The organism is Legionella micdadei (assembly GCF_000953635.1).
Classification (GTDB): domain Bacteria; phylum Pseudomonadota; class Gammaproteobacteria; order Legionellales; family Legionellaceae; genus Tatlockia; species Tatlockia micdadei.
Genome location: NZ_LN614830.1, coordinates 3,165,514 through 3,223,184, shown reverse-complemented (window position 1 = coordinate 3,223,184; position 57,671 = coordinate 3,165,514). Strand labels below are relative to the sequence as shown.

The following is a 57,671-nucleotide window of genomic DNA, read 5'->3' as shown; positions in this document are numbered from 1 at the left end:
GGCTTTAACTCAGCCTTTGCTTAAGTATATAGAAAAGTTGACGGCAATTGAGATCGATACCGATTTGCAAGAGCATCTTAGATCATTGCCAGGGGCTGGCAGTAAATTGCATCTAATTGTTGCCGACGCATTAACTGTTGATTTCAGCCAATGGGGATCTCATCTTAGAATCGTTGGTAATTTGCCTTACAATATTTCTACACCTTTATTATTTCACCTACTTAACTATGCCTCTTTCATTGAGGACATGCATTTTATGTTGCAGAAGGAGGTTGTTGCTCGTTTGGCTGCTCAACCGGGTACCAAAGTTTATGGACGATTAACTGTGATGGTGCAATATCACTGTAAGGTTGAATCTTTATTTGATGTCCCGCCAGAAGCTTTTCATCCTGTGCCTAAAGTTGATTCAGCCATAGTGCGTTTAATCCCATACCAGGCTTCGCCTTATCCAGTAGTGGATATTAATGCACTTGAGCAAGTAGTAGCAAAGGCTTTTGCAATGCGGCGTAAAACCCTTGCAAATAATTTGAAGCCATTGCTTAGTGCAGCACAATTGAGCGATTTAGGCATTGATCCGCTTGCTCGACCTGAGAGGATCTCAGTGATGGAGTATGTAAAGCTAGCAAAATTAATCGCTAATTAGTGTAAAATTAATACAAGATGCTTGGTGGAGGTTGATTTTGTTTCATCGTTATGGAAAAAAAGGAAAATCGTCGCAAACTAGGTCATTAAAGGACTTAACTCGCATTATCGCCTCATCGCTTTTACTTGGCGAGGAGAAGCGTAGTGTTTTATTGCGGCAAATTAAAGAGTCGTGCGCATTAGGAGAGGCTCGTTTTGACGGCTTATGTATTAGCCTTGTGCACAATTTGGTAAATCATTGCCAAAATTTACCCGAAACATCAACGAGTTATTACTCTCAACCGGGTGGCTTAGTCGATCATGCTTTAAATCGCACGGAGGCTGCTCTTAATTTATTCCAGAATTTTCTAATCCAGGATAGCCAAGACGGGTTGTCAGAAGAACAAAAGCTATGGCAATACGCGCTTTTTTCGGCTGCAATCTTACAAGGTATTGGTAAGTTACAAACTGATTTTAGTGTCGATTTATTTGATGGCAATGGCCAATTTTTGAAACAATGGAATCCGTTGTTAGAAAGTTTAGTTGCTGTTGGCCATTATTATGGCTATCAGTTTCAAAAAGAAACCGATGAAGCGTTTCGTCGGCGCCTGAATATATTAATCGCTCGATTTTTAATGCCGGCCGGTGGTTTTGCATGGATCGCTTCTAATCCAGACGTATTAGCAGTCTGGCTCGCATTGCTTAATGAGGACACCGAAGGTGCAGGCACACTTGGCGCTATCTTAATCCGGGCCGATGCTATTGCTATTCAGCGCTATTTAAGTCAGTTGGGTCTAAAAGGGGGCTATGGTTCAGGAAGGGGCGGCCGATATGGGCGTATAAGTACCTTTACGGATCGAGTACCTGAGTCTATCGCCGAAAAAGAACAACAAATCGGTATCGAATTTATTCAGTGGCTTACCAATTCATTAAAGTCTGGGTTAATCATGATTAACAAGGCTCCGCTATTTATGGTACCTGGTGGATTGCTTATCTGTGCAGAGATGTGGGATATGTTCATGAAAAATAACCCGCAATATAATTCCATACAAGCGATACGTAATGGATTCTTATCTTTGGGTATGCATCATATTGGAGCAGATGGGAATGTTATTTTTCGTTTCGAACAATCGTCTAATCAACAGATGCATAGTGGAATTATCTTTGAAAATTACGCCGTAGCCCTTCCTGAAGAAGTACAACTGCACAATATTAGTACGGGTAAAGTCACTACCATCTCTGCAACAGAGCTTATTTATCAAGCGCAATTCAATAGTAGTTATTTTACCTCTAAACAAGCTATCCATTCAGCGAGTCCCATGCTTCATCTTAATAGCTCTGGACGTTGGGTTGCTGAAAATCCCGCTTTACTTCAGGCATCTCCTCGCCCAGGGGTATTAACCAGTGTCTGATTATGCTATCGGCGATGTACAGGGTTGCTATGACCCTTTACAACGCCTGCTTGATCGAATCAATTTCAATGAGAATGAAGATCGTTTGTGGTTCGTGGGGGATTTAGTCAATCGTGGGCCGCAATCGCTTGCTGTCCTGCGATTTATAAGAAATTTACCCATCAAACCCATTATTACTCTAGGTAATCATGATTTGCATTTGTTAGCTATGTTGTTTGTCAAAAAACCAGCAAAGAAAAATCATGATGATACATTGCATGAAGTCTTAGCGGCAGAGGATAGCGAAGAGCTGGGCCACTGGTTACGTAAGCAGTCTGTTTTACATTACGATCCCGCCCTGGGTGTGGTGATGTGTCATGCTGGTATTGCCCCAGTTTGGGATCTTGATTTAGCAAGAGCCTGTGCACACGAATTGGAAGACGTGTTAGCGGGTGATAATTTCAGCGAGTTCCTAACGAACATGTATGGAAATGAGCCCAATCATTGGTCAAACGAATTAACAGGGATAGAAAGACTCCGTGTCATCACAAATTACTTTACCCGCATGCGGTTTTGCGACAGCCTAGGAAATCTAGTCTTGTCCTACAAGGGCACCCTTGATGATGCACCTGAAAATCTAATTCCCTGGTATGAGGTGCCAAGCCGAAAACCGATAAATGCCGATATTGTTTTTGGCCATTGGGCTGCCTTGGAGGGACATTCCCCAGACCCTACAATTTTTGCAATTGATACCGGATGTTTGTGGGGCGGGCGGTTAACTGCCTTGAGATTACAGGATAGGCAGCGCATTTCTGTACCAGGTTTGAAATCTTAATTTCAAGTTGTCCAAAATCTAGCATTTTGAAGTGGCTTGGGTATATACTCGCTCAACCACGATGTCCTCGTGGATTATATTGGAGATTTTTATGAAATTAGCACATTTTGCTCTTTTATCCATGATATTTACTGGAAATGTGATAGCCCAAGATATAAAAATTGTGGGAACGATCACTCAACCTGTCAAAGCTCCCTATTCTTCGGAAAGACAAATTGCTCCAGGAAAGGCTTCTGAAACAACAGGAAAAATCACTTTGTTAAAGGTTGAACTTTCTGACAAAGCAAAAACTGCACTTGCATCTAGAGCAAAAAATGCTTTAGCTCATACCAAGCAGTTTGCAACAAGCACCTACAATTCAGCCTATCCAGAAAAAGTAGAGTTAGGGATGGGTAATGTCCCTGTACTAAACCAAGGGATGCATGGGACCTGTGTAACTTTTGCTGTTTCAGCAGCTATTGATGCTGTTCTTAATAAGGGTGATTACGTCAGCCAATTGTGTTCGCTACAGCTTGGTAATTACTTAGAAAAAAATGCGTATTTCCCTAGCGGCTGGGAAGGTTCTTGGGGACGCTTTGTTCTGGATCAGTTAGCTGTTTTTGGAATAGTGAATAAAGAACACCAACAATCCCAAGGATGTGGTGGGTTAACCGTATATCCTGTGAATGATATGGTAGAGCCCAGCGGATACGTCAACTTAGAAGACTACCGTCAAATGAGTGAAGACATCGGCGAAAAAGTTCTTTGGTCCCCTGTTCTGGATATCTATCAAGCTTTATTGGATAGAACGGATACTAATAAAACAGTTGAACAAGTAAAAGCGGCCTTGAATGCAGGTGATAGACTTACTTTTGGTGTACTGCTGCTCGACTTTGACTTAGGCTTTGCGGGTGCTGTAGGCAAAAATAAAGTCGATGGAGATACTTGGGTCCTCACTCCAGAAATCGCAAGAGATGTTTATTTGAAACAAAATTTTGGTGGCCATGAAATGGTGATTACCGGTTACGACGATAATGCCGTTGCAATCGATGATCAAGGCCGTGAGCATCGAGGTTTATTCACTCTACGCAATTCTTGGGGTAAAAAAGTGGGAGATCAAGGGGATTTTTATATGTCCTATGATTATTTCAAGTTACTCGTGATAGAAGTGGCGCGTATTCGTAACGTATCTGATAATGCTGTAGGTTAAGATTACTTAACCTTGGTAGTTCACCGTTATTAAATTAAGATCATCCCCGCGAAGGCGGGGATCCTTCCTTCCTTAACTTCATGCTGTCATTATCTTTGCTAAAATTCTCTCTTAAGGGTTGATTATTTATCAGCACACGTTGATTTCAGTAGAATCATTCATTCTCTATTGGTAATAATGGTATTAATATACCCTTCTGTACTTCATGGCTTTGCAAGCAGGTCATTTGAATGAAAGTTGTCATTAAAGTTGGAACACAAAGCATTTTGGCAAATGATGGAACTCCTTTTGAGCCGATCATGCGGCATTTAGTCGAACAAATTGTCGCCTTACAAAAGGCAGGGCATTATGTGGTTTTGGTGAGTTCAGGCGCTGTTGGTTCAGGTCGAAAAGTAGCGCGCCAATATTTGGGGCGTCAATACGGGAGTTCGATCGGTGAAAAACAAGTTTTAGCCGCTTTAGGCCAACATGTATTAATGAATATCTACGCGGTCATGTTTAGAGAGCATAATCTTCTTACAGCGCAGCTACTGCTTACCAAACAAGATTTTCAGACACGACAACATTACTTAAACATTGCGAGATTGCTGCGTGAGATACTTGAACATAAGAATATCATTCCTATTATTAATGAAAATGACAGTGTTGCCATTGAAGAATTGATGTTTACCGACAATGATGAACTCGCCGGTCTTATTGCTGCCCAAATGAATGCGGATAAATTAATAATTTTGAGTAATGTTGAGGGTGTATTTACTGGCCAGCCCAACGAACCGGGTGCGGAATTGATTCCTATTATTAATCCTGAAACGAATTGGCCTGAAGTTTCCGCCATGAAAAGTACTTATGGTAGAGGTGGGATGATTTCTAAACTCGGAACAGCGCGTAAAATGTCGAGCTTAGGCATCACAACCCATATTGCTAGCATTAATCAACCATCTGCCGTAATGCGGATTATCACGCAAGAGCAGTTGGGGACAACCATCCTGCCAAGCAAGAAAAAGTCAAATATAAAAAGATGGATTGCTTATAGTAGTGACAAACAAACAGGATCCATTTCAGTCAATCCAGGGCTATTCAAAATTCTAAAAGAAAATAGACGAGTTATCAGTATATTGCCGATCGGCATTGAAAATTATAGGGGTAATTTTAAGAAAGGGGATGTAGTCGAAATTCTAACGCCGGGAGGTGAAAAAATTGGTGTTGGACTTGCTAAGTATGATGCCAATAAATTAAGTGAATATTTAGGGCGAAAAGATATGCCGGAATTCATCCATTATGATCATTTGCATATTTTTTAGGAGATCCTAGTGTTTAATGAAGACGAACTAATTCATCAGCTAAATAAGGTCAAAACAGCGAGCTATCGTTTAATGACTTTAGATGAAGAAACAAGAACAAATGTTTTGCTACATCTTGCGGCTAATTTACGCCGGAATTCACAAAAAATAATCAGCGAAAATCAAAAAGATTTAGCTTTAATGGCCAAAGAAGATCCTCGATATGACCGCCTATTGTTATCAGAAGAACGAATTTTATCAATCGCGGATGATGTAGAATTGGTTGCATCCCTACCCCAACCCTTAAATAAAGTCATTGAAGACAAACGAATGCCAAATGGCTTACACCTACAAAGAGTTTCTGTTCCTCTTGGTGTAATAGCTGTCATTTATGAATCCAGGCCCAATGTTACAATTGATGTTTTCGCTTTGTGCTTTAAAAGCGGGAATGCCTGCGTTTTAAAGGGAGGGAAAGAGGCTCAATATAGCAATAAAATTCTAATTTCTTTGATTAATCAGAGCCTGCAAGAGCAAGGCATTGATAGTAGCGCCGTCTATTTGTTACCTTCCGAGCGTCAGGCAATTAATGTTCTTTTGAACGCAAGAAATTTAATTGACGTGTGCATTCCCAGAGGAAGCCAGGCGCTAATTAATTTTGTTCGAGAAAATGCCAAAATTCCAGTGATCGAAACAGGCGCTGGAATAGTGCATACTTTTTTTGATGTCAGTGGCGATGTGGAAAAAGGCCGTTTGGTTATTAACAATGCTAAAACCAGGCGAGTCAGTGTCTGCAATGCTTTAGATACGCTAATCATTCATGAAAAATGCTTGACTCAGTTACACCGAGTAGTTGGCTTGCTGGCGGAAAAGCAGGTAGAAATTTTTGCCGACGAATTGAGTTATAAAGCGCTTAAACCGCTTTATCCAGAGATTTTACTCCATAAGGCGACTATTGAAGATTTTGGCCAAGAATTCCTCTCATATAAACTGTCGATTAAAACTGTTTCTTCAGTTGAAGAAGCAGTTAAGCACATCATGCAATACACTTCCGGCCATAGTGAAGCAATTATTGCTGAGGATCCAAAAGCAATCTCTTATTTTTTAAATCATGTGGACGCGGCTGCTGTCTATGTTAATGCATCAACTGCGTTCACAGATGGAGGACAATTTGGTATGGGGGCGGAAATTGGGATTAGCACGCAAAAATTACATGCTCGGGGACCAATGGGTTTAAATGCCTTAACAAGTTATAAATGGATTATCTTAGGTGATGGCCAAATTAGGGAATAAAAATGGTTAAAATCATCCTTAATAACAAAAAAAAGGATTCCCCTTATAAAAGTGCAATTCTGAATCTTTCTGAAGGCAATTGTATAATAAATAATGAAGAAGTCGCTCTAGATGCACTTGAACAATTCAATTTTAGCCATCCTTTGCTTACCGAACTTCCATTACATTCATCAACGAATTTATATCGATATAGTTATCACAATTTTGCTGATTTGTTACGGGTGCCAAGACTCGTTTACGCAACTCTTTTGCATGCAAAAAATCCGCTTAGTTGTCATTTTGAAATTCTACCTTCCTCTTCCTTCTTTAAACTGAAATCAATCTATAAAATTCCATTTTCTCTTGACTATCGTAAGGCTGCCAAAGAAGAAATTACCATCAGTCAACTAAATGATATAGTGAGTGATTTTTCCGGTTTCAAATTTCATTTTCAGGACAAATTTATTATCGAATCGCAATTTTATTATGAGGATTTACCCGCTGAAATCGATGCTGATTTACTCTATAAAAAAGACGATGTGATCAGAGAATTACTCGATTTGGCAGACAATATTGAGCCATTGGAGTTGCGTTATATAAATCATTTTATTGGATTTGGTATCTATACCCGTCAACCGATTGAAAAAGATGAATTTGTTTTATTTTATTGCGGAATGAAAAATTTAGAGCCCAAAGCCATGCATTATTATTTCCACCCTAAAACAGACGCTTTGAATACAGGAGTAGATGCCAGAGAATACGGGAATATGGCTCGATTTATAAATCATGCTCCAAGCAGTGATGAGGCAACCTCTACCTCTGCAAATCTTATTGCAATTGGTTACAATGTTTTAGGTGTGGAAGTAATAGCGCTATTTGCCCTAAGGGATATTAAGAAAGGGGAGCAGTTGCTGTTTGATTACAGCAAAAAATATTTTCGCCAAATGGAGCTTCTTAAATTTAATGTAGATGGCAATGTAGTTAATTCTGATAGTAAAGAATTATATGACAGCAATGATCAACGAGTAGCGATGCTTAGAGTATTTGCGCGTCATGGAGTAAAACAAGCGATTTTGAAATTAGCCAATCGCTTCATTATTATTGTGCTGGTCATCATTGTATTGGGGTTATTTTTGAACTATAGCAATTTATTTAACCTTTAATACAAACTATCGGTTCTAACTTTGCCACCTTTTTTGCTAACCCCGCATGATGAGCGGCATTGACAACACTAGTCACATCTTTATAGGCCTCTGGCGCCTCTTCAGCAACACCTCGATACGAACCACTTCGAATCAATATGCCTCGGCGTGCTAATTGCTCAATGATTTGTTTACCACTCCATTTTTTAGTGGCCTGATGACGGCTCATCGCCCGTCCAGCACCATGACATGCAGAGCTGAATGATTTTTTTTCAGCTGTTTTTGTTCCAACTAAAACATAGGATGCTGTACCCATACTGCCGCCTATAATAACAGGCTGACCAACGTTGGCGTAATCTTTGGGTAACCCAGGATGATTTGGACCAAAAGCCCTGGTGGCACCTTTGCGATGGACAAACAATCGGGTCTTTTTGCCATTTATTTCATGCCATTCTTCTTTGCAGATATTGTGTGAAACGTCGTAAACGAGTTTTATTTTTACTCCCGGTATAATGTCTTGAAAGGTTTCACGCATAAAATGAGTAATGATTTCGCGGTTCGCGAGTGCACAATTAGCGCCAGCTCGCATAGCACCTAAATAATCTTCGCCAAGAGTTGATTTTATGGGAGCGCAAGCCAATTCACGATCAGCTAACTTTATACCCCGACGTTCGGCGTAGATCGTCATTGATCGCAAGTAATCAGTGCCAATTTGATGACCTAACCCGCGAGAGCCACAGTGAATACTAACAACAATACCTCCTTTAGTGAGACCAAAAGCAGTCGCTGCTTTTGGATAATAAATCTCGGTTACTTCTTGGATCTCGAGATAGTGGTTCCCTGAACCTAACGTTCCCATTTCTGCTTTTTGTCGTTCTTTAGCGTGTTCAGAGACTTTATCGGGTAATGCGCCTTCGAGGCAGCCATTGCTTTCAATGTGTTCTAAATCTTTGAGATCACCATAACCTTGCTTTATCGCCCACTTCGCACCGCTTTCTAGCATTGCATTCATCATTTTTGCGCTTAATCTAATATGACTTTTACTGCCAACACCAGCTGGAATTTGGGCAAAAAGTGCGTCAGCTAATTGTTCTTTGAAAGGCTCGAATTCACTCCGATTAAGGCCAGTAGTTAATAACCTAACACCGCAAAGGATATCGAAGCCCACACCTCCTGCTGAAATAATGCCGTCTTGCTCCGGATCAAAAGCGGCTACGCCGCCAATTGGAAACCCATAACCCCAATGTGCGTCAGGCATAGCGAATGCCCCAGAGACGATACCGGGTAATTTCGCCACATTAGTCAATTGTTCATAAACTTTTTCATCCATCTCGATAAGTAAAGCCTCTGAGGCGAAAATAACACCAGGAACTCTCATGGATTGGTGGGGGGGAATGCGCCATTCATAATCATTTATTTTTTCGAATAAACTAAGATCCATGTTTTAATCCTCATACATCGACAATACACTGCGCTATCCACGCATTGTCTTCTTGGTACACTCTTAATTCGGTATAAGTCGCACCTTTGATATCGACTGCCGGCTGATGGCGAGTACGATTCACTTTTTCCCCTTTAATCGTTGCGTCTAATTTAAGGTTCTCTATGCGTACATGAAATTCAGAAAACAACATATTAAGTGTATCCATTTTATAAATAATAGCATTTAGCCAATCAGCGAATAAAATTTCCTTATCGGGTGCTGTACATGAAATATAAATTTCTTTGTTGGGACGAACTATAGCACTGTCGGTGACCGCATTGGTTAAGGCAAGAGCGCCCATTTCAAAAGCGTTTTCCAATGTAGGGCCAATGCCCCTTATACCGATATCAGCCTCATGAATGAAATGCTCCCATCTCTTTGTTGTCATAAACGATTATCCTCTGAGCTTAATTGCCCGCTAACTCCTTAAAGGTGGCAACAACATTGGTATAAAAAAGAGTGGTTTTGCTTTCAAATGCAGAATCTGTTCCTATAATTAACCATACTTCCCCCTTTTTATTGCTAGTCACCGTATACTTAGCAAATTTTTCTTGCATCTCGGCATCGGGTAGTATCTTAAGCCGGAAGAGGGATTTCTGGGTATCCACGCCAATGGTTCCTATTAACAACATATCCTTACCCTCACTTGACTGATTGCCTTTATCGAGCATCATTCGGTAATAATTAGCTTCATCCAAGTAACGCTGGGGCTTTTCCATTATTGCCCCTATTTTCACATACACAGATGAATCGGACCCTCCCGCCCCAATCCCATCAGCAGCGCCGTTACTAGCAAACTCAAGTGAAAAACTGGCTTGATAGTTTGTATTTGCTTTAAGTCCCTCCAGTTTTTTATAAGCGAACATAAATAAATCATCGCTATGATTATTTCCTGATATTTTTAAGCCGCGCGAGCTAGTAGTTATTTCAACCGGTAATTTAGCCTCTTCTTCAAATTTCAACTCGTAAAAATCTTCTTGCCCTTTAGGATAGTCTGCGAAAGAGACTTTAAACTGATCTTTTTTTGAAAAAGTAAATTTATATGTTTTTATGAACGACGGGTTATTTTCCGCATAAGCACAAGATGGAGAAATGCCAATGTAAATTAGACTTAATAAAAAAATAAAGTTTTTCATCTTAATTTCTGAATAAAGTGAGGCAGGGAGCCACATTGTAACAATCTTTAGTCGCACTTATGAACTATTATCAGGGTTGAAGGGAAGTGCTGTACTATTCTTTAAAAAAGAAGATTGATTTCCACGGAGGATTTATGGTTAAAAAATCAAACAGCCCCATATTAACTGAAATTTTTTATGATAAAAAATCTGCTGAAAAGGCGTACCAAGATGCTATCAATCGAGGGTACAACATTAAAGAAATTAATGTGCTTATGTCGGAACATACGAGAAAAAAATATTATCAAACGCCGCCTGGCCAGCAAATATTTTCCGATAATTTGATTGAGGATGCTGCTATTGGGGGCTCTTTAGGTGGCATAATCGGAGGAACAATCGGTGCAATTGCGGGATTGGGAGCGACAACGCTATTGCCGGGTTTGGGTGTGGTCGTTGGCGGACCAATGGTTGCTGCACTGGCAGGCGCAGGTGCTGGGGGCATTTCAGGTGGGCTTTTTGGAGCAATGGTGGGTTGGGGCTTTACTGAAGAACAAGCCAAAATCTATGAAAAAGGAATTAAGTCAGGAGGAATTGTACTAGGGGTTAATAAAAAAAATAAGAACTTTTCTTTATTGGAAAGTGATTGGAGGAATATTGAAAGAAGAAAAGAAAAAGAGAGGAGTAAAAGATAGGGAATTTCATAGGTATGTCAGCTCAGGATGATGTACCTAGGGAATTGCAAAGAGAGTTACTTAATTTATTTTTCCATTGGTTTGATCGCAAAAAAAACGCCATAACGAACTCTATTTTGAGCAAAAGCTTCTTGCATTAACTTGATTCGCTTTGCAAAACGAAATCCACGCCAGCCACCTATTTTGATTATTTGTAGAAAATTGTAGGCCCTAAGAAGCGATAGCCCTATACTCCAACTTTGTTCAACAAAAGGTGACCAATCTGCGGTTTCTTTCACAATAAAATTTTGATTGTTCAATAAGTTATTGTAGCAATTGATTGTGGGCATGTAAGGGAGATCGAAAGCAAGGCACAATTTTTGATATTTTTTTGCGGATTTTCCAATGTATTCTTCCTCGCCTGAACACCATGTTGCTAGCAGCAATTTACCACCTGGTTTTAATACTCGATAGGCTTCCTGAATAAACAAATTCTTATCAAAAAATTGTTCGCAACTTTCAAGAGACCAAACAATATCAAAAGAACTATTTTTGATGCTTTTTAGTGCCAAAGCATCTTCAACCTTGAAAGTTACATGCTCAATATTTTTTTCTTGAGACTGTTGAGTGGCTATCGCAACTTGTTTAGGGCTAAGGGTAATTCCTGTGACAATGGCATGGTAATTTTGGGCTAGGTAGAGGCTGCTCCCACCCATACCGCAACCTACATCCAAGATTGTATTATTTGGGGTTATCTCAAGCATTTCCGCTAATTTTTCGATTAATTTTTCCTGAGCCTTCTCTGGTGTAATCACTTGAGAATCTTCATAGTATCCGTGATGAATATGTGGTCCCCAAACTAAACGCCAACCCTCAGATAACTGATCCCAATATTTAGCAATTTTCTGGGTTATTTTGCTACGATGAAGGATGATGGGTTGATCCGTTCTGATGTGCATGACCGTTATTCCGATTTGATTATTTTTTATTTTGTCCATTACTAAGGATACTCGTCTAATCGCAGCAAGTCTATTGAGGATTTTTATAAAAATTTTGCATTTATATCAGTTTGAAAATAAAATAGACAGCTATTTTCTAATGCGAATTTACAATGCGATTGTTGCGGTTATCAAGTAATACTTTCGATGTAATCGGTTGGCTAACCGCGCTGATTATTCCGGCTTTTCTCATCTATCTCTTACGAGAAACAACAATGAATTGGGCTTGCACTAATTTTGTTGTAATTTTCTCGGCGGCGCTCGTTATGTGGATTTTTCGCTTACTCCCTGAGTATGTTCCTGCAGTGTTCGTGATTTTAGCCACAATGTTGTTAGGATTAGCCCAGCAAACAGTGCTCTTATCAGGCTTTGGTTCTGATAGCTTTTTCTTGGCTTTGGGTGTATTCGGTATTGGTGCCGTTTTAGTAAAATCTCGCCTTTTTTATCGACTCTCTTTGTTGATTTTGAATCATTTACCTAAAAATAAATTACTACTACAGATTGTTTTATTCTTTATCGGTGTTTTGCTTACGCCTGTAATGACGGCGCAGAGTGCTCGTGTGTCGCTCATTGCACCACTGCTTGAAGACATGCGAAAGACTGCAGGCCTTAGCCCGCGAAGTATTACTGCAAATAGCTTAGCTTGCTCAGCATTTAATGGATGCATTTTATTGTCTGTCATGTTTCTGACAGGTAAATCCAGTAATTTTGTCCTCTATGGCATGCTACCGGAGCAAACCCAGTGGCAGTTTGGTTGGATGAATTGGCTGATTGTTTCGTCCGTTCCAGGCGCTTTACTGGTAATTGCTTTTTTTGCTTTGCTTGCCTTAAAGTTTCGTAGTCATGATGCTTTAGTAGTGAATCGATTAGCCATCAAGCGTGAGCTCTATTTAATGGGTAGCCTAACCATTTATGAATGGGCCGCAATCTTAAGCATTGCTGCATTAATTTTGGGGTTGACCCTCTCCTCGTTGCATCAAATCCCAAGTGCTTGGGTTAGTTTTGCTATCTTTTTTATTCTATTGACCTCAGGGGTCTTGAATAAAGATGATTTTAAAAATGGCATTAACTGGCCTTTCCTTTTTTACCTGGGGGCGATCATTGGCATCATGCGCTGCGTTCAGGAAATTGGTATCGAAATGTGGATTATTAATTATTTGTCTTGGCTTGGGGATATCGCTTATGAACAGCAAACGCTGTTTATCATTTTGGTGTATGTGGTGAGTTGGTTAGGCGGCTTACTATTTGGTACTATGGCTGCCCCAGCGTTGATGTTTACTCTTTTAATGCCTGTAGCACAGCAGGCTGTCATTAATACTTGGCTTGTAGCCTTTATTATTTTAATGGCCACTGAAGCGTGGGTATTTCCTTACCAGTCAAGTTATTATTTATGTTTTGAGGAGTGGGTTCGAGGAAATAGCGCTTATGATTTAAGAAAAACCCTATCAGTCAATGCTTGGTTTTCGGTCTTCCGCCTTTTTGCAATCTTACTAAGTATTCCATTCTGGCACAGAATTGGGGTGTTATGAGCGTTAAATCTCTTACCACCCTATGTACGGGTTTATTTTTGTTGATCGTTTTTTCTTTCCTTGGTTATCAACGCGTACATAAACCACGAATTTTTGTCTTGCACAGCTACAATGCCAATATGCCTTGGGTGCAAAGCTTAAATCAAGGGGTTCGGACGGTTTTTGGTGATAAAGCTTATATAAGCTTGCGCTATTATTATATGGATGCCAAACATCATCATTCGAAAGATTACCTTGAGCGGGTTTCCAAAGCAATTAAGAAAACTATTGAAGCATGGCGTCCCGAAATCCTTATCGCATTTGATGATGATGCCCAGGATATGGCGGTACGAGAATTTGGGGACTCAACAAATATTAAAGTCATCCTTGCAGGCATCACTGATTCCAGGCGTTGGTTAGAGTATGAGAATACCCCTAATATCACGGGTATTACCGAGCGAATACCTGTTAAAGCAATACGCGAAATTTTGTCATTAATGTTCCGAAACCAAAAACGCATCTACTATTTGTCAGATGATTCTAAGGCGGCTAAAACTCTGGATAAATCAATTATGAAAGAGGATTGGGGATCTTACGAATTAGTTGCCCATAGACGGGTAAAGACTTTTACTCAATGGAAAGCTGCTGTTTTTGAGGCAGCAAAAAGGGCAGATATCCTACTTGTTTCTGTTTATCAAACGATTATGGACGGCGAAAAGGAAGTTGATCCAGAGCAATTGGTTCGCTGGATGAATGAGCACAGTCAGATTCCAGTCGTGGGAGTTTATGAATCCTTCATTATCGATGGAGGAATGTTAGCTATTGCAATTTCAAGTATGGAACAGGGCTATACCGCTGCCTGGTTAGCACTGAACATCATAGAAAAGAAATTAACCATTCAAGAGATTCCCCTATTACATGGAAAAACCTTCTCACTATTTATTCAAAAAGAAATGTTGCTAAAGCGTTTTCCTTATGTGCATATTCCTGTCATTCTTGATGCATTTTCAAAATCGCATTGGAGTTTAGATGCGGTTTCTTCTCCAGAAATAGACCTATCCGGCATAGAGCGGTTACGGTTGAAATCGATTCATTTTGCAAAAAATTAATCATTTTAAAGTTGGTGCTGAATTCGTATCTCGTCTTAAGAGGTGAAGGCCGAAAAGATTGGGATTGCAGTAATAGGGTAAGCAATGCTAAGACGAGCTTAACTTTGCTTCCCAATCGATTAGGCTGAGCTTAAAATTCCGCTATTCGGTTACGCATTCATTAATAACCATAGAATTGGTTTTATTGTTCACCTCATTTATTACGGCTTGAAGCTTTATGGGTGAATATTCACCTGATTCAACTGCTTCGTAAAGAGCCTGTAATGATGGAGCTTGCTCAAATGCTTTTTTCTTAGGGAGCTCTTTTTTATTGACATCATAACCTTCACGTTCGCCCGTTAGAACCGCATTAAGCAGCCACAATAACGAGATAGCATCATTTCCGAGTTCCTTGTGTGAAACAAAGCCGTAATCAATGAGCGATACTTGTTCTTTATCATAGAGCACATTCCAAGTTCGCAAATCATTGTGGCGAAGTCCTTCCTTTTCCAAGTCTGCAAGCGACCTAAGAAGCTCTTGGACTACGAACATTGTATTAATTTTATCTTTTTCTTTGAGGAGATCGACCAGTAACCTACCGCTAATTTTTTTTAATACAACCTTAGCTCCGCAAGATGTTAGTTCAAAGTCTATAAGTTCTGGCATATTGTGAATGTTAGTTAAATGCAATAAGGTATCAATCTCGGCTATAATTTGACGTTTATTTTCCCCTTCGCGATCACGCTCATCGAACACATACTCTTTGATTACGTACTCCTCACTAAAGTAGTAGCGGCGTGTTTTAATGTAAACTACCGGCGAATCCTTATAAGCTTCAAATGTCTTGGATAAGTAGATAAACGGACGATTATTTACAGTAATGGTGTTATCTTTAGATTTGATGACGTAGAGAGGGCGGCGTTTACTGGATAAATGAGTAGGAAAATCGCCTATCTTTTCGATGGTGATTTTGTCTTTAATAAGTTCAAATATGGCTAGTTCGTCTTCGGGTTGTGTTTCATCCCAGAATAAGGCCGGATCTTCACCTTTCCTTGCAAGTTCAACAATAAGTACAGGCACTTTATCAAGAAGTGTTTGCATAAGTCTTTGTGTGTACTCAAGCCCATGGTAATGGATGATATGATGCAGAACACTGAAAATGGTCACTACATCGAATTTCCCTCGCTCAATAGTGTCTATTGAGTTTTTATCGAAAGCCTTGGTCTTAATGGTGGTAGGAATCCCGTTTATGTTGCCTATCAAACGAGAAACCTCCGCGTTCTTAGGATTATATTCCCAACCTTCCGTTATTGCCCCTCGGTCGGCAAAAAAATAACACATGTAGCCTAGTGACGACCCAATGTCTAGGATGTGTTTGCCAGCAACCTTACCAAAATAAGCTTCTACGGTGCGACATCGATCTTCACTGGTGCGTTGAGGGGCTTGTTCGAGCACACCAATAATCCCATAGGTTGGTTGGTACGGTTCCACTTCCTTAATCATCTCTTTGAGGTGATCAAATCGAAAATCATGGGCATTCAACCGTTCGCTTATTTCTTGACTAAGTTGCGCTACAGTACTCGATTGGCGAGTTATCTCCTGACCAATTTGATCTTTTGTACTAATAAGTTGAGCACTCAGCCGTTGACTTATCTCTTGATTAAATTGCTCTACAGTACTTGATAAACGGCCCACTTCCTGACCAATTTGGTCTCCCATACTTATAAGGTGCTCAATCCTGCTGACGAGTAGCTCGGTACTATTTAATCGATAAATTATCTGCTGGTTGAGTTGCTCAATATGACGCAGGCGTTGCACCTCTCTAACTAACGCCGGTGCCATACGTTTGATAGTCCATTTGGCTATTTTTTTGAATGAACCCCATAAGCGTCCTTCTTTTATGCTATTTGCTGCCGCATTCTCTTGTCCATTTCTCATGTATAATGTACTCTTTCTTTAAGTTAACCCCTAGCTCCAAAATCAATAAGCCTATGCTGTTACCAAGCTCCTTCCTATCCCATACTGTTTTGGCAGGTACTTTATAATCACGAACAATGAGATAAGCGCACAAAACATGACGTAATAAGCGATCGTAAGTGTATTAAAATGATAAATTAGCCAAGTATTGATTGCTGGAGAAAAACCTCCCACTACTGCCATGCAGATATTATACGCAATAGATATTCCTGTATAACGTCCTTTCCCCGAAAACATCTCTGCCATGACAACAGGAGTAACAGCTTGTTCGGCACTATAGAAAATCACTAAAGGTAATAATACCCACCAAGAGGAGATAAGATGAAGTGTCCAAAAGCTTGGGATGGCAAAGACTAAGTAACCAATGGTTGAAAAAACTAAAACATTTCTTCGGCCAACTTTATCAGAAATATAAGCAAACACGGGCACAAAAAGCAGCGAAAGAACGATAAATAAGGTCTGCATGCCATAAGCCTGCTGCAGTGGCAATTTTAAGAACTCATGTAAGTAGGTAGATAAATAACCCATAAGTGTATAACTGCCGCAGGCACTGATAAATAATAATAAGATGATATGGAGCATCGAACGAAATTGATGGTTGAACACGTACTTAATCGGTAAATAGTTCTCACGAATATTTTGTTTAAGCTGTAAAAAAGTTTCAGACTCAGATAAATCGCGTCTTAACCACAATCCTAAAATTCCCAGCGCGCCCCCAGAAATAAAAAGGATTCGCCATCCATAGGAGGCTAATGCTTCACCGCCAATGACTGTACTTAGGGTAGTGCAGGCAAGAATTGCTGCCAATACACCTATATTGGAGCCATTATTCGTCATGGAGCTGACTAATGCACGCTGGTTAGCTTGAGCAGATTCTGAAAGATAAATCATTGACCCAGCAAATTCTCCGCCAATGCAGAAGCCTTGTAATAAGCGGCAAATGATCAATAAAATCGGGGCTAATAACCCTGCTTGTTGGTGGGTAGGTAGGAATCCAGTCAAAACTGATGAGACTGACATTAAGAGAATAGTAAATTTTAGCGTTCTGGCGCGCCCATACCGGTCGCCTAGATGACCTAAAACTACAGAGCCCAAAGGCCGAACAATAAAACCCGCAGCAAAAACGAGCATGGTCGCCAGTAGACTTGCGACAGCATCAGTATCCGGGAAGAATAAACTTGCAATAACAGGAGACAAATACGCAAACAAACTAAATTCATACCACTCCAGCGCATTCCCGATAATACAAGCAATAATGCTACGGTATCTTTTCACGAAACGATCCACTGTTTAAGGATGGAGTTTTGGCATGGAAGTATATCAGTTTAATGGCTAAACTGTATATTAATATTACGGGCGCTCTAATTCTAATAGAAGATAAATATAAAAGGTTGGCTCAATGAAAAAACATTTAACCGATTTAATTGTTCAAAGGCTGAAAGAAGAGAAGGAAAATTTAAAAAAACAATTTTCTCAAGAGCACCCTATTAAAGTTGCCCGCCATTTTGCTCTCGATAATGTTCTGCCCATTGAGATCGCAGAGAAAATTTATGCAAATTTCCCCAAACCTAACCGCATGCGCGTGTTAAGTAATTTGGGTCAATTAAAGTTGAAGTACAGTCATTTAAGGGATACATCACGTTTGATACAAGATATCAATTTTGCTTTCCAAGACCCTAGGGTTGTTACTGAAGTTGAAGAAATAACAGGAATTAAAAACCAAATTCCTGATCCATCCCGTTTTGCTGGCGGAGTGAGTATGCTGCTGAAAGGCTACTACATTAACCCTCATTTAGATAACTCCCACGATGTGGATAGAAAATTCTATCGCACGGTGAATGTTCTTTATTATGTTTCCCCAAATTGGAAATTGGAAAATGGCGGCAATTATGAATTATGGGATGAATCAATTAAACATAGGATTGTTGTCCCCTGCCTTTTTAATCGCTTAATCATCATGGAAACCAATCGCCACTCTTGGCATTCGGTGAATCGGGTTGTATGTGATGCCCCCCGATGTTGTGTGTTTAATTATTTTTTCTCCGCGCAATCTCCTGAGGGCGAAGATTATTTCAATGTCAATTCAATGACTAATCCGCTCTATAGGCCTCGACCCGAGCAAAAAATTCGCCGCAAGATAGCAAACGTGAGGGATAGGTTGCTCAGTAAGATTCGATAAAACAGAAAAAATGATATTGTTAAAAAAATAACTCTTTCGCAGTATCATTGGTATTTATGCTTCACCGTTTAAACTCGATATGAAAGAATTCCCAGTAGCTGCTCAACCCTTCCGCAAAGAATTAGAAAATTATCTTAAGTTTGTTGGAAGGGATCGTTTAGAAATTCATTACTGTGATCAACGGCCTTGTTTTTTTGTCGAAGCAGATCCTGAAACAGACACATCTATTGAAGTCGGCTATTTCCTATGGAATAACCAACTTTATTACCGAAGCAATTTGAATTCTCTCTCTAATCCTGTTCATTTAACCGATGAACAAATTACATTACTGAAAAATCGTATTGCTTACCCTGATACTCCTTCTCCATTATTGATTACAACAAGTCAATTACAGCATTTTTTGGCATTGACAGGACCACGCAAGGCGATTTTTTTGACAATAGATGTCGTGGACAACCAATTGCGTTGGCGCTTTGGTGATAATACTGAGATGGTTATTGCTGATGATGAGGAGAAAATCCATCCAGCATTAAGTGCTCTTTATGATAGCCTAAAGCAGTTTAACAAGGAGCAACAAACTAAGGAACAAGAATCAGAACCGACGTTTCCACAGACGCAACCACAAAGTGATTATTACTTTGAAATGCCAGCAAAAACCACAAAAGAAACTTTTTTGCTCCCTTTTATCTGGCTCAGTAAAGGATTGAAAACCCTATTGCGGATACTTCTTTTTGATAATTTTCTTTTTAAATACACTATTGGGTTGGCCGTTGCGTTCGTCGCTAATTATGGGAATCCTTATTATAAAGCTGAACCGGGTACCTTATCGGATATTCTAAGGCAGATTATTTTCCCTGGCGGCACAAAAAAACCGCAAGTTCATGCAGATGGAAGCATTACCCTTGATCCTACATTAAGTAGGCAATTCTATGCCTTAAAAATGATGGAGTCTCATCGCAACTTAGCGACAAACGAAATTGAATACACAGTTGGTACCGAACTGGTTAAATTTAGTGAGTTTTACATTCAGATGCCAGATGGTTCGCAGGTTGCTGGTATTCAGGCAAGCAATAGATTGGTTGAGGCTCATTCAAGCGATGGGCAAATTCCATATGTCATTTTTTGCAATGGAAATAGCGGATGTTACCAAGAGGAAGCCCCTTATGATGCTTATTTTTTAGAGAAATGTGCTCAAAAAGGGATACCAGTGAATATGGTTCGTTTTAATTATCCCGGGGTACTAAACAGCACAGGTTACCCTTCCGTATTCGACGATCTAGTTCTAGCTGGTATAGCTCAAAAGCAACGTTTACTGACAAAGGGAGTTAGGTCTGAAAACATCCAAGTGCATGGGTTTTCTTTAGGTGGAGCTATTGCCAGTTATGTAGCTAGTTTTTTCCATGAACGGGATCAGACTCCCGGGGCATGTTATGTATCTCGAACTTTTTCTTCGACTACAAATGTCGGCCTTTCCTACGTGCGCAAAATACCTGTAATCGGTCCCTTACTGGGTTATGTGTTGCGTCCGATTCTCGCTTTTGGCCTATGGGGCACTGAATGGTTGGCGGATACCGCTAAGCATCTCGCCAGTTTGCCTGATGATAGAACATGGTATACGGTTGCACGCACACCCAAAACGGTTCAAACCAGATATTCAGAACAAAATAAACCAATAAAAGATGATGAAGTATTAGTCTATGATGCCTCGATTCATCAATCTTGGCGGTTTAAGCTAAAACGGTTTCTAGCAAAACATTTCGGATTATTTGGTTACAAGAAGGAAACTTATAAAGAAATGAATGCAGCTCGTAAGTTAGTGACTTGTTTTAGAGAGAAAGACACATTTGGTGAAGAAGTGGCAAAATTAAGTTCTGTGCATTGTGCCCATGCAGACGTCCGCCCTTTTGGTTTACGCCTTGACGAAACAGGTAATATACGACAGCTCGCTGATTCTAATAATTACCCTCAACTTGCCCTTTTTGCTCGCTCGCAAACTTCATCCGGGGCGATTATGACAGAAATCCCAGAAACAACGATTGCAAAGAATGAAGAATTAGGTAATCAGAGTGTCGAATTTCTTCGCATGCATTCTCCTTGTGTGAATTCAACCCATTCGGCCAGTCGATATTTTGATTTTTTTAAGCAAGATAGCGAACGTTCAGAGCGGGAAAAAATAGCAAGCAAAATAACCCAAACGATTATCGATTATATTCCTTAATAGGTAACTCTCTGAAGTTATTGTTGATCTGCGCTAACAAATCTTAGGGACGCTAGGTGAAACTGTTAAGTTAAATCTTGGGTCAGCTTGAGCCCAGGCTGCGCGAAAATGCTAGGTAAAAGTCCGCGCGCTATAGAGGGCTATTAAACATTATTTGTGAGCGCAAGATGCGCCAAATTACAATCGATGGTGAGCAGGGCATTAGGCATTATCGAGCAAACTGCTGTTTACTGTACGCTACGCGATCTGCGATTGGTTCTGGGCCTTTTGCAGCACGTGTTTCAATGAGCTTATAACGTGGAAGGCCGCCTTCACGATTCGCAATCTGGATGTTTAATCCTGGACGGGCATTTAGTTCTAACATAAGAGGACCATGATCTTTGTCAAGGACAATGTCAACACCCAGATAGCCAAGTCCCGTTAACTCATAACAACTGGCTGCAATTTCCAAGATTTTGTCCCAATAGGGCACTGTAATGTCGACGATGGGCGCTAATGTGTCAGGATGAAAATCGATAGCATCATTATGAAAAACACCACCTAGCGTTTTCCCTGTGGCCAAGTTAATACCCACCCCAATCGCGCCCTGATGCAAATTAGCTTTACCTCCAGATAAGCGCGTGGGTAAACGTACCATAGCCATAGCAGGATAGCCTAATAAGGTAATGACTCGAATATCAGGGATGCCTTCATAGCTAACTTCTTTGAATACAGGATCTACAACTACCCGATGTTCAATAATGGCGTAATCAGCATGGCCACCTAAACTATATGCACCTGAGAGAAGACAAGATAAGTGATAACTCATTTCGTTGACAGTAACAAGTTTGCCGTTTATTTGTCGATAGCGTCCAAAGACACGATCGGTAATGACAATAATTCCGTCACCGCCTGCACCATGAGCTGGTTTAACCACAAAATCCTTATAGGGTTGTAAAATTTGCTCAATATTTTTAATTTGATGCTCACTTTCGATAATTTCGTAGAGTTTAGGAACAGCAATTCCCGCTTGTATGGCTAGTCGTTTGGTTTGTAATTTATCGTCGACAAGAGGGTAGCGTTTCCGATTGTTATACCTCAGTACATAGTCACTGTTACGTTGGTTAATACTCAGAATGCCGCGTTCCCGTAAACGGCGATATAACTGCCACATCAATTTCTCCCAGCGAGCACTTTAAAGCGAACCAGCTCAAAAAGCCTGTATCCACGATATTGGCCAAACCACAAAATCAGTGCTAGCAATACTAGCAAGAGTTCGGGAAAAGCAAAGATTAAATATTGCATCGGTGCATAGCTCATTGCGCCAAAAGCAATTACCGCTGCGATGAGGCTCCCTACACCCGATTTAATGGCTTCAGAGGCACCACGCTCATCCCAGGTAATACACATTCTTTCTATAGTCATCGTTAGGATAACCATTGGGAATAAGGCAACGGATAAACCAGAATCTAAACCTAAGTTTTGGCTTATTACGCTAATAAAGACCATAAGTAAAATCACAACAGTCAGAATTGCTGCTAATCTCGGAACAAGTAAAAGGCGGAGTTGATCGAGATAAAAGCGGGCCAATAGACCAAAAGAAACAATAATAATAAAGAGAGTTATTCCCCAAATGACATGAGTTTCGCGAAAGGCCAAAGCGATTAATACGGGCATAAAAGTACCAAATGTTTTCAAGCCTATAAAATTACGCAGTAATAGAATAATGAAAGCGCCAATGGGTACAGTAAGTAAAATTTTATAAATTTCTTGCACATTAACAGGCAATTGGAGTAAAGAAAAACGCAATAATTGGGAATCAGTTTGCAAACCCCGTGCTTTAGCAATGGTTAGGGCATTAATGGGCGTGGGAGAGACAGTGAGATTAAAAACTGGTTTTTTGCCGCCAACTACATCATGTACAGGGTCGAAGCCATATTGCCAGACCAGGAAGTCTTTAGGAAAGCCCGCTCCACCGGTACGAGGATTAATATAAGTCCATTCTTTGCCATTATGAACAACCATAAAGGATTTTAGGTCAGCTTTATTTTGTTTGCCTAAGTAAATTCCTTTGACAGGCATAGCATAAATTTTAGCCTGATTAAGAACAGTGATCGCTGCAGTAATGATATTGTCATCAGTAAACTCATTACCAACTAATAACTTAGCGTTGCCATCGCGTTTATTGAGCTCTTTAATTGTCCCCTGGGCAAAGGTTTGAATATCAGCGGATGATTGGCGAACTTGATTTGTTATGGCTTCAACAGCTGATCTTTGTGTTTCAACAAGGGGCTGTGCTTTTACGACGGGTGGCTTATTGGTTAATGAAGACTCATTGTTATCCACTTCGCGGAAAATGGCGCGGTAATAAAGTGATTGGTCGCCTGAACTGCGCCTAAGTGACCATACAGTTTGGCGGTTATACCCGCTCAAATTTGTAGTTACTCCGTAATTATGGGACACAAAGTATTCGTCCAAGATGGCGAAGTAAGGTGGCATATAGGGTATGGTGAAGCTTGCTTTCACTGGGGTATTCCGATCAGCCACAAAACGTAAATTGGCTTCAACCATCCAACTATTGACAGTCTCTGTATCGGTTAATGGCACATCAAGTATGAGATGTCGGTATAGAAAAATACCTATACCTAATAAAAATAGGCTGATAATTAAGCCGTACACATGTCGCTTATTTGACTTCATTTTTTACTGCTTTCTGAGTTTTGATCAAAAATGCATGGCTCGGGTCGACTAGACCATCAAAAGCAATGATTGCATCTCTACCAAGAAGTAACGGGTAGTTAAAACGTTTTCTATTGGTTAGATTGACAGGGATATTGCGAATTTTGTTGCCGATTTGAATGCGCATCATGACAACAGGCCGCTTAATAGGAGCGGGTTTGCTTTGGGATGACAAATGCTCTCCTGCACGCACTTTAATTTTTACTTTGCCTAAATACTCGGAGGTAAACTCAACTTCTTCTGTCTTACCCGGAACTTTAAAGCGCAAATAGGGTTTGCCGTTTTGTTCAACTTCACGGATATCAACGGCACTTAACGAGGCTGATTTTGCACCCGTATCAAATTTAGCTGATAAGACCATCCCTTTATCGACAAGCGTTGCCTTTTCAACATACCCATAAACTATTTTGGTATCAGTCGCCATGGAAAATCCTGATAGCAATAACAAAATCAAACCAATAAAACTACGCAAATTCATTAACAAACCTTCTAGCTAATTTGCAAATAGCTAATGCTAGCAGATTTGTGCGCTAACGCCCAGAGTTCGGTTGCCTAATTATAAAAGAAATGAATAAAATTTAGCTATTTTTACTAATAATTAGCATCTTAAATAAAGATTTTTTCCTGTAACTTGTGATAAAATTGTTGATGGTCAAATGCTTTTGATCTATTTTGGTTCAAGATGAAAAATTTGTTGCCAACGTCCTCATAATCAGATACAATCCTAACCATCTTAGCCCGATCCCTTAGAATTGAATGTCGATCGAAAGTCTTCCAATAGAATCAGTAAGTTATATGGAGCTGATTGCCGGGAGAAAGGATCAAAACCCACCGCTTCTGGCAAAGAAACTTCATAAGTGGCGCTATATATACGTAATCTATGGCGCGCTGGACGGCTTGAGCCTGTCATACAGCATGATCAAATACCTCTTCGACTTAGCGTCGGAGAGCAAACAGTCTGCTTCTGATGAAATGCACGACTGGTTAATGGAACCAGGAGGCGCCTTGGCTGCTGCAAGCAGCTCAATCGTTCTAATCGCTTTCTCAATGCTTGCAAACCATTTCAACGACGAAGATCCAAATGCATTCAAACGTTATATAGCCATTTTATGGCCTTATTGTCGTGATACGATGAAGGGGTTAAAAAATGCGTACAAAGGAGTGCGCAGCACCCTCCAGGTCGCTGAGTTACTCAATGGACAAAATTTATCCCACCTCTTTGTTCCTATAGGCGTCTTGCTCGGCGGCTTATCCGTTTTAAACCGCATTTGGTATCGCCGCATGCTCACCGAACGCAAGTCGATGATGAAGGAAAATGCTAAGCTTTTGGAAGAGATCCAAAACTCGAAGGACATAACCCTTGATAACATTGATGATTACTTAGAAAAAATACAAAGGCAAACTGAGAGGCAAAAACAATTAGGATTACTCTCGGCCACTTATGGAGGAATTGTGGATGGCCTTTACTTGTATGTCGGTGTTTTAGGCCTTTGTTCTCTCTCCCCACCCGCATTAGTTGCTATGTCGGTATTCTCTTTTCTCTATGTGGCAATAAGTATCGCTACACGCACTTATGAAGAGTACGATTTTCAACGTAAGTTATTTATAGCTCAAGCAAAAATTGAGTTAGCCCACAGTGGCAAAAAAATAGAGCTGATGGTTGAAGCGCTGCAAAAGGTACATAGTAAAGTAGCAAGAGACTCTAAAAACTGTTCCTTATTAGCTGAGCAATTAAAATTAATTGAATCCTTTGAAAGGGCCGTAGAATTATTTGAAGAGAAGCGGGAAAATTATCGTTCAGTCACTACATTGTCCTACACTTCAGCGGTTTTAGCAGGGGCAAAGAGCGGGTTATACGCTTATTCGGCGCTAGCAAGCATCGTGTTTGCTGTCGGGACAATTCTTGTTTTAGCTTCAGTTCCTTTCCCTCCTGCCCTATTAATTACTTGTATTAGTCTCGGGGTAGTTTTTCTAACTGCTTTTATTGCTCACTCTGTAATCAACACTTATAGGCACCATTGTAAACAAGAAAAAGAGATAGAGGCGGAGCGTCAAATTGACAAAGAAAAACTGTCACATATCCAATGGCTTTATGATACAAGCAAAAAAGATGTCGAGAAACTTGAGCCAGAGCAAGTTAAAACTGCGATCCTTGATGGAATGGCCATTGATCCAACACCTCAATTCTTTTTTGAGGAGTGGTTTGAAGTTGTGCGTTCTTTCTTTTCAGGCGTTGGAAAGGGAACGAAGGCTGTTTCACTAATGATGAATTCATTGGAGGTTCCGGATGATAAAGGCCATTATCATGAGTCGCTTATTATGATGGGTTTTATCGCAGTGAGTGCTTTTATTCATACTATCGCATTTGGTTTAAGGGCCTATGCCCGCATGGGAAGGGATCCACTCGAGAAACCGTTCATTACTAACAAACGTAGAGAATCAACTTGTGAATCATCTCTTTTCTTGACAGACACAGGGGAGTGTTCACCGAATAGCGATTTTATGAATTGTGATTCAGAACAACAATTACCTTCTGAAAATCAGTTTCATGATTTGAGAGGCACTGAAACAGCGCACCTACCTCCAGTGACAAAGCCAGCGTTAACGCCGCCCCATACATCCATAATCTCAGGGCCTGGTGGGCAAATACCTCAGTCATACGCAATGGAGCCCGAGCAAACGCCTCCATCGCGTATTATGGAATCGGGGCCTGCCCGGATCGACGACCAACTGCCTCGGTCATCCACAACGGATTCTGAGTCACCACTGCAAACACTTGTGACAGAGGATGAATCGTTAGAATCACGAAAACCGAATTCTTTCGTCTGCATCCGTTCACTCTATCATTTCTTTGTTGGGGCGAATGTCCCTGCAAGCACCGCTCAACATCCTAATCGTCTATCACCCCAAAACGTTAGCGAATATGGTCCGCACAGTACAGTTGTGGGTTTAGTGTAGGATCATTATACATTTTGAATTGATGATAGACTCTAAACGTTCTTGTGCCATCAGCGATTTCATTAAACAAGTGTTTTAAACAATCCAGCAATTGATTTTGTTGGGCAATAATAGTTTGCCATTTGCGATGACACTTTTGCCGATGCGCATCGTCTACTTCTTCTCGCTTGGCCTGCAAATTCATGTGGTAGGCTTTAAGTGCAAGAATGGAAAGCCGGTCAATCATCATCCCCGGTGTCTCAGAATGGACTGGGCAATCATTGGGGTCTGCTGGTTTCAGAGCATTGTAAAGCCACTCGTCCATCGCTTCCATGCGGTTATTACGCTGCTGGTTATAATGATCGATTTCACGTTTAGCTGAATAAACAAATTCGTATCCCATATCATCACGTCGAGCTCTGTCTTCTGCATGCCAAAGTTGATAATTAAAGGCATGATTCTCTTCGACTAAAGCTAAAAAATTTTGGTGATTGAAGATCAATTCACTGTTTTTCCAACGAACAATACAATTGTGATGTAGATCAGCAATTTCAGTGACATCGATAAAATGAGCCATTAGTTTACTCCGGCGAAACGAAAACAGGCCCTATGTTACATGTAAATTGGTTAAATGGCGATAAAACTAAATGGTTACTAACCCTTGCTATTCTTCAAATTTACCTTTTTCTAAGAAAGTCAGGATTAACTGCCTGGCTTTCGGATTATTCATGATAAAAGCATGGTTTGTATCGATAATGACTGGCTCAGTTTGGCCGGGTAAACGGGCTTCTGAAGGAGGAACCTTCGCATCGTAGCGTCCAGCAATGATGCCGATTTTAATGTTAGGGATGGGAACACGATGCACATAAGCGGTTTGATCAGAACTTAACTCTGCAAGGGGTTTTATGAAAGGGACAACCATTGGAAATACTTTTATAAACGATTTTGCCAATGAGGAGCCTTGGTTAGGGGGAGCTAGCATAATCAAACATCCGATGTCTTTTAATTGATTTTTAGTAAGATTAGCTAATGCTTCCCTGATAATAATGCCGCCCAGGCTGTGCGTGATAAAGTGGATTTTTCTACCACGATTTTCTGATAATAAAGAGTCAATAAATTGATACAGAAAAATTCCATGCTCATGAATATCGTATCGCGAGGAAGGATAACTGTATGAGTAAACTTGATATCCTTGGTTTTTTAAGTACAGTTTTAATGAAGCCATGCTTAAAGAAGAGCGCATTAGACCGTGGATTAGAACAACGATCTCGCGTTGATGTTTAGCTTGAGTCAAAAATGTAGATTCAATTTTAACTGGCTGATCCTTACCATTGGGGTGGAACGCATGGGATTGAACGATATAAAGTGCTCCAGCAGTTATCATCAGAAAGAATTTAGTTATTGAGAATTTATTATGAATAGTTTGTTCCATTGCTTCTTTTTTATTATTGTCAATTAAATTTGTCTATCCCTAGTGGATTTTCTTAGACATTCAAGCAGATATGAACTATCAAATTTTTAAACCCCTTGCAAGCTTATTTTTTTTGAGACGATTTCTTTTATCTATTCAGGTTAGAATAAGTTCGGCTCTAATGGCGTTAAAAACCTAGTTGGTATTATAGAATTGTTATAAGAAATTTAAATTTTTAAAGGAATGGATATGGCTAAAATACTGATGAGTGCCTGCCTTTTAGGCCAAAAAGTTCGCTATGATGGCGGTGATTGTCTTCAAAGCCATCCCACTATACAGCAATGGCTTAAAGAGGGAAAAATTATCACAATTTGTCCTGAAGTCGTTGGAGGATTACCAGTTCCAAGGGCACCCGCTGAAATTCAGAATGGACAATCTGGAAAGGATGTATTAAATGAAATAGCTTTTGTAAAAACCGTAACGAATCAAGATGTTACACAATCTTTTATAAAAGGGGCAAAAAAGGTAGTTGATCTTCTCAAGAAACACGGCATATCCGTGGCAATTTTAAAAGCCAAAAGCCCTTCTTGTGGGACAAATCAGATCTATGACGGTAGTTTTTCGCGAAGATTGATTAATGGAGATGGTGTGACTGCTGCCTTATTAAAACGACATGGTGTTCTGGTATTTGATGAAAACCATATTGATAACGCTATACAAGCAGCGCAAAGCATGTAATAAGCAATGAAAGAACTCTATACAATAGGCCATTCAACACTTTCTTTGAGTGACTTTCTCGGTATTTTGCATAGTCACGGTATAACTCATCTGGTCGACGTACGTTCAGTACCGAAATCAAGACATGTGCCTTGGTTTAATCAGGTTGGGCTAGAGGCTTATTTAAAAAAAGAAAATATTTCTTATACGCACCTAGTAAAGCTTGGTGGGTTTCGTAAACCCAATAAAAATTCAATAAACACAGGTTGGAAGAACAGCAGTTTTCGTGGTTTTGCAGATTACATGTTGACAAAAAATTTTTTTGAAGGATTAAAGGCATTAAATCAAATTGTAAGAAAAGAACGAGTAGCAGTGATGTGCAGTGAAGCATTGCCTTGGCGTTGCCATCGATCATTAATTGCAGATGCCGAAGTTATTCGAAATTATCAGGTTTGGCATATTCTGGGAAAACAATCCATTAAACGCCACAACCTAACCTCATTTGCAAGGGTAGACAGAAGCAAAAGACCAATGCAAATATATTACCTAACGATGAAAAATAATTAAGAGGAAAGTTTTGCATCAAATTAGAAGTTGTTTGTTTTTTTGCCTGCTGATTCTGGGGGGGTGGGTTGCAAAGGGGGTGTGTGCTACCCAGCGGGATTTTCAGGTTTGGCCTAATTTGACTGTGATAAGTCGGTTTAGTCACGACGATACTACGCTTGGTCATGTAAGGTGCTGGTTGGAAGGACAAGAACGTATTGGTAATGACAGTAAACGGCTTACACAAACCTTATTACGACCTGGATTAGGTTATGCGATAACGCGCAATCTGAGCATATGGGTAGGTTATGCCTGGATTCATACAAACTTTCCCCTGACTACCAGTCCATTCAATGAAAATCGAATTTGGCAGCAACTCTTATGGGTAAAAACAACCCCGCATTTAACTTTTACCAGCCGCACTCGCATGGAGCAGCGATTTTTTCAAAATGATCCGAATAACAATAAAGTTGCTTATAGAGCGAGGCAGTTCACAAAAATTGCTATTCCATTAAAGGCCAATTCTAAACTCAGTTTTGTCAGCTTCGATGAGATATTCTGGCATAAAAATGATTACATAGGCAGAAATGGTCGGGGTTTTGACCAGAATCGGGTTTTTATCGGTCTTGGATACACAATTAATTCGAATGCAACAACAGAAATTGGCTACATGAATCAATTTATCCGGCGATTCGGGGTTCCTAATTTTCTTTCTAATGTGGTATCAGTCAATTTTTTTCTCAATTTTTAGGAATTGAAGCACCTTGAACAGGGAGGGATGTGTTTTTAAATAATGTAGAAACCCTTAAAAAAGTTAGAGTACTATCTTAGCAAAGTAACGATTGTAAATTTTTAGATAAGTCCCATCATTTTCCATATCAAGAAGCGCTTTATTAACACGCCCAATTAAATCAGATGATTTTTTGTTTGCCATAATCCCATAACCTATTCCCACGGGGATGCTCGATCCTAGGAGTTTAAACATAGTGCTATTGATTGAGACCCAATGCCTTGCTGTTTCTTCATCGGTAATAACGACACCCACTTTATTTTTTGATAGAGCCTGAAATGCGCTGGTAATAGCTGGGTACTCGATAATTTGCACAAGGTTATGAAATTTTTCCAAGACAAGGGCTTTAAACAGCGTGCCTTGAACAGAACCTACCCGTTTTTCTCGGATGTCTTCGATATTACGAATAGAGGAGGCGGTTGTAGTTACATATTGGCCGCTACTTGCTAAATAGGGTAAACTAAATAAAAATGTTTCTTCTCGAGATTCAGTGATACTGATAGCCCCCAGGCCCAAATCAATATTCCCTGCTGCTAATTCCGTAAATATTTTGATAAAATTCAAGGGAATAAAACGACAATCTGCTTGGATGCGATTGCAAATTTCAGTCATGATATCGATATCGAAACCAAAAAAATGTAAATCTTTATCAGCTTCAATCTCAAAGGGAGGATCATAGGGGAGAGTCCCTACGCGGATGATTTCAGCTTTTATAGGGGAGCATAGAAGCAGGGCGAGTAATAAAAACAAAAATCTCACACTTATTATCCTTTAAAGTTGAGCCATTATCGATTCTACTATAATGGCTTTAAAAGTCGACTCTTCCTAATTGTTTCAGAAACTCTGTGGTAAATAGTTACGATCCCAAGATAAAGGCAAGGAAGTGATGACAGACTCTGTCTTTTGTGCAACTATTCTGAGATTGGTTAAGCGGAGATAATTATGAAATTTATTTTATCTACTTTATTGCTTCTTATTGCTGGTGCGGTTAGCGCCGAAGATAAGATGCCTTCAGACTGTAAGCCTGTTGCAGTCAAGGGGGAGACATTGATGGTATCCGCGAAAAAGCCATCCTTAGTTATGATTCATAATTTATCTAATACTGATTTATGGATTACTCATCCAGTTTCCGATCCAGGTGCTAGTGCAGGCTGGAGCAGCCGATTACAAGCAGGCAATTGGTCTGCTCTTGCGCTGGATCAAAAGAATTTTGAGCTGAGTTGTATTGAATCGAAACCAGGCCATGAACAACAAGTTCCTTGTCAAGGGGTCATTGCAGTGTGCCGCTGGGCAAAAGTAACTTTGCCTGCAAAAGAAATTGGAACTTTTTGGGCGGGTGAAAATATGGTTCTTTCGAACTTAATGGAACATTTGGGAGGACGCGGATTTGAGTTATCCAGTTCTTCGGAATAATGTAAATTAAATTTTGTATAAAAGTGGTGAAAGTGAGCAAAAAATCAAAGGATCCTTTCTATAAAAGGGAAAAAGAAAAGTACGCGATACCCATACCCAGTCGCGAATTGATCATGCAAGAGATGGAAGACTTTGGTCGTCCTATGACTCGTAATCAATTAATGGCTAGACTTGAGGTAGAAAGCGAAAGCGAGCAAGAAGCGTTGGGTTTCCGTTTAAAAGCAATGCTGCGCGACGGGCAAATTATGCTGGATCGTCGCGGTCGTTTCTGTTTGTTGGGTCGTATTAATTTACAACGAGGCACTATACAAGGCCATCCGGACGGATATGGGTTTTTTATCCCGGAGGAAGGTGGAGAGGATATGATCTTATCTGCCAAAGAAATGCGAACAGTAATGCATGGTGATCTCGTACTTGCTTACCAATCAGGTGTTGATCGGCGCGGCCGACCGGAAGGGAAAATACATGAAATAATCGAACATGCCAATGCGACTGTAGTAGGCCGTTTTTTCACTGAACATGGTGTTGGGTTTGTCATTCCTGATAATAAGCGGTTGACTCAAGATATTTCCATCCCTTTAGAGTTTGCTGCTGGGGCTAAAAACGGGCAAATGGTATTGACAGAAGTGATTGCGTTTCCAAGCAAGCGTAATCAAGCAATCGGCAAAGTAATTCATATTCTGGGTGAGCATATGGCCCCAGGAATGGAGACTGAGGTTGCTATACATGCACATGGTATTCCCGCGGAGTGGCCAGAAGAAGTGCTAGCTGAAGTGGCTAAAATTCCTCAAAAAGTCACTGCTGATCAGTTAGAAGGCCGTGCTGATTTAAGGCATCTTTCTTTTGTTACCATTGACGGGGAGGATGCTAAGGATTTTGATGATGCCGTTTATTGTTACCAAAAACCTAAAGGCGGATATCAACTTTATGTGGCAATTGCCGATGTCAGTCATTATGTGACTGTTGATTCTGAATTAGATAAAGAAGCTGCGCGGCGTGGTAACTCCGTGTATTTCCCAAGTAGAGTGGTACCTATGTTACCCGAAGCACTATCGAACGGTATCTGCTCGCTTAACCCACATGTCGATCGCTTATGCATAGTTGCTGAGATGGCAATAACTCCTGATGGGAAAATAAGCCGTTCCCGTTTCTATCGTGCGGTTTTCCATTCTCACGCTCGGTTAACTTATACGCAGGTAGCCCAATGGTTACAGGATGGGAATACAGATGCTCAACATGAGGCATTATGGCCCTCACTGCAATCTCTTCATGCATTGTACATAACTTTATTAAAAGCGCGTAAACTCCGTGGAGCAATGGATTTTGAGACTACAGAAACTCGAATTGAATTTGATGATAAACGAAAAATTCAACGGATTGTCCCGATCATCCGTAACGACGCACATCGCTTGATTGAAGAATGCATGCTTGCGGCTAATGTAGCTACAGCACGTTTTTTAGAAAAAGCAAAATTACCTATTCTTTATCGTGTCCATGAAACGCCAGATGAAGATAAAATTGAAGCGTTACGATTATTTCTTGGTGAACTTGGATTGCAATTGGGCGGTGGTAAAAAGCCTCATCCTAAAGACTTCCAGAAGGTTTTATCGTCCATAGAAAATAGACCGGAGAAACATTTAATTGAAACGGTCATGCTTCGCTCCTTAAAGCAAGCTCAATACATCGAAGAAAATGATGGCCATTTTGGTCTCGCTTATTCTGCTTACACACACTTTACCTCACCGATTCGGCGCTACCCTGATCTATTGATTCACCGGGCCATCGCGCATCTGATTGATAAGGAGGGTATAGAAGAAAAATTCCATTACACTGCTGAAGAGATGAGTCGCTTAGGTAAGCACTGCTCATTCACGGAGCGACGTGCGGATGAGGCAACGCGCGAAGTCGTTGCTTGGTTAAAATGCGAATACATGCAAGATAAGCTCGGTCAGGTATTTCAAGGCACTATTTCAGCTGTAACCAGCTTTGGCATTTTTGTCGAGCTGAATGATATTTATGTGGAAGGTTTAGTGCACGTTACCTCTTTACGTAATGATTACTATGCTTTTGATGCCATTAAACATCGTTTAGTTGGTGAGCGTGGCGGCCATGTCTATCGTCTTGGTGATAAGATGAAAGTATTAGTCGCCCGAGTTGATTTGGATGAGCGTAAAATCGATTTTGAACCAGCAGAAAGTGGAATTTTCGATGACTGAGCATTATGTTTACGGTATTCACGCGGTGTCCGCTTTGTTAACCAATCCTCACAGACAAACTAAGAAAGTATATATCAATCAAGAAAGAACCGATAAACGGCTGCAGGATCTTCTTGATTTAGCCATTGAGCGGCAGATTCCCGTGGAAAAATTGCCGCAACAAAAAATGAATCAGCGCTTCGCTGACATTGCTCATCAAGGCGTGGTCGCGATTGCTGGCAATTTACGAGATTATAATGAGAGTGATCTTCCTAATTTGCTTATGGCTTGCAAACAGCCAAGTTTACTCTTGATCTTAGATGGAATCACTGATCCTCATAACTTAGGTGCTTGCCTGAGGACAGCCGATGCAACTGGTGTAGATTTTGTGATTATTCCCAAAGATAAAAGTGCCAGTATCACACCGGTAGTCAGCAAAGTTGCCTGTGGAGCAGCAGAATCTATCCCAGTTGTACGGGTAACTAATTTAGTTAGAGCGATAGAAACAGTTAAACAATCAGGGGTATGGGTTTATGGTGCAGCCGGTGAAGCATTTGAAACCCTCTATAATATTGATTGTCACTCATCAATTGCCATAGTGATGGGCGCGGAAGGTGAAGGCTTACGCCGATTAACGAGAGAGCATTGTGATGGACTATTTTCCCTGCCCATGCTAGGTAGCGTGGAAAGTTTGAATGTTTCTGTTGCAACCGGGGTATGTTTATATGAGGTGGTTCGTCAGCGGGAGAATCGATAAGCCATAACTCACCCTATTCCTCCAAAGAGGAATAGGTGAAGGGTTGTCGACTACTAGGAATGTTAGGTATTCTCAATAAACTGATGAATGGTTTTACTTAATCTTGAAACCAATTCGTCGATTTCTTCCTCACTAATAATCAGCGGCGGTAAAAGTCGAATGACAGTATCGTTAGTCACATTAAAAAGCAGTCCATTGGTAAGTCCTATTTTTCGGGCATCACTCGCTGGCCTATCAAGCTCGATACCTAACATAAAACCTCGCCCACGGATGCCCCGTACGTTTGGATGATTACCTAGTTCTAGCATGAGCTTTTCTCTCAAAAGGATCCCCTTTTGGGTAACTTGCTCACAAAGATTATCTCGTTCAATGACATCTAAAACAGTTAACGCAGTTGCACACGCGAGCGGATTGCCGCCGAACGTTGAGCCGTGGTTACCAGGTTTAAAAAGGTCGCATGCAGCTTCTTTCATTAAACATACACTAATAGGAATGCCGTTACCTAAACCTTTAGCTGTAGTGACAATATCAGGTTGTATGTTAGCATGCATATAGGCAAAAAATTTACCTGTACGTGCATTACCTGTTTGAATTTCATCAAGGATAAGTAGCCATTCATGTTCTTTGCAAAGTTGTGCTAAGGCTCTCAGGTAGGAGTCTTCAGCGACAAAAATACCTCCCTCACCCTGAATCGGTTCGATCATCACTGCGACCACATCATCACGATTGGTTGCGATAGTACGGATAGCATCGATATCGTTAAATGGTGCGCGAATAAATCCCGGAACCAATGGTTCAAATCCCGCTTGGACCTTGCGACTACCGGATGCAGTTAAGGTTGCCATGGTTCGCCCATGAAATGCACGTTCCATGACAATAATTGATGGTGTCTCAATGCCCTTCTTGTGACCGTATAAGCGGGTAAGTTTAATTGCCGCTTCATTGGCTTCAGCACCAGAGTTAGCAAAAAATGCCTGCTCCATATTGGCTAAAGCAGTTAATCTTTCAGCAAGTTGTTCTTGTTCTACAATATGGTAACCATTGGAAGTATGGAGTAATTTCTCGGCTTGTTTTTGTATTGTGCGGGTAACATCAGGATGTGCATGGCCTAAACCACAAACGGCAATACCGCTTAATCCATCCAGATAAGCCTTACCTTGTTCATCATATAACCATACCCCCTCGCCATGAGTGAAGGATATCGGTAAAGGGCTATAACTAGTGATTAGTGCCATAAAAAACTCCTTATCATTCATTAGACCTCTTGCGGTATTGGCTGTCTGTTTCTGGAGCGTGCCCACAATGCTGCAATCTTAGCGAAAATGGCTTGCCTCCTCTGTTTGGTAGCTCGAGAAGCAATCCCATTTTCGCAGAAGCTAGCAAATTGTTACCGCGCTCGAAGGCAAAAGGATCAATTTGTCTTGCTCAAAAACAGACCTTTTTAAGCCATATTAATTCCAGTTTAGAGCAAATTAGATTCGACGAAATCCCAATTAACCAGAGACCAAAATGCTTTTAGGTACTCCGGGCGCGCGTTACGGTAATCAATATAATAGGCATGCTCCCAAACATCACAAGTCAATAATGCCTGCTGGTTTTCCGTCATCGGTGTTCCAGCATTAGAGGTGCTGATAATTTTAAGTGCGCCATCTTTATCTTGGACTAACCAGGCCCAGCCAGATCCAAAGGTCGCAATAGCAGTTTGAGTAAATTGCTCTTTAAATTCATTGAAAGAATTAAATGTTTTAGCAATTTTGTCAGCTAATTTCCCTGTCGGTTCATCTCCACCTTTGGGGCTTAGGCAGTGCCAATAAAAGGTATGATTCCAAATTTGGGCTGCATTATTAAATATTCCGCCAGAGCGCGTTTTCTTAATGATGTCTTCTAAGCTTAAATTCTCGTATTCTGTACCATCAACGAGTTTATTAAGGTTAGTGACATAGGCATTATGGTGTTTCCCATAATGATACTCTAAAGTTTCTTCGGAAATATAAGGTGCTAACGCATTCTTTGCGTAAGGCAAAGCTGGTAGGGTAAATGCCATAAAAATCTCCTATAGTAGTTGAATTGATAAGTTTATCAGGATTCATTATAAGTACCAGGTCAGCTCCATGAAATGTCTGAGTAAAAAATTAGGTATAGGAAACTGAAAATACCGTAAGAAATTTATAATGAAAGATATCATTTGAAACACATAGAGCTTGTTACTCTAAATTTTATCTATCTTGTTTGCAAGCGACTAAAATTCGGCTTTTATTTTTTGCTAGTTGATTCATCTTTTAAGAAGTTAGAGATAAACCTTCTTTTTTGTGTTAGGGAAAATGGCCTAAGTTGCTAATTGACCTTATTTTCGCCATAATTAGGACTGTTTTTATTTTTTATAGGTGCTCTGGTGGATACAATTGAGAAAATCAAAAAGCAAATTACTGAAAATGCAATATTATTATACATGAAAGGTACTCCGAAAATGCCCCAATGCGGTTTTTCAGCGCGTGCTGTACAATGCCTTGATGCTTGCGGTGTAACCTTTGCTTACGTGGATATTCTTGCCAATCCAGACATCCGTCAGACATTACCACAATATGCTGATTGGCCTACTTTTCCCCAGCTATATGTCAAGGGTGAGTTGATTGGGGGTTCCGATATTATCATGGAGCTTTATCAACAAGGCGAATTGGAGCCATTATTGCGAGAAGCAGTATCATCGTGAAATAAGCATCATAATCATAAGAAAATACATTGCTTAACCAAGGAGAATATAGATGAGTGTTTTGGTTGGACGAAAAGCCCCAGATTTTACAGTTCCTGCTGTACTAGGTAATGGTGAGATCACTGATAAATTTAATTTACATGAGGAACTAAAAGGCAAATACGGTCTAGTATTTTTCTACCCTCTCGATTTTACCTTTGTATGTCCTTCAGAATTAATTGCTCTTGATCACCGTATGCACGAATTTAAAGCAAGGGGTGTTGCTGTAGTTGCTGTTTCTATCGATTCACAATTTACTCATAATGCTTATCGTAATACCGCAATCAAAGATGGAGGCATTGGCCCCGTTCAGTTCACTCTGGCTGCGGATGTCACTCATACAATTTGTCAATCTTATGGTGTTGAGCACCCAGTGGCTGGTGTTGCTTTTCGCGGTGCTTTCGTCATTGATAAAAATGGCATGGTTCGTTCACAAATTGTTAATGATTTACCGATTGGCCGCAACATTGATGAATTATTGCGAATCATTGATGCTGTACAATTTTTCGAAGAGCATGGAGAAGTATGTCCAGCAGGTTGGCAAAAAGGAAAAGCAGGCATGAAAGCTTCTCCTAAGGGTGTTGCTCAATACCTTGCTGAACATTCTGATAATTTATAATTTAGCTTGAATGCATTTTGCGCCAGGTGTTAACCATGGCGCAAAATAAGTCTGCAGTTTTTTCCGCATCATAAATGGCAGAATGAGCTTCCTTAGTGTCAAAATCAATCCCTGCAGCGTGTGCTGCTTTCGCCAAAACCGTCTGTCCGTAAATAAACCCTGCTAAAGTTGCGGTGTCGAAACAGGTAAATGCGTGAAAAGGAGAGGTAATTCCAGTTCGTTTGGCGGCTTCTTTGATGAATAGTAAATCAAACCAAGCATTATGACCTACTAACACAGCACGTTGGCATTGAGTCTTTTTTAGAGCTTTATTAACGGGTGCAAACAAATTCTCTAATGCTTGTTTTTCCTCAATAGCGAAACGAAGGGGTTGGAAGGGATCTACTTGGATAAATTCAAGCGATTTTTTATCCAGTTCAGCGCCTTCGAAGGGTAAAATATGCTCAAAATAAGTTGAACCGCGAACAAAAAAACCCTGTTCATCGAGCTCCACTAAAACAATACACATTTCCAGAAGTGCGTTTTTTTGTGGATCAATCCCTGCAGTTTCGATGTCAACTACCACTGGCAAAAAACCACGAAATCTATCTTTCAGTTCCTCACACAAAATGTGATCACGCCGACTCATAAACACTCCATTCCAGATTTTCTCCAGCCGCTACCGGCACTACTCGTTCATTTCCTAAAGGCAACGTTTCAGGAACGGATTGTGGCGTTTTTATTAATGTTAGTTCTGATTGGTTAAGTGGAAGCTGGTAAAATTCAGAGCCAAATTGGCCAAGGAAGGCATTAAGTTTGTTCAATTTACCGAGGTGATCAAAAATTTGAGTATACATGGCAATAGCATAGGGTGCTGAATAAATGCCTGCACAGCCGCAAGCACTTTCTTTATTTGCTTTAGCGTGTGGGGCGCTGTCCGTTCCGGCAAAAAATTTGGGGTTGCCACTTATTGCCGCTTTTTGCAGGGCTTGCTGATCACTTTCCCGTTTTAGAATCGGTAAGCAATAATAATGAGGTCTTATTCCTCCAGCTAATAGATCATTGCGATTATAAAATAAATGATGGGGTGTTATGGTCGCTGCTACATTATGAGGAGATTGCATAACGAAATCGACAGCAGTTTGGGTTGAAATATGTTCAAGAACAATTCGTAGTCTAGGAAAATCACGTAACAATGGAGCCAAACAACTCTCAATAAATTCAGCTTCGCGGTAAAAAATATCCCCCCGCGTTACCTCGCCATGAATTTGCAATACCAGATTTTGTTGCTGCATGATTTCAAATAAAGGATAGAGCGCGGTTAATGAACGAGCCCCTTCCTCGGAATTCGTTGTCGCTCCAGCAGGATAGAGTTTTGCCCCTAAGATGTATGGAAAAGTTTTAATGCTTGCGAGATCTTGAGGGGACACATTCTCATTAAGATAGAGGGTCATATAAGGGGTAAAATCAAAATCGTTTCCTAAGACAGTTAAAATCCTTTCACGGTAGGCAATTACGGCGTCTACCGTTGTAAGTGCCGGTTTTAAATTAGGCATAATCAATGCACGTGAAAAATAGCGGGCGGTTGCTGGTGCGGTGTGTTGTAAAACTAATCCATCGCGAAAATGTACGTGCCAATCGTCAGGGCGAGTAATAGTTAAGGTTTTCACATTAAAGGTTCCGGTAAGTTTGCCGATACCGCAAAGGATAACATGGTTCTAAGCTGGATGAGCAAAAAATGGTACCTACACTCACAACAAATGAGTTTTTAGCCCTCCTAAGTGTGTTTTTATTTTGCTCAAAGGCAAGCAAGATAAGAATCGTCCGTAAATTTCCTCTAGTGAGAGTGCAGCAGGAAAAGCAAAGAATTGATTTTCTGAACATACCAAAGTTAATCGAAAATGCAAAGGTTAATGTATTCTTTTGCTTAAGAATAATAATGCTGTCTATCCTTGCGCCAGTCAGTTTAGCTGGCCCTGTTACACTCTATTACACAAGTCCTATGGGTGAAGAAAATTGGCGGATGACTGGAAATCGCTTACGTTGTGGTTTGTCTTTAACTGTGCCTAATTACGGCATTGCTTATTTTGAGCAATATGCGGCAAAGCCAGCGCATTTCATTCTTACCAACTGGCAACAAGTTGCAAAACAACGTTCTGCGGTGGTTTTCGCTAAGCCGCCGGTATGGAAACCAGGAAAGCAGGTATACTTAATCACTAAAACATCAGTGAATCCAGGCGAATATGCAATCTATTTGTCGAGAGAGCCTGCAATCAAGCTACTAAACTATCTCTATGAAGGATACCAAACCAGCTTTCAATACCTATCAGAACAGGGTTTCCCTGTATCGGTATCGCTATCACCCATTCACTTTCAGGAAGTCTATTCACGTTATCAACGTTGCTTAGGCAATTTATTGCCTTTTGATTTCACTAGTGTGCGAATTTCGACATTGTTTTTTGAATCAGATAGCTTCGAGATAAGCGATACCGCCAAACAACAATTGCAAAAAGTTGCTCAATATTGTTTAGCTGATCATTTAGTAAAAAAAGTAAAAATTGCAGGGTATACAGATAATACGGGACGTAAATCATACAACAATGCGATATCGGAAGCTCGAGCAAAAGCCGTCAAAGAATATTTAATAAGCCTAGGTATACATGAAACTCGCCTGTCAGTGACATGGTATGGGGTTAAAAATCCCACTGCACCCAATGATACCGAAGCCGGGAAGAAAGTGAACCGTCGGGTAGTGGTTAAAATTATTAAATAAATCGCATCAGGGAATAATTTCTCGTTGTGTAGCAAAAAATCAAAAATTACGTCTCTTTAAAGTCAACGTTCCCCTGTTTATCCATGGAATCAGGTCGTCATTCTCCACTGTTGAATCCGCGAATCATTCCTGTGAGATAGTATGGGAGAGGTAATTATTTTGCTCTGTTTTATTTTTTTATCCTGTTCAAAGTGGGAGTTTTTAGGCAAAGAACCATTTAATAAATATTGTCTACATCACTTCTTTTCTGATACAGTAATGCAAGTTTAGTCAACCTATTGATTCCAAATAGTTAAATAGCTTGAAAAATTAATTGGCACCTAAGTCTAAGCTTTTTTAGTCTATTAAGCTTATAAACTAGCTCAAATGAATGGTGACGAATTAATTACTGTGAGCACAAAAGAAACATTGTTGACCTCAAAGCTAAATAATTTATCGAATTAATAGAGAAAATTTGTGGAAATGGTGTTGACTTTGATAAAGTAGCACTTGATAATCTGCCTATGTACGTTCTCGGATAGAGCGATGATTGCGTACTGTGGTCAATCCCATGATGTGGTTTGACGGCTAAACGGGAAATTAATAATAAAAAAGTGGAGATGAAGCATGTCATATTTGAAGAAAACAGCGGTAGCTGTTCTTGCTTTAAGCAGCAGTGCAGTATTTGCTGGCACCATGGGTCCTGTTTGTACCCCTGGTAATGTCACAGTTCCTTGCGAAAGAACTGCTTGGGATTTCGGTGTACAAGCCCTTTACCTAGATACTACTTACACCAACGGCAATGCTAACTGGTGGGGTGGTTTCGGCAACAGCTTCGATTCTGGCTTTTTCAGCGAGACTCGATGGAATAACAGCTGGCGTAATGACTGGAATTGGGGCTTCAAATTAGAAGGTTCTTACCATTTCCACACTGGTAACGACATTAATGTTAACTGGTACCACCTAACCAACAGCGACGATAACCACCACCACAATGGTTGGGGTTGGGACAATAACCGTAACAGAGGTCCTCGTTGGGACGCTGTTAACGTTGAGCTCGGCCAACACGTTGATTTCAGCGAGTGGAAAGTTATCCGCTTCCACGGTGGTGTTCAATACGCTAGAATCGCTGACCACCGTCGCAATGGCAACGGGTTTGGTGCATTCGGTTTAGGCGGATTCGGAGCTGGCTTTGCTGGATTTGGTCCTGGATTCGGTGCTGGATTCTTCGGTTTCAACAACTTTGGCGATCACCGCGAAGCAAGATTCAACGGTTTCGGTCCTCGCTTCGGTGCTGACATGAGCTACATGGTTGGCAATGGCTTCAGCGTCTATGCAAACGGTGCAACTTCCTTGTTGATCGGTTCTAGCAGACCTTCATTCCAATTCGACCCAGCATTCCCTGTGTCACTAGTTCCAGTTGCTGCAGGCTTCCCTGTATTCCCTGGATTCCTAGGTCTTCCAGGCGCTGGATTTGCACCAGCTGGCTTCGGTGCGTTCAGCACTCACCACAACAGAACTATTATGGTTCCTGAGTTGGAAGGTAAACTGGGTGCTAAATACACTTATGCTATGGCATCAGGTGATTTAACTCTGGATGTTGGTTACATGTGGGTTAACTACTTCAATGCTAGACACACTGTATTCAACCATGGCACTATCGTTGATGGCTTTGGTTTCCGCCGTCACTTGGGCTTCGAAGAGCGTTCAAGCAACGTTGCCTTCAACGGTCCTTACGCTGGTGTTAAGTGGGTTGGTAACTTTGTATAATTTGCCGGCTTATGCTGTATTTAAAGCCCATCACCAGTTGATGGGCTTTTTTTTAGATTAACGGAGTGATCATGTTGAAAAAAACAACCTTGGCAATTCTCAGCTTGGCTGTGAGTGGTTTTGCCTCCGCTGGAATGTATTCCCCTGCACCTGCCCCTTCGTGCACTCCAGGTGATGTAACAGTGCCTTGCGAAGCAAAAAAGTGGGACATTGGGGCACAGGCGCTTTATTTGCAGCCAACTTATACTAATGGCAAAGGTTACGAATTCAATCCAGAACATGGTTTTAACAGTGTCAGGCCCAGATGGGGATGGGGATACCGGATACAAGGGTCATATCATTTTCATACCGGTAACGACATCACAATGACCTTTATTCATTATGATAAGAATTCAGATCGAAATGGCTATGCTGGAGAAATCCCGTTCGCTTTTGCGTTCGAGCCATTCAGATTGCGCCTTGAAAATCAGTTTGATCAGGTTAACTTAGTGCTTGGTCAGCATGTTGATATGAGCGCATGGAAAAAAGTGCGTTTTTACGGCGGCTTACAGTTCGGTAAAATCCGAGTTGATACTACAAATCAATTTTTAGTAGTACCTCCTGGACTTGTTCGAAGATCAGTTTCAAGTTTACAACGATTCCAAAATGCTGATTTTGAGGGTGTTGGCCCAGTTGTAGGGGTAGACTATGCTTATAACCTATTTCAGGGTTTCAGTGTAACAGGTAACGCTGCAACTTCCCTTCTCTATGGCGTAAATCGCTATGTGTCAGGATATATTTCTGGTCCAAGTTTTGTGGTCAATGCGATTGATAGCCATAGCCAAAGAATAGTGGTACCCACTATGGAAGCAAAATTAGGTCTCAAATATACCCACGAATGGATTGAAGGGACACTTAATCTCGAAGGTGGTTTTCAAGCAATCAATTATTTTAACGCATTGGAAACAAGAAGGCCTTTTGGAGTGACCAACCATATTGCTAGCAGCGATTTCGGACTGTACGGCCCTTATTTTGGCGCAACCTGGGTCGGAAACGTTATTTAATTTCAAAGTCAAAATCATTTTAAGCCCATGCTCAATGGGCTTTCTTATATCAAAGATATACGGAATATTGACAAATTCTGACCACTAAGTTCGAATTCAAAGTACATTGGCTGCAACTTGGCTCAAAAAGCATCCTTTTTTATACAAAATTTGATTTAAATTTGAACTTTGAGATTGAGAAAAATGCCAACCCTAGTTATTCTATTGGAGCTTTTTCTCTTGAACATAGTTCGAAATTAAAGCTCAGTTGGAATAAAAAATGAGACGGATCTTTCCACTTTAAATCAGGAAGCAAAAAAATAATTTAGGAGTACGTTGTGTGAAATATAAAGCCCTAATATTAGCACTTTCTGCTTTGTCCAGCTCAATTTTTGCCGCTGATAATGAAGAGCTTCAGCAGGAAATTCGACGCTTACAAGAACAAACCAGACAATTGCAAAGCCAGTTGGATCGTTTGCAAAAGCAATTGGTTGCTCAATCAGTTATAAAACCGGCAGCTAAGGCAGCTGTAAAACGGAGTATAACGAAAAAATCACCTGTAGTGAAAAAAGGTCCCCAAGTAGCTGCTAAGGGTGATGTAACATCTAAAAATCAACAGCCTGTTACAACCCCAGCAGAAACTAAGAAGGGCAAAACTGTCCATGTCAGTCCACTAACAGTATACACCGCCCATGAAGACCACAAGGTAAAAGGATTTTATCCTACAGCGTTAATTGCGGATGGACGAGTGATTAGCTATATCGCTGGAACACCGGTAGTTAGTTCACCCTATCTTGGAGAACGGCCTGCTTTCGATGGCTCCGATTATATTGTGAATATTTCGAGTATTAATCGTGATATTCGGTTAATGGAGCAACGACGGCGGCTATACCGTGCTTACGAAAGCCTTGGATACCCAAAACCAAATATGCCGATTATCTCTATCAGTGGAAAAGCAGAACCGGTTGCGATTATCGACCATCCTTATGTTGGCAAATATGCCAGTGATATCAATTTAGGCTCCAGCGAGCTGGATGTTGCTGCGGCTTTAAATGATAAAGTCGAAGCATTTATATCCATGGCTTATGATGAAACACCGCCTCCAGTTGGACAGCGGGTATCTAACTCAGCGTTTAGCTTAAATATGGGCTTCGTAAACATTGGTAATTTAGATAAATCACCATTGTATTTCACCGCAGGTCAAATGTTTGTTCCCTTTGGCCGCTACTCAAGCTCAATGATCAGCTCTACCCTGCCCCAACGCTTAGCACGAACCAAGGCGAGACCATTTATCCTCGGGTATAAATCCCAAAATGATTGGGGGCCTTACGCGGCTGTTTATGGATTTAAATCCGACACCAACCTAGGGCACTCTGGTATAGGTGGTGTAAACTTAGGTTACACCATTAAGTCAGGTAAACTTTCTGGTGATTTAGGGGCGGGATATATAAGCTCCATAACTGACTCAACTGGAATGCAAGATAATGGTTCACAGCCTTTCACCACATTTGGAGGTTTTGCTTCCGATACAAATGGAAGTGAGTTAATCCATAAAGTACCTGGTGTTAATGTTCATGGTAATGTTAGCTTCGATCGGTACAGTCTGACTGCGGAATGGGTAGGTGTGTCTCGAAGATTCAGATTCCAAGATTTGAGCTTCAATTATAGAGGAGCTAAGCCACAAGCAGCGCAGTTCGAGGGAGGTGTAACCTTTATGGCCTTTAATAAGCCTGCCTCGCTTGGATTGGGTTACCAATGGTCAAAAGATACCCTGGCTTTACACTTGCCTAAACATCGTTTTAGTGGCGTTTTCAACATTTCGATATGGAAAGATACAGTTGAGAGTCTCGAATATCGTCATGATGTTGACTATAACATTTACCAATTTGCTAATGGTATTGCTCCACCTGGTTTAGTGAATCTGCCAACGTTTGGTACAGGTCGTAAGTCTGATGCATTAATTGCTCAAATTGGTGTGTATTTTTAATCCACTTAATAAGTTAACTTGCCTCACTTTTCCCGCGGTTAAACCCGCGGGTGCCTATAAATTACTGCTATGCTTATCCACATACAAAGAGTAAAAAGGTTGTATGAATAATGGGAGTTAGCAATCTGCGACGCTTAATAATGATAATTGGTTTAATACTTCTCTTAACCCCATTCAGTTGGGCCGGTAGGATTGTTGAGTTAACGGTAAGAGGAGCAATAGGACCTGCGACAGCAGACTATCTATCACGGGGAATTAACAATGCTCACAATGCGACATTAATTCTAATTACTATTGATACTCCTGGTGGTTTAGATAAATCAACACGACAAATTGTACAAGATATTCTAAGCTCAAAAGTTCCTGTCGTGGTCTATGTTGCACCAAGTGGCGCGCGCGCAGCGAGTGCAGGCACATTTTTAGTCTATGCTGGCACTGTGGCAGCAATGGCGCCTAGTACACATTTGGGTGCAGCTAGCCCAGTTGACATAGGCTCTGCAATGGGCGGCCAAAGTGAATCAACTCCAAAAACGACCATGGAGAAAAAAGTGACGAATGATTCTATCGCATACATTCGATCCCTTGCTCAATTGCGTGATAGGGATCCAGTGTTTGCTGAAAAAGCGGTACAAGATGCGGCTACCATGACTGCGGATGAAGCAATGCACGCTAAAGTAATCAATTTTATTGCAAAGGATCGGAGCGATTTGTTAGCACAACTCAATGGAAAAGTAGTGTCGCAAGATGGTCATAAAATAAAATTGAAAACTGAAAAAGCAGAAATAGTTAGCCTCCCTCCTGATTGGCGAACTCGTTTTTTAGAAGTGGTTACCGATCCCACGGTAGCTTACCTACTTTTACTGCTGGGCATCTATGGAATTTTCTTTGAGTTAGTCAATCCAGGTTATATGTTACCAGGTGTGGTTGGTGCGATTTCCTTTCTAATTGCACTTTATGCCTTTCAGTTGTTACCGGTCAATTATGCAGGATTGGCGCTCATTGCGCTTGGTTTAGCTTTTATTGTCGGTGAAGCATTTGCACCCAGTTTTGGTGCTTTTGGAATCGGGGGTACTATTGCTTTTATTATGGGGTCAATTTTATTGATTAGTACAGATTCAGAATCGTATCAAATTGCGTGGTCAGCCATTGGGGCAATGGCAGTAGCTAATCTCATCATTTTATTCGCATTAATTACTATGATGATTAAGACTAGGAAACGCAAGGTGCAACATGGGGTAGAGGTCTTAATTGGCGCACAAGGCCGTGCACTAGGTGCAATTGATACATATGGGCAAGCAGTAATCAGAGGGGAAATTTGGAGCGTGCATGCAAAAAAACCAGTTGCGGCCGATAAGCCGATAAAAGTTATCGCTGCTGAAGGCTTGCAACTTGAAGTGGAAGAAATTAATGCTCCTTGAGTCAAGATGGATTTGGAGAGCTTCGAAAGCGAGATTAGTTTCTTGATGAAAACGTGAGCCCAAAATTAGGAGATAAAGATGAGTATCTTTTTTGGATTTTTAGTCATTATTTGTGTATTTTTGCTCATGTCAACTTTTAAAGTACTGCGAGAATATGAGCGTGCAGTGGTTTTCATGCTTGGCCGATTTTGGCGCGTGAAAGGCCCTGGCCTAGTGATTCTTATTCCTGTAGTGCAGCAAATGGTTCGTGTTGATTTGCGCACTGTGGTAATGGATGTCCCCAGCCAAGATGTGATTTCGCGGGACAACGTTTCAGTGCGGGTGAATGCCGTTCTCTACTTCAGGGTAGTTGATCCTGAGAAAGCGATTATTCAAGTGGAAAATTATTTTGAAGCGACTAGCCAGCTCGCCCAGACAACACTCCGTTCAGTATTGGGGCAACATGAGTTAGATGAAATGTTAGCCGAGCGAGAGAGGTTAAACTCCGATATACAAAAAATATTAGATGCGCAAACCGATGGTTGGGGCATTAAAGTTTCCAATGTGGAAATAAAACATATTGATTTAGATGAAAGCATGATACGTGCTATCGCGAAACAAGCAGAAGCCGAACGCGATAGAAGAGCGAAAGTCATCCATGCAGAAGGTGAACTACAAGCTTCAGAAAAATTATTTCAAGCTGCAAAAGTACTTGCTCAAGAGCCACAATCGATGCAGTTACGTTATTTGCAAACCCTAACCGCTCTAGCAAATAATAATACTTCGACAATTGTGTTCCCGATGCCAATTGAACTCGGGGAGTTATTGCGAAAGATAGCGGAGAAATGATCTGCATATGCTTGGCTGCCTGTTACTCAAAACAATAAGAGAATGTCCTGTTAGTGTGGAAGGCATCTAGGCTCAGTTTTGCGATATCTGATTACTAAAATTTTAACTTCCACTAAGAGGCAGTTTGTGGTAGAAGGTTGTATTTTTTCAAGTAATTGAACGGGGTCCTTCATGGCAATTAAATCAGATCGATGGATAGAAAAAATGGCATTGGAGCATGGGATGATATCTCCCTTTCAGCCTGGACAGGTCCGCGAAATGGATGGAGGCCGAATCATATCCTATGGAGTATCCAGTTATGGTTATGATGTGCGCTGCGCGAATGAATTTAAGATTTTTACAAATATTAATTCAGCGATTGTTGACCCAAAGGCATTCGATGAAAATAGTTTTGTGGATGTAAAATCAGATGTTTGTATTATTCCTCCAAATTCATTCGCCTTAGCGCGCACAGTTGAATATTTTCGTATTCCCCGCACTGTGTTGACTATTTGTTTAGGGAAGTCGACTTATGCGCGATGTGGAATTATTGTAAATGTCACCCCTTTAGAACCTGAATGGGAGGGGCATGTGACTCTGGAGTTTTCAAACACAACCCCGCTGCCTGCAAAAATTTACGCTAACGAAGGCGTTGCGCAAATGTTGTTTCTGGAGTCCGATGAGGTGTGCGCTGTTTCTTATCGAGATAGAGGCGGCAAATATCAAGGCCAAACAGGTGTGACCTTGCCACGAACTTGATGAGATGATTTGGTTTCGTAACTCGATGACGGTGCCTATTCCTCGTCTTTTAACGGGAATTTCGCACGCGAAGCATCAACTCTTTCTCTAAGTTCTTTCCCGGGTTTAAAATGAGGGCTGTATTTGGCCTCAGTAACGACTTTTTCACCCGTTTTAGGGTTGTGAGCATTGCGTGGTGGCCGGTAGTGCAGGGAAAAACTGCCAAAACCGCGAATTTCGATCCGCTTGTTTTGAATGAGTGCTTCGCTCATTAACTCGAGAATGCGGTTAATGCAGTCAGCTACCTGTTTTTCAGGAAGATGTGTCATTTTTGCAGCAAGGGTTGCAATGAGTTCCGATTTAATCATACCCACCTCGGTTAGCCGCGTTCTTGGGGCGTCATCACCAAGACACAACAGGTGTTGACTTTTCTTTTACCACTCTACTTTCAGTATAGACGGGTAAAGAAATTATTCAATGTTATCAAATAACTGTATCAATATTTTAATCTGCAATGCAATCTTTCTTAATGGATCCATTGAGAATTCTGCGAAGAATTGTTTTTTTGCACGCTTAAACTACTTATTTTGACTGATTTAATCTAAAGACGCCGTTGAATAAAGGCATCAACAATGCCCCAGCTCATGGCCACCTTGGTCACGTATAAACAAACAAATAAATCGGAGGTTAAGACTTTTGATGTAGTAATAATTAATGAGCCAGGCTTAATTTGCTCAACACATTTCGAAATGTCATCCCAAGTTTCGCCCAGGAAAGCGGTGGCATTAATGAAGACTAGGGAAGCATCATTAAACGGGGCTTGCAAAAAATTAGCTTTCTTAAATTCAATACAGTTTGCTTTTTCTTGGTAGCCAGGGATTTCACTCAAGCGCTGCTTTTGTAATTCAGCGCTTTGATGAAGGGAAGAGAAGAGTTCGATGCCACAGCTTTTTTTTACATTAAAAACCATAGCACAGGCTAATACTGCTTTGCCTGTACCGCTCCCTAAATCATAGAAAATAGTTGATGAATTTGGGTGGCACAGTGATAACAGCGCAGTGAAAGATTCAAATTCAATTTCACCATAAACGTATTCAAAAGCATCTCCACCAAGCCTTGCTTTCTTGGATAAAGCGAATCCGTTAACATCCGCATAAAGCTGTTGAAATACAGCTAAATGCTTGCTAATAGCCAATGCATCTTGCCAACGTCTGATTTTTCTTTTCTGCTGCTTGGGGGAATAGAAGAGTAGAATAATAGCGGTAATAACCAAGAAAGACAGTATGAGCCACATGGCCACTCAGAGTCAGGGGAGTATATTAATATGGTAGCTCATCTAGCTGAACGATTGCATACCCTCTTGATTAGAGTTGAAATGCAGTTTCCCGGAGGGCATGATGAAATGAAAGGGAAATTTGCGTACAGTGGGCAGTAAAAACTATCAAAGTGCTGAGGGTTATTTAAACCATGATAAAACAGCTTCTTGTGGTTGGTTTAATTGTCGTACTAATCACTCTATTACTCATGTACTTATTGCAAAGGCACCTGATCTATTTTCCTGCCAAGGAGATGCCGCAACGTATTCAATTTCATGCAGATGATATGGGACAGTTGCAGTTATTAACACCAGATGGCCTTTATTTGAATGCGTGGTATAAACCTGCTAGTGAAAACCAGCCCACCATATTGTATTTGCATGGAAATGCGGGGCATATAGGTTATCGGATGCCTTTAGTGCGCCAGTTTCTTGCTGATGGATTCGGAGTCTTACTTCTCGAATACCGTGGTTATGGCGGAAATAAAGGCAATCCCTCAGAGGAGGGTTTATACATGGATGGGCGCACTGCGATGCATTTTTTACAAGGAAAAGGTGTTGCAGCGCATCATTTAGTGCTTTATGGTGAATCATTAGGGACTGCTGTAGCAACAAAAATGGCATCAGAATTTCCTGCTTGCGCGGTAATTTTGCAATCTCCTCTCGCTTCATTAGCTGCTGTTGCGCGTTATCATTATCCCTGGGTATTCATTGAACCGTGGGACAAATTTGATTCTTTAGTGCGAATAGCGAATATTAACACCCCTTTACTTATTTTGCATGGCGAACAAGATCAAATTATTCCTTTTGCGCAAGGATTGAGCTTATATAATCAAGCAAATAAGCCTAAGCGTCTGATAATACTAAAAAATAAAGGTCACAATGATATTTGGGATGCAGAATTTTTTGCTGAGGTTATTCATTTTATCCGCACATATTGTTCCTAACTTAGACTATCTTATTTTGATTTACGCATTATAATCTTTAGTTAATAATTCCTTAATCTAAATCGATTAAAATGTAACTAGTGTTCAAGGTGAAAGAGAAGACGCGGGGGAATACCATGCGGAGTAAATCAGGGTTTTTCAATAGGGTACCAGCTGGTGCTCCGCTTTATCAACCCAAAAAACCAGCTTTTATTGATGTTGGTGGTATTGGTGACTGTGGCTTTAGAGCAGCTGCCACCGCAATGGTTGATAATATTTTGGAAAGACCGGCTCGCGAAAATCAAGAATTAGCAAACTACCTGCTTAAACTCCACTCCATTTATTTCCCTCAGCAAAATACACCTACACGTCTACTGACCCCTGTAGAACGCCTAAAAAAATTAGTGGAAGCCCCGGTTAATCGCGCTAAATTTGTTTTAGAGATTGCTTTTGCTTTGCGCCAAGCAACGGTGGATGAATTATGCAAGCACCCAGAAATATATCGTGGTGCTTTTGCTGATGAAACAGAAGGGACTGATCCGCAAACTATGCGCCAACCAAATACCTGGATTGATGAGACGGCTATCGCTGCATTATCCAACACAACTGGCGTACCGATTAGAGTGCAATTGGTTGAGCCGAACAAAGAGTTACCGCTAACTCGTGATTACAATTCAGAAATGAAAGAGCCTAAAGGCAGTCCAATTACTGTGCAATTACAGAGCAAACATTACTTACCTAAAGTGAGCAATCCGGAAAACTTTGCCCTGCTTGACCCCAAAAAAGGAATTGTAGGCGCAAACCGCATAGAGCCCTCTACCCCTATTTTTAATCCTGCAAACAATTCAGAAGATCCTGATTTAACTGAGATTTTGTCGAAGATTGCCAAAGCGGACGAAGCACTGGTAAAAGAATTTGAACAAACCTCAATTCGGTTGCAGCTCATGGTTGCTAACGGCGAATTGACTAAAGATGATCTCATGAATATCTATATTGAAGGCATGAAAAAGAGTGATTACCTTGAGGGTCGGGTAAAGCAAGTTGGCATTGAACACGGTAACCAGGATTTCTTTGAAAAAGCGATCGCACGGGCCCGTGGCGTAGAAGCCATCAACCTACCTTCAGGAAAGTATGACGATCAAATCACTAAAGAATTAGTGCATGCTATCGCCCGAGCAATAAGTATCGGACAACTGGATCACTCAGTCTACGAGAATGTGGAGAACGTTTCTTACAAATTCTCCTAGTAATAGGTCAGCCTCTTTCCGCAAGGGTAACTAGATCTGTTTCTCCCTTTAAGTTGCCTTATTTAAGTTCATTTCCTGGTTGCCGCTAAATCGCCAACCAGGTTGCCTGAATTTTTCTTAAAGAAAGCCTTGCTCTTTCATCCACTCGTCACTTGCATATTTTGACATATAATTCCGAATAGAATCGGGTAGAATGACTAAACATTTTTGCCCCTTTTGCAGGGATTTTGCTGCTTGCAGAGCAGCCCACATCGTTGCTCCGGAAGAACCACCCACGAGTAACCCTTCTTCGCGGATTAAGCGTCGTGCTGTATGAAAAGAGTCGCTGTCATTTGTTTTGATATAAGTATCAATAAGACTGTTATCCAAAACATCTGGGAAAAAATCATAACCTATCCCTTCGACATGATAAGGTTTAACCTCATCTCCCCCGCCTAGAATCGAGCCGATGGGGTCAACACCGACAATTGTGATGGCCGGATTATATTCTTTCATGCGCCTAGCAATCCCGCTAATCGTACCTCCTGTTCCAACTCCGGCGACGATCATGTGTAAGTCTTTGCCGAAATCATCAATGATTTCTTGTGCGGTTCCATGGTAGTGTGCGTTGGGATTATCAGGGTTTGAATATTGATCAAGGATATGGGAATTCGGAATTTCACGTTGCAGCTCTTTGGCTAAAGAGATATGGCTATCAGGATCATTCCAGGCCGCTTCAGTCCGTGTGCGATAGATGGTTGCGCCTAAGCGTTCGAGAACAGCCTGTTTTTCTTGGCTCATTTTATTGGGCATGGTAATGATAACTTTATAGCCCATTACTGCTCCGGCTAAAGCAATGCCGATGCCTGTGTTCCCTGAAGTCGGTTCGATTAGAGTGTCGCCTGGTTTGATACGCCCGTTGCGTTCAGCATTTTTTACCATCTCGTAACCGATGCGATCTTTCACAGAGCCGCCTGGATTGAAAAATTCGCATTTAGCATAAAGTTCGCAAGATAAGTCCTTACTTAAACGATTGATTTTGACTACGGGAGTATTGCCAATTGTCCCTAAGATATTTTGGTAAATCATGACCGGCCCTTATAATAAGTTTTGTTAGTCAGTATCGCTAAAATTGGGGTTAGTCGTCAAATCCCTGCATCTGTAAACTCGTCAGTTAAAGGTATAGAATGCACAAATAACAATAACTTATTGGGCGAGGGACAGCAGAAGCGAATGAATGAACCGCTATCTCCGGAAGATCAAATTCCTTCAGATCCATTAGTTGAGTCCGAAACTCCTTCTCGCTCTTCTCCGCTTTGGTGGCTTCTATTCTTATTAGTAATATTATTGCTTGTTTATTTTATTAAATTCCGACATCCCAAACCCGAAGAGGAAAAAAAACCTCCCGCAGTTACTTTAGCTGTTGCACACACGAGCGATGTTCCAGTTTATATTTCAGCATTAGGCAATGTAACCGCCACGTACACTGTCATGGTAAAAACCCAAATCAATGGGCTTTTAATGAAGGTTTTATTTAAAGAGGGACAGTTTGTAAAAAAAGGAGATTTGCTTGCGGAAATTGATCAGCGGCCTTTACTTGCCCAGCTTACCCAGTACCAAGGCCAATTAATACGTGACCAGGCTTTGCTGGCTAATGCGTTAGTCGATCTTAAGCGATACCAGCGCTTATGGAAACAAGATTCTATCTCGCAACAAACCCTGGCAACCCAAGAGGCGTTGGTAAGGCAATACCAAGGCCAAATAGAGATTGATCGGGGTTTGATTGAAAGTACGAAAGTGAATTTACTTTATTGCCGAATTACTTCTCCTATCGATGGACGAATAGGTTTGCGTTTGGTTGATCCGGGTAATTTCGTGCAAACGACTGATCCAACCGGTATCGCAGTGATTACAACCTTAAACCCAATCACCGTTATTTTTACTATCCCTGAAGAGGATGTTGCAAGAATTTTGCCACGAGCCTTTACGGCGAGAAACATTCAAGTTGAAGCGTATGATCGTCAGCAAAAGCAATTACTCGCGACAGGGACTTTGCTTACTATCGATAACCAAATTGATACGGCGACGGGAACAGTGAAGCTAAGGGCAACCTTTGAAAATAAAGGGAATAAGCTCTTTCCAAACCAGTTTGTAAATGCAAAACTACTTGTGACTACTTTGAATAATGCCGTAGTCGTGCCAACGGCAGCAATCCAGCATGGTAACAACGGTAACTTTGTCTATCGATTAAACCCTAATTTTACTGTCCGGATCCAGCCGATAGAAACAGGAGTCGTACATGGTGATGAAACCGTTATCCAAAAAGGATTGTCATTTGGCGAACAAGTGGTTGTTGATGGGGCTGATAAGTTGACTGATGGTATGAAGGTAAGCATAGCAGAGTCGGCTGGTTATTAATGGAATAACTGATGAATATTTCCGCACCTTTTATTCAGCGCTCAATTGCGACTTCTTTATTAATGTTTGCTATCTTGTTGGTTGGCGTTTTGGCTTTCCAGTTATTACCTGTTTCTTCTCTTCCCGAAATTGAGTACCCCACAATCCAAGTTTCTACTTTTTATCCAGGAGCAAGCCCGGAAGTGATGGCTTCTACGGTGACTGCACCATTGGAAAAACAATTTGGGCAAATGCCTGGCCTTATTTTGATGACCTCGAATAGTTCCGAGGGCTCATCGCTTATTAATTTGCAATTTGCTTTAGACCTCGATCTAGATGTGGCCGAACAACAAGTGCAGGCAGCGATCAATGCCGCCTATAATTTCCTCCCCGCCGATCTTCCCAACCCACCCGTCTACAACAAAGTCAATCCAGCGGATACCCCAATCATGACTTTGAGCCTCACGTCTAAAACGTTACCTTTACCACAAGTTGAAGATTTTGCAGAGACGCGACTGGTTCCTAAAATTTCCCAACTTATTGGGGTTGGTTTGGTGAGTGTAAGCGGTGGTCAACGTCCAGCAGTGCGTATTCAAGTGAACCCGGATGCACTGACTTCTTATGGGCTATCAATGGAAGATGTACGAATGGCAATAATTTCTGCAAATGTGAATGCTGCAAAAGGAAGTTTTGATGGACCTCGTCTTGCTTATACAATCAGGGCTAACGATCAGTTGCTTACAAGCGCGGACTACAAGCCGATTATCATCAGTTATAAAAATAACAGTCCCGTTCGGTTACAAGATGTAGCCAAAGTTATCGATGGGGCTGAGAATGTAAAGCAAGCGGCATGGATGAATTCTGAACCCGCTATTATCTTAAATATTCAACGTCAGCCCGGTGCTAATGTGATTGAAGTAGTCGATCGGGTTCAAGCCTTATTAAAGAAATTGCAAGCAACTTTCCCTGAGACAATTAAAATTTCGATACTGACTGATCGCACTGTTACTATACGGGCTTCAATCCGGGATGTGCAATTTGAATTAATGCTAGCAATCGCATTAGTTGTCATGGTTATTTTTCTTTTTCTTCGGAATCTATCTGTGACATTAATTCCCAGTGTTGCAGTGCCCCTTTCGCTAATCGGCACTTTTGGCACAATGTATTTGTTGGGGTTTAGTGTAAATAATTTGACGCTAATGGCTTTAACCATAGCAACCGGCTTTGTGGTCGATGACGCGATTGTGATGATTGAAAATATCGCGCGCCATTTAGAGGAAGGGGAGACCCCCTTGGATGCTGCTTTAAATGGAGCAAAACAAATTGGCTTTACCATCGTATCGTTAACCGTTTCCCTTATTGCTGTATTGATCCCTTTACTTTTTATGAGTGATTTGGTGGGCCGTTTATTCCGTGAATTCGCAATGACATTAGCCATTACCATTCTTATTTCTGGGTTTGTTTCATTGACATTGACACCGACGCTTTGTGTTCGGTTGTTACGGCATCGAAAGCCACAAGAGCATAATCGGTTTGAGCGGGTATCCACGAAAATTTTAAATAATGTAATTAAGGATTACAGCCGCTCTTTAAGTTGGGTGCTGGAACATCAACCCTTGGTCCTTATCATTGCGGTAATCACGCTGATTTTTACCCTCTTTTTATTTTATTTTATTCCAAAAGGTTTTTTTCCAGTGCAGGATACAGGTGTTATCCAGGGAATCTCGCAAATGCCCCAATCGATTTCATTTGCGGAGATGGCCCAGCGCCAGCAAGCCTTGGCAAAAATTGTGCTCGCTGATCCTGCTGTTGAAAACATTTCCTCTTTTATCGGGATTGATGGCACGAATGTTACCTTAAACAGCGGCCGGATGCTCATTACCCTAAAACCGCTTGCTAAACGCCAAGTGAGTTCTACCGAAGTGATACGCCGTTTACGAAGTAAGCTAACTAAGGTGCCCGGAGCGACCTTATACATGCAGCCAGTACAAGATCTGACGATCGATACGCGTGTTAGCCGCACCCAATATCAGTACAGCGTGAGTGCGCCCGATGCAGATGAAGTTGATCACTGGGGTAATTTGCTATTGGCAAAACTTGATAAACTACCCGAGCTAAGGGATGTTGCAAGTGATCAACAAAATCAAGGTTTAAAGACAGTGATTAATGTTGATCGTGATACCGCTTCCAGGCTGGGTATCACGATGCAAATGATTGATAATACGCTCTACGATTCATTTGGTCAGCGGCAAATATCGATTATTTTTACTCAACGGAATCAATATCGAGTTATTCTTGAGGCATTGCCTAAATTACAAGAGGATCCAAAAGCATTTAGGAATACTTATTTAACCTCGTTAAATGGAGGGGCGATCCCTTTACACACCTTTACCCAAATCACCAAAAAAGTGGGTTCCATTGTTATAAACCGAGAAAACCAATTCCCAGTAACTACTCTTTCCTTTAATTTAGCGCCGAATGCTTCTTTAGGTAATTCAATGGAAGCCATAGAACAAATAAAAGCCGAGTTAGGTATACCCATTAGTGTACAAACGGGTTTTGAAGGAGCTGCCAAGCTCTTTAAGGCTTCATTACACAACGAAGGGTGGTTGTTGTTAGCGGCTATCGTGGTTGTTTATATTATTCTAGGGGTTCTCTATGAAAGTTACATTCACCCGGTTACGATTCTTTCCACGTTGCCCTCAGCTGGTATGGGCGCATTATTGGCATTAATGTTAACGGGGAATGATTTAAGTATCATCGCACTGATTGGGATTATCCTGCTGATTGGTATCGTGATGAAAAATGCGATTATGATGATCGATTTTGCACTTGAGCAGGAGCGTAAATTTTTTAAAGCCCCGCGTGATGCTATTTATCTTGCCTGCCAATTGCGGTTCAGGCCGATTTTGATGACGACTTTAGCATCCTTGTTTGGTGCAGTGCCCCTTGCTTTCGGTACTGGAATGGGGGCTGAATTACGTCAACCACTTGGTATTGCAATTATTGGCGGACTTATTGTCAGCCAATTATTGACGCTTTACACCACGCCTGTCATTTATCTTTATTTTGATCGATTAAAGTCAAAGATTAATAAGGCGAGCGGGTTAGATTATCTAAATAATGTTTCCCATGAGAGGAAAGAATGAGCCTGTCCTCTCTTTTTATCCAGCGTTCAATCGGTACAAGTTTACTCGCTATAGGCTTAGCTTTGGCTGGAATAGTTGCCTTTAATCTGTTGCCTATTGCGCCTTTGCCGCAAGTTGATTTTCCTACCATAAGTGTCACTGCTGCCTTACCCGGCGCTAGCCCTGAGAATATGGCAACCTCTGTGGCAGCGCCGCTTGAGCGGCAGTTAGGCCGAATTGCAGGCATTACACAAATGACTTCTTCCAGCATTTTAGGAGTGAGTCAAATCACATTGCAGTTTGATTTATCACGTAATATTGATGGTGCTGCGCGCGATGTGCAGGCAGCGATTAATGCCGCAAGCGGTCAATTGCCACCTAATTTACCGAATG

Annotated in this window: 52 protein-coding genes (2 of these 52 only partly in view); 33 read left to right on the top strand and 19 right to left on the bottom strand. The window is 41.0% G+C overall.

The window, feature by feature from the left end:
• From rsmA to LMI_RS14335, 7 genes are all read left to right on the top strand, one after another.
• Positions 1-643 carry the 3' portion of a 16S rRNA (adenine(1518)-N(6)/adenine(1519)-N(6))-dimethyltransferase RsmA gene (gene rsmA / locus LMI_RS14365; RefSeq protein ID WP_045100815.1) on the top strand. It extends 128 nt beyond the left edge of the window, so 643 of the gene's 771 nt are visible here — the last part of the coding sequence; its start codon lies beyond the left edge, outside the window; it ends in the stop codon at positions 641-643.
• A 37-nt stretch (positions 644-680) separates the two neighbouring features.
• Positions 681-2,033 carry a TraI domain-containing protein gene (locus LMI_RS14360; RefSeq protein WP_045100397.1) on the top strand — a complete coding sequence of 451 codons (1,353 nt, stop codon included), beginning with the start codon at positions 681-683 and terminating at the stop codon, positions 2,031-2,033.
• Positions 2,026-2,847 carry a symmetrical bis(5'-nucleosyl)-tetraphosphatase gene (locus LMI_RS14355; RefSeq protein WP_045100396.1) on the top strand — a complete coding sequence of 274 codons (822 nt, stop codon included), beginning with the start codon at positions 2,026-2,028 and terminating at the stop codon, positions 2,845-2,847. The genes LMI_RS14360 and LMI_RS14355 overlap by 8 nt, the downstream gene beginning before the upstream one ends.
• 91 nt (positions 2,848-2,938) lie before the next feature.
• Positions 2,939-4,036 carry a C1 family peptidase gene (locus tag LMI_RS14350; protein WP_045100395.1) on the top strand — a complete coding sequence of 366 codons (1,098 nt, stop codon included), beginning with the start codon at positions 2,939-2,941 and terminating at the stop codon, positions 4,034-4,036.
• Positions 4,037-4,266: 230 nt separating this feature from the next.
• The gene (gene proB, locus LMI_RS14345) at positions 4,267-5,337 is read left to right on the top strand and encodes a glutamate 5-kinase (protein WP_045100394.1); all 1,071 of its coding nucleotides are present in this window, start codon (positions 4,267-4,269) and stop codon (positions 5,335-5,337) included.
• A 9-nt stretch (positions 5,338-5,346) separates the two neighbouring features.
• Positions 5,347-6,606 (top strand): glutamate-5-semialdehyde dehydrogenase, encoded by a 1,260-nt coding sequence (locus tag LMI_RS14340; protein ID WP_074454212.1) that lies wholly within the window; start codon positions 5,347-5,349, stop codon positions 6,604-6,606.
• 2 nt (positions 6,607-6,608) lie between these two features.
• Positions 6,609-7,748 (top strand): SET domain-containing protein-lysine N-methyltransferase, encoded by a 1,140-nt coding sequence (locus LMI_RS14335; protein ID WP_045100393.1) that lies wholly within the window; start codon positions 6,609-6,611, stop codon positions 7,746-7,748.
• Here the strand turns inward: LMI_RS14335 and LMI_RS14330 are convergent.
• Genes LMI_RS14330 through LMI_RS14320 form a run of 3 tightly spaced genes read right to left on the bottom strand, consistent with a single transcriptional unit; the run spans position 7,738 to position 10,346 of the window.
• A complete protein-coding gene (locus LMI_RS14330; protein ID WP_045100392.1) occupies positions 7,738-9,168 on the bottom strand; it encodes an RtcB family protein in 1,431 nt (476 codons plus the stop codon). The two genes, LMI_RS14335 and LMI_RS14330, sit on opposite strands and share 11 nt — an antisense overlap.
• A 10-nt stretch (positions 9,169-9,178) precedes the next feature.
• Positions 9,179-9,598 (bottom strand): archease, encoded by a 420-nt coding sequence (locus tag LMI_RS14325; protein WP_045100391.1) that lies wholly within the window; start codon positions 9,596-9,598, stop codon positions 9,179-9,181.
• A gap of 19 nt (positions 9,599-9,617) precedes the next feature.
• The gene (locus LMI_RS14320; protein WP_045100813.1) at positions 9,618-10,346 is read right to left on the bottom strand and encodes a hypothetical protein; all 729 of its coding nucleotides are present in this window, start codon (positions 10,344-10,346) and stop codon (positions 9,618-9,620) included.
• Between the two features lie 134 nt (positions 10,347-10,480).
• Between LMI_RS14320 and LMI_RS14315 the strand changes: the two genes are divergently transcribed.
• Complete coding sequence (locus tag LMI_RS14315) at positions 10,481-11,017, top strand: hypothetical protein (protein WP_045100390.1); 537 nt, start codon at positions 10,481-10,483, stop codon at positions 11,015-11,017.
• A 65-nt stretch (positions 11,018-11,082) separates the two neighbouring features.
• On the opposite strand, the gene LMI_RS14310 is transcribed toward LMI_RS14315, so the two are convergent.
• Positions 11,083-11,994, bottom strand: coding sequence for a methyltransferase domain-containing protein (locus LMI_RS14310; protein ID WP_082050764.1), 912 nt, complete (start codon positions 11,992-11,994; stop codon positions 11,083-11,085).
• A 113-nt stretch (positions 11,995-12,107) separates the two neighbouring features.
• On the opposite strand from LMI_RS14310, the gene LMI_RS14305 reads away from it, so the two are divergent.
• Both LMI_RS14305 and LMI_RS14300 read left to right on the top strand, forming a co-directional pair.
• Positions 12,108-13,523, top strand: coding sequence for an SLC13 family permease (locus LMI_RS14305; protein ID WP_045100389.1), 1,416 nt, complete (start codon positions 12,108-12,110; stop codon positions 13,521-13,523).
• Positions 13,520-14,611 (top strand): ABC transporter substrate-binding protein, encoded by a 1,092-nt coding sequence (locus LMI_RS14300; protein ID WP_045100388.1) that lies wholly within the window; start codon positions 13,520-13,522, stop codon positions 14,609-14,611. The genes LMI_RS14305 and LMI_RS14300 overlap by 4 nt, the downstream gene beginning before the upstream one ends.
• Positions 14,612-14,752: 141 nt before the next feature.
• On the opposite strand, the gene LMI_RS14295 is transcribed toward LMI_RS14300, so the two are convergent.
• Together LMI_RS14295 and LMI_RS14290 are read right to left on the bottom strand one after the other, a co-directional pair.
• On the bottom strand, positions 14,753-16,528 hold the full coding sequence (locus LMI_RS14295; RefSeq protein ID WP_045100387.1) for a protein kinase domain-containing protein: 1,776 nt from the start codon (positions 16,526-16,528) through the stop codon (positions 14,753-14,755).
• Positions 16,529-16,579: 51 nt separating this feature from the next.
• Positions 16,580-17,842, bottom strand: coding sequence for an MFS transporter (locus tag LMI_RS14290; RefSeq protein WP_045100386.1), 1,263 nt, complete (start codon positions 17,840-17,842; stop codon positions 16,580-16,582).
• Between the two features lie 124 nt (positions 17,843-17,966).
• Here LMI_RS14290 and LMI_RS14285 point away from each other — a divergent pair, with 124 nt between their 5' ends.
• A complete protein-coding gene (locus LMI_RS14285; protein ID WP_045100385.1) occupies positions 17,967-18,746 on the top strand; it encodes a 2OG-Fe(II) oxygenase in 780 nt (259 codons plus the stop codon).
• 79 nt (positions 18,747-18,825) lie between these two features.
• Positions 18,826-20,964 carry an alpha/beta hydrolase family protein gene (locus LMI_RS14985; RefSeq protein ID WP_052679599.1) on the top strand — a complete coding sequence of 713 codons (2,139 nt, stop codon included), beginning with the start codon at positions 18,826-18,828 and terminating at the stop codon, positions 20,962-20,964.
• Positions 20,965-21,172: 208 nt separating this feature from the next.
• On the opposite strand, the gene LMI_RS14275 is transcribed toward LMI_RS14985, so the two are convergent.
• The 3 genes from LMI_RS14275 to LMI_RS14265 are packed head-to-tail and all read right to left on the bottom strand — an operon-like array spanning position 21,173 to position 24,160.
• A complete protein-coding gene (locus tag LMI_RS14275) occupies positions 21,173-22,117 on the bottom strand; it encodes an alpha-L-glutamate ligase-like protein (RefSeq protein WP_045100384.1) in 945 nt (314 codons plus the stop codon).
• The gene (locus LMI_RS14270) at positions 22,117-23,643 is read right to left on the bottom strand and encodes an inactive transglutaminase family protein (RefSeq protein ID WP_045100383.1); all 1,527 of its coding nucleotides are present in this window, start codon (positions 23,641-23,643) and stop codon (positions 22,117-22,119) included. The genes LMI_RS14275 and LMI_RS14270 overlap by 1 nt, the downstream gene beginning before the upstream one ends.
• Positions 23,630-24,160 (bottom strand): ATP-dependent zinc protease family protein, encoded by a 531-nt coding sequence (locus tag LMI_RS14265; RefSeq protein ID WP_102010569.1) that lies wholly within the window; start codon positions 24,158-24,160, stop codon positions 23,630-23,632. The genes LMI_RS14270 and LMI_RS14265 overlap by 14 nt, the downstream gene beginning before the upstream one ends.
• Positions 24,161-24,438: 278 nt before the next feature.
• Here LMI_RS14265 and LMI_RS14260 point away from each other — a divergent pair, with 278 nt between their 5' ends.
• Positions 24,439-26,640, top strand: a complete 2,202-nt coding sequence (locus tag LMI_RS14260) for a hypothetical protein (protein WP_064102987.1) — start codon at positions 24,439-24,441, stop codon at positions 26,638-26,640.
• On the opposite strand, the gene LMI_RS14255 is transcribed toward LMI_RS14260, so the two are convergent.
• Positions 26,597-27,196: a DUF4254 domain-containing protein gene (locus LMI_RS14255; protein ID WP_045100382.1), complete on the bottom strand. Its 600-nt coding sequence runs from the start codon at positions 27,194-27,196 to the stop codon at positions 26,597-26,599. The two genes, LMI_RS14260 and LMI_RS14255, sit on opposite strands and share 44 nt — an antisense overlap.
• Positions 27,197-27,283: 87 nt before the next feature.
• Positions 27,284-28,051 carry an esterase/lipase family protein gene (locus LMI_RS14250; protein WP_045100381.1) on the bottom strand — a complete coding sequence of 256 codons (768 nt, stop codon included), beginning with the start codon at positions 28,049-28,051 and terminating at the stop codon, positions 27,284-27,286.
• Positions 28,052-28,279: 228 nt separating this feature from the next.
• On the opposite strand from LMI_RS14250, the gene LMI_RS14245 reads away from it, so the two are divergent.
• From LMI_RS14245 to LMI_RS14235, 3 genes are all read left to right on the top strand, one after another.
• The gene (locus LMI_RS14245; RefSeq protein ID WP_045100380.1) at positions 28,280-28,768 is read left to right on the top strand and encodes a 2-thiouracil desulfurase family protein; all 489 of its coding nucleotides are present in this window, start codon (positions 28,280-28,282) and stop codon (positions 28,766-28,768) included.
• A gap of 6 nt (positions 28,769-28,774) precedes the next feature.
• Positions 28,775-29,314, top strand: a complete 540-nt coding sequence (locus LMI_RS14240) for a DUF488 domain-containing protein (protein WP_045100379.1) — start codon at positions 28,775-28,777, stop codon at positions 29,312-29,314.
• 76 nt (positions 29,315-29,390) lie between these two features.
• Positions 29,391-30,041 carry a DUF2490 domain-containing protein gene (locus tag LMI_RS14235; RefSeq protein ID WP_256324287.1) on the top strand — a complete coding sequence of 217 codons (651 nt, stop codon included), beginning with the start codon at positions 29,391-29,393 and terminating at the stop codon, positions 30,039-30,041.
• Positions 30,042-30,104: 63 nt separating this feature from the next.
• Here the strand turns inward: LMI_RS14235 and LMI_RS14230 are convergent, their stop codons facing one another.
• Positions 30,105-30,839 (bottom strand): transporter substrate-binding domain-containing protein, encoded by a 735-nt coding sequence (locus LMI_RS14230; protein ID WP_045100378.1) that lies wholly within the window; start codon positions 30,837-30,839, stop codon positions 30,105-30,107.
• A gap of 183 nt (positions 30,840-31,022) precedes the next feature.
• Between LMI_RS14230 and LMI_RS14225 the strand changes: the two genes are divergently transcribed.
• The 3 genes from LMI_RS14225 to rlmB are packed head-to-tail and all read left to right on the top strand — an operon-like array spanning position 31,023 to position 34,445.
• Positions 31,023-31,493 (top strand): hypothetical protein, encoded by a 471-nt coding sequence (locus tag LMI_RS14225; protein WP_045100377.1) that lies wholly within the window; start codon positions 31,023-31,025, stop codon positions 31,491-31,493.
• A gap of 32 nt (positions 31,494-31,525) precedes the next feature.
• Positions 31,526-33,709 carry a ribonuclease R gene (rnr, locus tag LMI_RS14220; RefSeq protein ID WP_045100376.1) on the top strand — a complete coding sequence of 728 codons (2,184 nt, stop codon included), beginning with the start codon at positions 31,526-31,528 and terminating at the stop codon, positions 33,707-33,709.
• Positions 33,702-34,445, top strand: coding sequence for a 23S rRNA (guanosine(2251)-2'-O)-methyltransferase RlmB (rlmB, locus tag LMI_RS14215; RefSeq protein ID WP_045100375.1), 744 nt, complete (start codon positions 33,702-33,704; stop codon positions 34,443-34,445). The genes rnr and rlmB overlap by 8 nt, the downstream gene beginning before the upstream one ends.
• Positions 34,446-34,507: 62 nt before the next feature.
• Here rlmB and LMI_RS14210 read toward each other — a convergent pair whose 3' ends face one another.
• Together LMI_RS14210 and LMI_RS14205 are read right to left on the bottom strand one after the other, a co-directional pair.
• Entirely contained in the window at positions 34,508-35,680 is a 1,173-nt protein-coding gene (locus LMI_RS14210; protein WP_045100374.1) for an aspartate aminotransferase family protein, read from the bottom strand.
• A gap of 227 nt (positions 35,681-35,907) precedes the next feature.
• Positions 35,908-36,489, bottom strand: a complete 582-nt coding sequence (locus LMI_RS14205) for a superoxide dismutase (RefSeq protein WP_045100373.1) — start codon at positions 36,487-36,489, stop codon at positions 35,908-35,910.
• 348 nt (positions 36,490-36,837) lie between these two features.
• Between LMI_RS14205 and grxD the strand changes: the two genes are divergently transcribed.
• The gene (gene grxD / locus LMI_RS14200; RefSeq protein ID WP_045100372.1) at positions 36,838-37,155 is read left to right on the top strand and encodes a Grx4 family monothiol glutaredoxin; all 318 of its coding nucleotides are present in this window, start codon (positions 36,838-36,840) and stop codon (positions 37,153-37,155) included.
• Between the two features lie 52 nt (positions 37,156-37,207).
• On the top strand, positions 37,208-37,813 hold the full coding sequence (locus LMI_RS14195) for a peroxiredoxin (protein WP_045100371.1): 606 nt from the start codon (positions 37,208-37,210) through the stop codon (positions 37,811-37,813).
• A gap of 1 nt (position 37,814) precedes the next feature.
• Here the strand turns inward: LMI_RS14195 and rnt are convergent, their stop codons facing one another.
• Positions 37,815-38,441 (bottom strand): ribonuclease T, encoded by a 627-nt coding sequence (gene rnt / locus LMI_RS14190; RefSeq protein WP_045100370.1) that lies wholly within the window; start codon positions 38,439-38,441, stop codon positions 37,815-37,817.
• Complete coding sequence (gene pyrC / locus LMI_RS14185) at positions 38,428-39,462, bottom strand: dihydroorotase (protein ID WP_045100369.1); 1,035 nt, start codon at positions 39,460-39,462, stop codon at positions 38,428-38,430. The genes rnt and pyrC overlap by 14 nt, the downstream gene beginning before the upstream one ends.
• Before the next feature lie 269 nt (positions 39,463-39,731).
• On the opposite strand from pyrC, the gene LMI_RS14180 reads away from it, so the two are divergent.
• The 7 genes from LMI_RS14180 (at position 39,732) to dcd (ending at position 48,307) form a co-directional block, all read left to right on the top strand.
• Complete coding sequence (locus LMI_RS14180) at positions 39,732-40,565, top strand: flagellar protein MotY (RefSeq protein ID WP_045100807.1); 834 nt, start codon at positions 39,732-39,734, stop codon at positions 40,563-40,565.
• Positions 40,566-41,171: 606 nt separating this feature from the next.
• Positions 41,172-42,314: an Lpg1974 family pore-forming outer membrane protein gene (locus LMI_RS14175; RefSeq protein ID WP_045100368.1), complete on the top strand. Its 1,143-nt coding sequence runs from the start codon at positions 41,172-41,174 to the stop codon at positions 42,312-42,314.
• 71 nt (positions 42,315-42,385) lie between these two features.
• On the top strand, positions 42,386-43,357 hold the full coding sequence (locus LMI_RS14170; protein WP_045100367.1) for an Lpg1974 family pore-forming outer membrane protein: 972 nt from the start codon (positions 42,386-42,388) through the stop codon (positions 43,355-43,357).
• 319 nt (positions 43,358-43,676) lie between these two features.
• Positions 43,677-45,323, top strand: a complete 1,647-nt coding sequence (locus LMI_RS14165; RefSeq protein ID WP_045100366.1) for an LbtU family siderophore porin — start codon at positions 43,677-43,679, stop codon at positions 45,321-45,323.
• A gap of 140 nt (positions 45,324-45,463) precedes the next feature.
• Positions 45,464-46,741, top strand: a complete 1,278-nt coding sequence (locus LMI_RS14160; protein WP_231852184.1) for an NfeD family protein — start codon at positions 45,464-45,466, stop codon at positions 46,739-46,741.
• A 126-nt stretch (positions 46,742-46,867) separates the two neighbouring features.
• Positions 46,868-47,569: a slipin family protein gene (locus LMI_RS14155; protein ID WP_416419520.1), complete on the top strand. Its 702-nt coding sequence runs from the start codon at positions 46,868-46,870 to the stop codon at positions 47,567-47,569.
• 171 nt (positions 47,570-47,740) lie between these two features.
• Positions 47,741-48,307 (top strand): dCTP deaminase, encoded by a 567-nt coding sequence (gene dcd / locus LMI_RS14150; protein WP_045100364.1) that lies wholly within the window; start codon positions 47,741-47,743, stop codon positions 48,305-48,307.
• Positions 48,308-48,342: 35 nt separating this feature from the next.
• Here dcd and LMI_RS14145 read toward each other — a convergent pair whose 3' ends face one another.
• Both LMI_RS14145 and LMI_RS14140 read right to left on the bottom strand, forming a co-directional pair.
• On the bottom strand, positions 48,343-48,654 hold the full coding sequence (locus tag LMI_RS14145) for an integration host factor subunit beta (RefSeq protein WP_045100363.1): 312 nt from the start codon (positions 48,652-48,654) through the stop codon (positions 48,343-48,345).
• 233 nt (positions 48,655-48,887) lie between these two features.
• On the bottom strand, positions 48,888-49,580 hold the full coding sequence (locus tag LMI_RS14140; protein WP_045100362.1) for a class I SAM-dependent methyltransferase: 693 nt from the start codon (positions 49,578-49,580) through the stop codon (positions 48,888-48,890).
• A gap of 173 nt (positions 49,581-49,753) precedes the next feature.
• Here LMI_RS14140 and LMI_RS14135 point away from each other — a divergent pair, with 173 nt between their 5' ends.
• Both LMI_RS14135 and LMI_RS14130 read left to right on the top strand, forming a co-directional pair.
• A complete protein-coding gene (locus LMI_RS14135; RefSeq protein WP_045100361.1) occupies positions 49,754-50,548 on the top strand; it encodes an alpha/beta hydrolase in 795 nt (264 codons plus the stop codon).
• Between the two features lie 116 nt (positions 50,549-50,664).
• On the top strand, positions 50,665-51,774 hold the full coding sequence (locus LMI_RS14130) for an OTU domain-containing protein (protein ID WP_045100360.1): 1,110 nt from the start codon (positions 50,665-50,667) through the stop codon (positions 51,772-51,774).
• Between the two features lie 117 nt (positions 51,775-51,891).
• Here the strand turns inward: LMI_RS14130 and LMI_RS14125 are convergent, their stop codons facing one another.
• Complete coding sequence (locus LMI_RS14125) at positions 51,892-52,842, bottom strand: pyridoxal-phosphate dependent enzyme (RefSeq protein ID WP_045100359.1); 951 nt, start codon at positions 52,840-52,842, stop codon at positions 51,892-51,894.
• A gap of 144 nt (positions 52,843-52,986) precedes the next feature.
• Between LMI_RS14125 and LMI_RS14120 the strand changes: the two genes are divergently transcribed.
• The 3 genes in view from LMI_RS14120 to LMI_RS14110 are tightly spaced (at most 11 nt apart) and all read left to right on the top strand, a layout consistent with a single transcriptional unit that may run on beyond the window.
• A complete protein-coding gene (locus LMI_RS14120; RefSeq protein WP_052679597.1) occupies positions 52,987-54,171 on the top strand; it encodes an MdtA/MuxA family multidrug efflux RND transporter periplasmic adaptor subunit in 1,185 nt (394 codons plus the stop codon).
• Between the two features lie 11 nt (positions 54,172-54,182).
• Positions 54,183-57,299 (top strand): multidrug efflux RND transporter permease subunit, encoded by a 3,117-nt coding sequence (locus LMI_RS14115; protein WP_045100358.1) that lies wholly within the window; start codon positions 54,183-54,185, stop codon positions 57,297-57,299.
• A protein-coding gene (locus LMI_RS14110) for an efflux RND transporter permease subunit (protein ID WP_045100357.1) crosses the window boundary here: on the top strand, positions 57,296-57,671 show its beginning. It continues 2,723 nt past the right edge of the window; 376 of the gene's 3,099 nt are visible here — the first part of the coding sequence; its start codon is at positions 57,296-57,298; the stop codon falls past the right edge of the window. Before LMI_RS14115 ends, LMI_RS14110 begins: the two co-directional genes overlap by 4 nt.

Bases quoted from the DNA above. Each gene is read 5' to 3' on its own strand.
- LMI_RS14350 (WP_045100395.1), top strand. From the start codon at position 2,939: ATGAAATTAGCACATTTTGCTCTTTTATCCATGATATTTACTGGAAAT.
- proB (WP_045100394.1), top strand. From the start codon at position 4,267: ATGAAAGTTGTCATTAAAGTTGGAACACAAAGCATTTTGGCAAATGAT.
- LMI_RS14335 (WP_045100393.1), top strand. From the start codon at position 6,609: ATGGTTAAAATCATCCTTAATAACAAAAAAAAGGATTCCCCTTATAAA.
- LMI_RS14330 (WP_045100392.1), bottom strand. From the start codon at position 9,168: ATGGATCTTAGTTTATTCGAAAAAATAAATGATTATGAATGGCGCATT.
- LMI_RS14325 (WP_045100391.1), bottom strand. From the start codon at position 9,598: ATGACAACAAAGAGATGGGAGCATTTCATTCATGAGGCTGATATCGGT.
- LMI_RS14320 (WP_045100813.1), bottom strand. From the start codon at position 10,346: ATGAAAAACTTTATTTTTTTATTAAGTCTAATTTACATTGGCATTTCT.
- LMI_RS14315 (WP_045100390.1), top strand. From the start codon at position 10,481: ATGGTTAAAAAATCAAACAGCCCCATATTAACTGAAATTTTTTATGAT.
- LMI_RS14310 (WP_082050764.1), bottom strand. From the start codon at position 11,994: ATGGACAAAATAAAAAATAATCAAATCGGAATAACGGTCATGCACATC.
- LMI_RS14305 (WP_045100389.1), top strand. From the start codon at position 12,108: ATGCGATTGTTGCGGTTATCAAGTAATACTTTCGATGTAATCGGTTGG.
- LMI_RS14300 (WP_045100388.1), top strand. From the start codon at position 13,520: ATGAGCGTTAAATCTCTTACCACCCTATGTACGGGTTTATTTTTGTTG.
- LMI_RS14295 (WP_045100387.1), bottom strand. From the start codon at position 16,528: ATGAGAAATGGACAAGAGAATGCGGCAGCAAATAGCATAAAAGAAGGA.
- LMI_RS14285 (WP_045100385.1), top strand. From the start codon at position 17,967: ATGAAAAAACATTTAACCGATTTAATTGTTCAAAGGCTGAAAGAAGAG.
- LMI_RS14985 (WP_052679599.1), top strand. From the start codon at position 18,826: ATGAAAGAATTCCCAGTAGCTGCTCAACCCTTCCGCAAAGAATTAGAA.
- LMI_RS14275 (WP_045100384.1), bottom strand. From the start codon at position 22,117: ATGTGGCAGTTATATCGCCGTTTACGGGAACGCGGCATTCTGAGTATT.
- LMI_RS14270 (WP_045100383.1), bottom strand. From the start codon at position 23,643: ATGAAGTCAAATAAGCGACATGTGTACGGCTTAATTATCAGCCTATTT.
- LMI_RS14265 (WP_102010569.1), bottom strand. From the start codon at position 24,160: ATGAATTTGCGTAGTTTTATTGGTTTGATTTTGTTATTGCTATCAGGA.
- LMI_RS14260 (WP_064102987.1), top strand. From the start codon at position 24,439: ATGTCGATCGAAAGTCTTCCAATAGAATCAGTAAGTTATATGGAGCTG.
- LMI_RS14255 (WP_045100382.1), bottom strand. From the start codon at position 27,196: ATGGCTCATTTTATCGATGTCACTGAAATTGCTGATCTACATCACAAT.
- LMI_RS14250 (WP_045100381.1), bottom strand. From the start codon at position 28,051: ATGGAACAAACTATTCATAATAAATTCTCAATAACTAAATTCTTTCTG.
- LMI_RS14245 (WP_045100380.1), top strand. From the start codon at position 28,280: ATGGCTAAAATACTGATGAGTGCCTGCCTTTTAGGCCAAAAAGTTCGC.
- LMI_RS14240 (WP_045100379.1), top strand. From the start codon at position 28,775: ATGAAAGAACTCTATACAATAGGCCATTCAACACTTTCTTTGAGTGAC.
- LMI_RS14225 (WP_045100377.1), top strand. From the start codon at position 31,023: ATGAAATTTATTTTATCTACTTTATTGCTTCTTATTGCTGGTGCGGTT.
- rlmB (WP_045100375.1), top strand. From the start codon at position 33,702: ATGACTGAGCATTATGTTTACGGTATTCACGCGGTGTCCGCTTTGTTA.
- LMI_RS14210 (WP_045100374.1), bottom strand. From the start codon at position 35,680: ATGGCACTAATCACTAGTTATAGCCCTTTACCGATATCCTTCACTCAT.
- LMI_RS14205 (WP_045100373.1), bottom strand. From the start codon at position 36,489: ATGGCATTTACCCTACCAGCTTTGCCTTACGCAAAGAATGCGTTAGCA.
- LMI_RS14195 (WP_045100371.1), top strand. From the start codon at position 37,208: ATGAGTGTTTTGGTTGGACGAAAAGCCCCAGATTTTACAGTTCCTGCT.
- rnt (WP_045100370.1), bottom strand. From the start codon at position 38,441: ATGAGTCGGCGTGATCACATTTTGTGTGAGGAACTGAAAGATAGATTT.
- LMI_RS14180 (WP_045100807.1), top strand. From the start codon at position 39,732: ATGCTGTCTATCCTTGCGCCAGTCAGTTTAGCTGGCCCTGTTACACTC.
- LMI_RS14175 (WP_045100368.1), top strand. From the start codon at position 41,172: ATGTCATATTTGAAGAAAACAGCGGTAGCTGTTCTTGCTTTAAGCAGC.
- LMI_RS14170 (WP_045100367.1), top strand. From the start codon at position 42,386: ATGTTGAAAAAAACAACCTTGGCAATTCTCAGCTTGGCTGTGAGTGGT.
- LMI_RS14160 (WP_231852184.1), top strand. From the start codon at position 45,464: ATGATAATTGGTTTAATACTTCTCTTAACCCCATTCAGTTGGGCCGGT.
- LMI_RS14155 (WP_416419520.1), top strand. From the start codon at position 46,868: ATGTCAACTTTTAAAGTACTGCGAGAATATGAGCGTGCAGTGGTTTTC.
- dcd (WP_045100364.1), top strand. From the start codon at position 47,741: ATGGCAATTAAATCAGATCGATGGATAGAAAAAATGGCATTGGAGCAT.
- LMI_RS14145 (WP_045100363.1), bottom strand. From the start codon at position 48,654: ATGATTAAATCGGAACTCATTGCAACCCTTGCTGCAAAAATGACACAT.
- LMI_RS14140 (WP_045100362.1), bottom strand. From the start codon at position 49,580: ATGTGGCTCATACTGTCTTTCTTGGTTATTACCGCTATTATTCTACTC.
- LMI_RS14135 (WP_045100361.1), top strand. From the start codon at position 49,754: ATGATAAAACAGCTTCTTGTGGTTGGTTTAATTGTCGTACTAATCACT.
- LMI_RS14130 (WP_045100360.1), top strand. From the start codon at position 50,665: ATGCGGAGTAAATCAGGGTTTTTCAATAGGGTACCAGCTGGTGCTCCG.
- LMI_RS14125 (WP_045100359.1), bottom strand. From the start codon at position 52,842: ATGATTTACCAAAATATCTTAGGGACAATTGGCAATACTCCCGTAGTC.
- LMI_RS14120 (WP_052679597.1), top strand. From the start codon at position 52,987: ATGAATGAACCGCTATCTCCGGAAGATCAAATTCCTTCAGATCCATTA.
- LMI_RS14115 (WP_045100358.1), top strand. From the start codon at position 54,183: ATGAATATTTCCGCACCTTTTATTCAGCGCTCAATTGCGACTTCTTTA.